Raw genomic sequence first — 57,476 nt, 5'->3', positions numbered from 1 at the left:
TCGTCCGCCCTGCTCGGAGACCCCCGCTTCGTCCAGGTCCTGGACGCCGTCGAGGAGGACGACCTCGTCTACGTCGTCCACGAATGGCTCCCGGACGCCGTCGAGCTCACCGCCCTGCTGGCCGCCGGACCGATGGAGGCCCACGACGCCTACCAGCTCGTCAGCCAGCTCTCCCACGCGATGGCCGCCGCCCACCGCGAAGGTCTGACGCACCTTCGGCTCACCCCCGGCGCCGTCCTGCGCAGCTCCACCGGCCAGTACCGGATCCGCGGCCTCGCGGTGAACGCCGCCCTGCGCGGCATCACCTCCGAGCGCCCCCTGCGCCAGGACACCGAGGCGATCGGCGCACTCCTGTACGCGGCACTGACCAAGCGCTGGCCGTACGAGAGCGACGCGTACGGTCTCTCCGGGCTGCCCAAGGGCATGGGGCTCATCGCTCCGGACCAGGTCCGCGCCGGCGTCCACCGGGGCCTCTCCGAACTCGCCATGCGCGCGCTGGCCAACGACGGGGCCACCGCATCCCGGCAGGAACCGCCCTGCACCACCCCGGACGAGCTGGCCAAGGCCGTCGCGGCGATGCCGCGCGTCCGGCCGCCGGAGCCCACGTTCGCCGCCCAGCCCGTCTACCAGCAGCCCGTCTACCAGACGACCTATCAGCAGGGCACGTACGGACGGCCGTCCAGCCATCCCCCGTCCGTGGCCCAGCCGGTGCTGGCAGCACCCCCGGCGCCGCTCCAGAGCCGTACCGGACGGGTACTCAAGTGGAGCGTCTCGGCACTGCTCATCGCCGCGCTCGGCCTCGGCAGCTGGCAGCTCGCGGAGATCCTGCTCGACCAGCGCAAGGGCTCCGACGACACCGGCGTCACCCAGCCGACCGACGACGAGAAGCCGGCCCCCGCCCCGCCCAAGCCGCTGACCATCGCGGACGCCACCGAGTTCATGCCCGACGGTTCGGGGATCCAGCCGGGCGACGTACCGAACGCCATCGACGACGACTCGTCCACGGCCTGGGTCACCCCTCGCTACCGGGGCTTCGCCAACTTCGGCAACCTGCCCCAGCGCCAGCAGGGCAGCGGGATCATCGTCGACCTCGGGAAGGTCCAGGACGTCCGCTCCATCGAGGTGGACATGTACCGCACCGGCCAGACGACGGCGGTGTTCGGCGCGGGGCCGGACGCCTCGTCACCGTCCTCCTCGGCGGACTTCCCGCAGCGGATCGCCGAGAAGCAGGTCGCGGGCAAGACGCTCAAGGAAGAGCTGGAGAAGCCCGTCCGGACGCGCTACATCCTGATCCACGTCACGGAGCTGCCCGAGGACGGCACCGGCGGCTACCGCGGCGGGGTCGCGGACATCTCCGTCCTCGGCTGACCGGAAGCGGCTGACCGGGAGCGGCTGATCAGGAGCTGGTGTGGAGACTCCGCACCGGCCCTGATCATCCGGCGCGCGGCCCGTTAATGTGGCACACGACATCGGATCCGGTTCGGAGGGGGAGCACGGTGGATTCCGTTCCACCAGAGGCACCGAGCGACTCGGACCTGCTCGCCCTCCATGTGGCGGGCGACCCCGACGCCTTCGGTGAGCTCGTACGCCGCCACCGCGACCGGCTGTGGGCCGTCGCGCTGCGCACGCTCGGGGACAGGGAAGAGGCGGCCGACGCCGTCCAGGACGCCCTCGTCTCCGCCTTCCGGGCCGCCCACACCTTCCGCGGCCAGTCCGCCGTCACGACCTGGCTGCACCGCATCACCGTCAACGCCTGCCTCGACCGGGTCCGCAAGGCCGCTTCCCGCAAGACGTCACCGGTGGACGACGCGGACCGGCTCGACCAGCTGCTGGAACCGCACGAGTCGGCCGAGGCCCCCGCCGAGCGGCAGGATCTGCACCGCCAGCTCTTCGCCGCCCTGGCCACCCTCCCCGCCGAACAGCGCGCGGCCCTCGTCCTGGTCGATATGCAGGGCTACCCGGTGGCCGAGGCCGCCACCGTCCTGGACGTACCGACCGGCACCGTGAAGAGCCGGTGTGCCCGGGGCCGGGCGAGACTGGCCCCTCTGGTCCGGCATCTGCGCGGCGAGACCGAAGCCGAGGACCCCGACGGGGAGACCCGCGTCACCGGAAGGAACCGGACGCCCGGTCCATCCGTCCCACCTGCGTCAGGACCGAAGGACACGGAAGCGAACGACCCGGCCGCTGCGAAGGGAGGAGGTGGACGCCCGTGACATCCACGACCGACACGGCTCAGCACCCGGAGGTCTCCGAGATCTCCGATCTCACCGAGGGGCTGCTCCCGCCTTCCCGCGCGGAGGAGATCCGCGACCACCTCGCGGAGTGCGAGCTGTGCGCCGAGGTACGGGACTCCCTGGAGGAGGTCCGCGGGCTGCTGGGCGCCCTGCCTGAACCCGAGCCGATGCCCGACGACATCGCCGCGCGCATCGACGCGGCGCTCGCCGCCGAGGCCCGTACGGCCGACGCCCCCGCCGGTGAGGCAGCCGATGCCTCCCGAGCCGCCGCTGTTTCACGCGAAGACGATGTTTCACGTGAAACAGAGAGCGCGGAGACCGGTGGACCGTCCCCGCTGACGCCCCGCACCGGTTCCTCCCCGGCCCGACCGGCGGGCCACCCCCAGGGCTCCACGGGGCCCGGGCGCAGCCGTGCCCGACGCCGTCGGCGTGCGGTGTTCCTGGGCACCGCATGCGGTGCCGCGATCATCGGCATGAGCGTCTTCCTCCTCCAGAACCTGTCGTCCTCCTCCGACTCCTCGGGTGCGTCGGCCGACCAGACCGTCAGCGCATCCGAGAGCGGGGCACACGCCTACTCCCAGGACACGCTGGAGACCAAGGTCCAGGACCTCCTGGCCGGCGGAGTGGGGGCGGAGGACTTCACCGGGCAGAAGCGGTCGCCGAGCGCGGACGAGCAGGTGGAGCCGGAAGCGGAGTCGCCCGGCACCAAGGCCTCCAGGAGCCCGCTGCTCGCCCCTGCGGTCGTGGTTCCGCCGTGCGTGCAGCAGGCCACCGGCCGCACCACACCGGCCCTCGCCCTCGACGAAGGCATATATCAGGGGACGGACGCCTTCCTCGTCGTCCTTCCGCACCCAAGCGACCCGGCCCGCGTGCAGGCCTATGTCGTCGCCTCCTCCTGCGTGGACACCGCTCCCGGGTCGACCGGTCGGCTGCTGCTGACGGAGGCGTACGACCGCCCCTGAGGACCGCTACGCCACGTCGGGAATGCATCACCCGTAGGATCCGTTGGGTGGGGTGAGAGTCGTTGAACCGACCCCGTAGGCAGTAGGCAGTCTGCAGAGACGAGGAAGAAACCCGTGAGCGACGTCCGTAATGTGATCATCATCGGCTCCGGACCGGCTGGGTACACCGCCGCGCTCTACACCGCCCGTGCCTCACTGAGCCCGCTGGTCTTCGAGGGCGCGGTCACCGCCGGCGGCGCGCTGATGAACACCACCGACGTGGAGAACTTCCCCGGCTTCCAGGACGGCATCATGGGCCCCGAGCTCATGGACAACATGCGCGCCCAGGCCGAGCGCTTCGGCGCCGAGCTGGTTCCCGACGATGTCGTCGCCGTCGACCTCACCGGTGACATCAAGACGGTCACCGACACGGCGGGCACCGTTCACCGCGCCAAGGCCGTCATCGTCACCACCGGCTCCCAGCACCGCAAGCTCGGCCTGCCCAACGAGGACGCGCTCTCCGGCCGCGGTGTCTCCTGGTGCGCCACCTGCGACGGCTTCTTCTTCAAGGACCACGACATCGCCGTGGTCGGCGGCGGCGACACGGCGATGGAGGAGGCGACCTTCCTCTCCCGCTTCGCCAAGTCCGTCACGATCGTCCACCGCCGCGACACCCTGCGCGCCTCCAAGGCGATGCAGGACCGGGCCTTCGCCGACCCGAAGATCAAGTTCGCCTGGGACAGCGAGGTCGCCGAGGTCAAGGGTGAGCAGAAGCTCTCGGGCCTGACCCTGCGGAACACCAAGACCGGCGAACTCTCCGAGCTCCCCGTGACCGGCCTCTTCATCGCCGTCGGTCACGACCCGCGCACCGAGCTCTTCAAGGGCCAGCTCGAACTCGACGACGAGGGGTACCTGAAGGTCGAGGCGCCCTCCACCCGCACCAACCTCACCGGTGTCTTCGGCGCCGGTGACGTGGTCGACCACACCTACCGGCAGGCCATCACCGCCGCCGGCACCGGCTGCTCCGCGGCGCTGGACGCCGAGCGCTTCCTCGCCGCGCTGGCCGACGCGGAGCCCGCCGAGCCGGAGAAGACCCCGGCCGTCTGAACTTCCCCACCGCACGCCCACCCCGAGAGACCGAGGAGACCGCCGTGGCCGGCGACCTGAAGCACGTTACCGACGACACCTTCGACGATGTCGTCCTGAAGAGCGAGAAGCCCGTCCTGGTGGACTTCTGGGCTGCCTGGTGCGGTCCGTGCCGCCAGATCGCCCCCTCCTTGGAGGCGATCTCGAAGGAGCACGGCGACCAGATCGAGATCGTCAAGCTCAACATCGACGAGAACCCGGCCACCGCCGCCAAGTACGGCGTGATGTCCATCCCGACGCTCAACGTCTACCAGGGCGGCGAGGTCGCCAAGACCATCGTCGGCGCCAAGCCGAAGGCCGCGATCCTCCGCGACCTCGAAGGCTTCATCACCGCCAAGTAGCCGCGCGCGCTTCGGCGCGATGTTTCACGTGAAACGGGCCCACCTCGCATCGGAGGTGGGCCCGTTCGCGTATGCCGCGTCCGATCAGAGCGGTCGCAGTACCGGTTCCTTCTGCACCGCCCCCAGGAGCCGGTCGAGCGCCATCTCGACGTCCTCCTTCCAGGAGAGTGTCGTCCGCAGCTCCAGCCTCAGCCGCGGATACCGGGGATGGGGCCGTACGGTCTTGAAGCCGACCGCCAGCAGGTGATCCGCCGGGAGCACACAGCCGAACTGCTCCGCCCGCGCGTCACCGAACGCCTCGATCGCCTTGAAGCCCCGGCGGAGCACGTCCTTGGCCACCGTCTGCACCATGATGCGGCCGAGCCCCTGGCCCTGATACCCCGGAACGATCAGACCGGTGATGAGCTGAACGGCGTCGGGGGAGACCGGGCTGGTGGGAAAGGCCGTCGAGCGCGGGACATAGGCGGGCGGCGCGTAGAGCACGAACCCCGCCGGGACATCGTCCACATAGACCACCCGGCCGCAGGAGCCCCACTCCAGGAGAACCGCGGAGATCCAGGCCTCCTTCTCCAGCTCCGGCTCGCCCGCCTTTACTGCGGCTTCCCCGCTGACCGGGTCAAGCTCCCAGAAGACGCACGCGCGGCAGCGCTCGGGGAGATCCTGAAGGTTGTCCAAGGTGAGCGGTACAAGCCGACGCCCCATGGCGGCGAATCCTCACTTCTCTCGCCCGCCGCATCACGTGCGGCCGCCAGCGCGTTCCGTTCATGGAACAGGCTGCCGACGAATCCCCCGACGGCTCCCAGGCCCAGCCCGACCGTCACCAGCCGGCTGCGGCTCACTGTTCGCAAGGTCCCCGCCCTCCTCCGAGGTCGATCACCGTGGATGCGCCATCCCAGATCGCATCGTATCCACCCAGAGGTGATGCGGATACCGAGAAAGGGCAAAGGGCGGGCCGTGTTCCGGTGACTGCCGGAACACGGCCCGCCCTTCACGCGGTCCTACGGACGAGCGGACGCCCGACAAGCCCCAGGGCTCAGCTCTCGTCGTCCTCGTCGGCAATACGGCGCTCCAGCACCTTCCCCTCGCCCGGAGCGAGAGAGCCGAGAATCCGGTCCAGATCCTCCATCGAGGCGAACTCGACGGTGATCTTCCCCTTCTTCTGGCCCAGGTCGACCTTCACCCGGGTCTCGAAGCGGTCGGAGAGCCGGGTCGCCAGGTCCGTCAGCGCGGGGGAGAGCCGCGCACCGGCCCGGGGGCCCTTCGGCTTCGGCGAGCTCGTGGGACGCGACCCCATGAGCGTCACGATCTCCTCGACCGCGCGGACCGAGAGCCCCTCCGCCACGATGCGGTGGGCCAGCCGGTCCTGCTCCTCGGAGTCGTCCACCGACAGCAGGGCCCGGGCATGGCCGGCCGAGAGAACGCCCGCGGCCACCCGCCGCTGCACCGGCGGCGAGAGCCGCAGGAGCCGCAGCGTGTTGGACACCTGGGGCCGGGACCGCCCGATCCGGTCGGCCAGCTGGTCATGGGTGCACTTGAAGTCCTTGAGGAGCTGGTCGTACGCGGCAGCCTCCTCCAGCGGGTTCAGCTGGGCCCGGTGAAGGTTCTCCAGCAGCGCGTCCAGGAGCAGCTTCTCGTCGTCCGTGTCCCGGACGATGGTCGGAATCCGCTCCAGACCGGCCTCACGGGAGGCCCGCAGACGGCGCTCGCCCATGATGAGCTCGTAGCGGTCCGTCCCCACCTTGCGTACGACGACCGGCTGGAGAAGACCCACCTCCTTGATGGAGGTGACCAGCTCGGCCAGCGCGTCCTCGTCGAAGACCTCACGGGGCTGGCGGGGGTTCGGCGTGATCGCGCCGATGGGCAGCTCGGCGAAGTACGCTCCGGACGTCGACTCCTGCTCCGGCGCGGACGCCGGCTCCGGCACCACCGGGGACGAGGGCAGCGCGGTCACCTTCGCGGCCGCCACCCCCCGCTCCGCCGTCAGAACCGGTCCCCCACCGGAGCCGGAACCGCTTCCGGGCCCGGGTACCTGCTTCTCCTGGGGAGCGGCGGGGATCAGCGCACCGAGCCCACGTCCCAGCCCTCTACGTCGCTCACTCACTGGATGCCCTCCGAAACGTTCTGCTGGCTGTTCTGAATGCTGGCATGGGTGTGCTGGGCCTCGTAGTGCACCCCGACACCCCGCAGAGCGATTTCCCGGGCGGCTTCGAGATAGGAGAGCGAGCCGCTGGACCCCGGGTCGTAGGTCAGCACGGTCTGCCCGTAACTCGGCGCCTCGGAGATACGTACGGACCGCGGGATGCTCGTCCGCAGCACTTCCTTGCCGAAGTGGGTACGGACCTCCTCGGCGACCTGGGAGGCGAGCCTGGTCCGGCCGTCGTACATGGTCAACAGGATCGTGGACACATGGAGATCGGGGTTCAGGTGGCCCCGCACCAGGTCGACGTTGCGCAGCAACTGGCCCAGCCCTTCCAGCGCGTAGTACTCGCACTGGATCGGGATCAGCACCTCCGCACCGGCCACCATCGCGTTCACCGTGAGCAGGCCGAGGGAGGGAGGGCAGTCGATGAGGATGTAGTCCAGCGGCTGCTCGTACGCCTGGATGGCCCGCTGCAGCCGGCTCTCCCGCGCCACCAGCGACACGAGCTCGATCTCCGCACCGGCGAGATCGATCGTGGCGGGGGCGCAGAAGAGACCCTCGACGTCCGGAACGGGCTGAACCACCTCGGAGAGCGGGCGGCTCTCCACCAGGACGTCATAGATCGAGGGGACATCGGAGTGGTGATCGATCCCCAGCGCCGTGGAGGCATTGCCCTGGGGGTCGAGATCGACCACCAGGACACGCGCACCGTGCAGGGCCAGCGAGGCAGCGAGGTTGACCGTCGTGGTCGTCTTGCCGACCCCGCCCTTCTGGTTGGCCACCACGATGACGCGCGTACGGTCCGGGCGAGGCAGCCCCTCACCGGCGCGGCCGAGGGCCTCGACGGCCAGCTGGGCGGCGCGACCGATGGGTGTGTCGTCCATCGGCGGCGGTGTTTCACGTGAAACATCCTCCCCCGCAGACTCGCTTCGGGGACCGGGGACCGGATCGGTCATCGGTCCCGCGATGTTGGCGTCGGACCGCAACGGTTCACTCTCCTCGACTTCAGGCTCGCAATGAGCAGAGCCTGCCATGCTTTCGGGGTCGTGAACCAGCGAGGCCCGCTGATCTGTGGATGAATCCGGGCGTGTGGACAACTCGGTAACCCGTACGGGCTTCCGGTCGCGCGGTGTGGCAGCCGCACGACCGCGGCCGATGATTCCCTGCAGCAGAGAGCGACGTTTCACGTGAAACACGATGCCCCCGCATCGCAACTACCAGGCCACGACACTCCGCAGGGGGTACGGATGGCCGCTTTCCCGGCATTTCCCTGCTAGCCGACAGAGATCGCCTGCAAGGGGCCATCCCGGACCGCTCCTCGGCTGGCCCGCACGTACGTCGGCGGACAGCCCTCAGCGGCGTCGCCGGGTGCGTCCCACCCGCGCGGCCTTGGCCCTCTTTGCGGCGAACCTCACACCGCCCGGGCTCTCGCCCACCACCACACGCACCACCGTGGACAGCGGATCGACCACGCCTTCACCGACCTGGAGCACCTCGGTCTCCACCACACCGAGCTTGCTCAGAGCCGCCCTGGCACCGTTGATCTCCTCCTCGGCGGTGTCGCCCTTCAATGCGAGCATCTCGCCGTACGGACGCAGCAGGGGCACGCCCCAGCCGGCCAGCCGGTCCAGCGGAGCCACGGCGCGCGCGGTCACCACATGGACGGGCTGGAGCGTCCCGAGGACCTCCTCGGCCCTCCCTCGCACCACCGTCACATGGTCCAGGCCGAGCAGTTCGACGACCTCCTGGAGGAAGTTCGTCCGCCGGAGCAGCGGCTCCAGCAACGTGATCTTGAGGTCGGGGCGGACCAGGGCCAGCGGGATACCGGGCAGGCCGGCGCCCGAGCCCACATCGCAGACCGTGACGCCTTCCGGCACCACCTCGGAGAGCACCGCGCAGTTCAGCAGGTGCCGCTCCCACAGCCGCGGCACCTCGCGCGGTCCGATCAGGCCCCGCTTCACCCCGGCATCGGCGAGGAGCTCCGCGTACCGGACAGCTTCCGGGAAGAGCTCTCCGAATACCGCCTGCGCCTCTTCAGGTGCCTGGGGGAGCTCTGCAGCGTCCGTCACGGGGACCGTCCTTCCGTACCGCACTAGCGCACTGTGGGTGGCTGACTATCAGGCTGACAAAGATCGGCCCCGCCTGCGAACAGACGGGGCCGACAGTACAAGGATCCGGTCAGGCCGGGAGAACGACGACGAAGCGCTGCGGCTCCTCGCCCTCCGACTCGCTCCGGAGACCGGCTGCGGCGATCGCGTCGTGCACGACCTTCCGCTCGAACGGCGTCATCGGGTCCAGCTTGACCGGCTGGCCCGAGGTCTTCACGTCGTTGGCGGCCTTGGCACCCAGCTCGGCGAGAATCTCGCGCTTCTTGGCCCGGAAACCGCCGATGTCCAGCATCAGACGGCTGCGGTCGCCGGTCTCCCGGTGGACTGCCAGCCGGGTCAGCTCCTGGAGCGCCTCCAGCACCTCACCGTCGCGCCCCACGAGCTTCTGGAGCTCACGCGGGGAGTCGCTGATGATCGAAACCGCGGCCCGGTCCGCCTCGACGTCCATGTCGATGTCGCCGTCGAGGTCGGCGATGTCGAGCAGGCCTTCGAGGTAGTCGGCTGCGATCTCCCCCTCCTGCTCCAGGCGGGTCAGAGTGTCGCTCCCCTCGGCGGCGGCCTTGGAGGTGGTGCCTTCCGTCACGGGTGGACTCCTTCTTACTTCTTGGACGGGTGCTTGGGCCGCTGCGGGCCCTTGCGCTGTCCGGACTTGGCTTGGCGTGAGGAGCCGGAGGCGGACTTGCCCGCCGACGTCGGCTTGTCGTCCTGCGGTGCGTCCTGCTTCTGGAGCGAGGTCTTGGAGTCGGCCGCGGCCTCGTCCTTGGCTCCGGCGGCGACATGCGTCTGGCGCTTCGCCTTGGTCTGGCGCTTGGGCTGCTGGCGCTTGGACGCGGCACCCTCCCCCTCGGGAAGGACCTCGCCCTTCTTGACCGTGCCGTCCTCCTGCGCGACGAGGCTCATCTTGCTCAGTCCGGTGATGAACTTGCGCTCGATGTCGTTGCGGTCGGGGCCCTTGGCGACGATCGCCTTGACGGTCCTGCGCTGTGTCCGGCCGCGGACCTGGCCACGAGAGGTCACGGTCTTGAGCACCCGCTGGAGGTAGGCGTCCTGCGCCTTACTGCCCGGCGTCGGGTTCTGGTTGATCACGTACATCTGCTGACCCATGGTCCAGACGTTCGTGGTCAGCCAGTAGACGAGGACACCGACGGGGAAGTTGACGCCCATCACGGCGAAGATGACCGGGAAGATGTACATCAGCATCTTCTGCTGCTGCATGTACGGCGTCTTCACCGTCAGGTCGACGTTCTTCGTCATCAGCTGGCGCTGGGTGAAGAACTGCGAGGCCGACATCAGCACGATCATGACGGCGGTGACGACGCGGACGTCCAGCAGCGTGGCGTCGAGCGACTGGAGCTTCTCGACGCTGTCGGTGAACTTCGCGGCCAGCGGCGCACCGAAGATGTGCGCCTGACGGGCGCTGTCCAGCAGGTCCTGGTTGATCGCGCCGATCTTCTTGCCCGAGGCGATGGACGACAGCACGTGGTACAGGGCGAAGAAGAACGGCGACTGCGCCAGGATCGGCAGGCACGAGGAGAGCGGGTTGGTGCCCGTCTCCTTGTACAGCTTCATCATCTCTTCGGACTGACGCTGCTTGTCGTTCTTGTAGCGCTCCTGGATCGCCTTCATCTTCGGCTGGAGCACCTGCATGTTGCGGGTCGACTTGATCTGCTTCACGAAGAGCGGGATCAGGCAGATCCGGATCAGCACCACCAGGGACACGATGGACAGGCCCCAGGCCCACCCGGAGTCATCACCGAAGAGCGCTCCGTAGACCTTGTGGAACTGGACGATGACCCACGAGACGGGCGTGGTGATAAAGCTGAACAGACTGGCGATCGTGTCCACTAATCAGGCTCCTTGAGCATTGGGCGAGGTCTCTGTGGCCGGGCTCGGAGGTTCGGAGACCGACCCCCCGGACGGCACATCAGCGGCGGGCTCCCCGCCCTTGCCGCGGCGCAGGCCGTTGCGCAGCAGCTCGTGCCACCGCGGACGCTTGCGCTGCGGGACATGGTCCACACCGCCGGGTGACCACGGATTGCATCGCAGGATGCGCCAGGCGGTCAGCGCTGTTCCCTTGATCGCACCGTGCCGGTCGATAGCCGTATATCCATAGTGGGAACACGACGGGTAGTAACGGCAGACAGGCCCGAGGAGTGGGCTGATCGTCCACTGGTACAGCTTGATGAGGGCAAGCAGCGGGTACTTCATCTCGCGCCCCCTCCCAGCAACCGCTGAAGGGCGGCATCCAGGTCTCGGGCCAGCTGTGCATGGTCGGCGTCGCCCGCACCGGGCAGCGCTCGTACGACAACAAGGCTACCGGGGGGCAGCAGTGCCAGCCGGTCGCGGACCAGATGGCGAAGCCTGCGCTTCACCGCGGTGCGGACGACCGCTCCTCCCACCGCTTTGCTGACAACGAAACCCGCACGCGGCGCGGGGAGAGTCTCCCCCGTCACGTGCGGGTCCGTTTCACCGCTGCGTAGATGGACGACGAGCAGTGGACGTCCGGCTCGACGTCCTCGTCGTACCGCGGTCGCGAAGTCCTCGCGCCGCCTCAGCCGATTCTCGGTAGGCAGCACGTCATGGACCTGTGAGCGATCAGGCGGACAGGCTGCTGCGGCCCTTGCCGCGGCGGTTCGCGAGGATCGCACGGCCGGCACGGGTACGCATGCGCAGACGGAAGCCGTGGGTCTTGGCGCGACGGCGGTTGTTCGGCTGGAAGGTGCGCTTGCTCACTCGGGGGCTCCAGAAATGATTCGTGTCTTGGCGGGACATCGCCTGGCTGTCACCGTGCGCCCACGAGGAACTCGCGTAAACGCCTTAGTGCACCGCTTCACAATCACAGATCGTGATCTTTGCCCATCGGAGGCAGGCGGCAGCAGCCATCGACAACTCGACCTGGTCACGGTACGCGCGGCTACGCCATCCGGTCAAACCGGCCCCGCGCGACCCCCCATTGTGCACAGCCTGTGGACAACAACTTGAACCGTGCGGCCCGGCCTGACTACCGTGGCTGAACTCCGGTTCTTTTCCTTCCCGACTGCCGGGCCTCACCCATCCCGACCCACCCCGTCCCGAGAACCACACATTCGTGGGACATGCGAGAGAGCGTGCCTTGTGGCTGACGTACCTGCCGATCTTGCCGCAGTGTGGCCACGAGTGCTGGAACAACTCCTCGGGGAGGGCCAGCAGGGCATCGAGCCGAAGGACAAGCAGTGGATCGAGCGCTGCCAGCCGCTGGCACTCGTCGCCGACACCGCACTCCTGGCCGTCCCCAATGAATGGGGCAAGCGCGTCCTCGAAGGCCGCCTCGCACCGCTCATCAGCGAGACGCTGACCCGCGAGTGCGGCCGTCCGATCCGGATCGCGATCACCGTCGACGACTCCGCGGGCGAACCGCCCTCCCCGCCGGCGCCCCCCATGCACCAGTCCCACCAGAGCCAGCAGGGCCACCGCTACCAGGGCCAGCCCCGCGACGACGGCCGCGACGACGGGTACGACGGCTACGGCCACCGCCCCTCCGACGACGGCATGCCGACGGCCCGCCCGGCCTACCCCGACTACCAGCAGCAGCGCCCCGAGCCGGGCGCCTGGCCGCGTACCCAGGAGGACCTCTCCTGGCAGCAGCCGCGCCACGGCGGCTACCAGGACCGCGAGCAGCCCGCCTCCGACTCCTACCGCGAGACCGAGTCGTACCGCGACCAGCCCTCCGAGCAGTGGCGCGAGCCGTACGGCACCGGCCGGCCCCAGCAGCCGCAGCACGACTACCGCTCGCAGCCGCCCGAGCGCCAGGGGTACGAGCAGCAGCGCGACCGGCACGACCAGCAGCACCGCCCCACCGGCCCCGGGCGCACCGGCGGCTCGGTCCCCGGCCCGATGGGCGCCCAGCCGGCACCCGCGCCGGGACCCGGTGAGCCGCACGCCCGGCTGAACCCGAAGTACCTCTTCGACACCTTCGTCATCGGCGCCTCCAACCGGTTCGCGCACGCCGCCGCCGTGGCCGTGGCCGAGGCACCCGCCAAGGCGTACAACCCCCTCTTCATCTACGGGGAGTCAGGGCTCGGCAAGACCCACCTGCTGCACGCGATCGGCCACTACGCGCGGAGCCTCTACCCAGGCACCCGGGTGCGGTACGTGAGCTCGGAGGAGTTCACCAACGAGTTCATCAACTCGATCCGCGACGGCAAGGGCGACACCTTCCGCAAGCGGTACCGCGATGTCGACATCCTCCTCGTCGACGACATCCAGTTCCTGGCGAGCAAGGAGTCGACGCAGGAGGAGTTCTTCCACACCTTCAATACGCTGCACAACGCGAACAAGCAGATCGTGCTCTCCTCGGACCGGCCGCCCAAGCAGCTGGTGACGCTGGAGGACCGGCTGCGCAACCGCTTCGAGTGGGGTCTGACCACCGACGTCCAGCCGCCCGAGCTGGAGACCCGGATCGCCATCCTCCGTAAGAAGGCGGTGCAGGAGCAGCTGAACGCGCCGCCGGAGGTCCTGGAGTTCATCGCCTCGCGGATCTCGCGCAACATCCGTGAGCTGGAGGGCGCCCTGATCCGGGTGACGGCCTTCGCCTCGCTCAACCGGCAGCCTGTGGACCTCGGGCTGACCGAGATCGTGCTGAAGGACCTGATCCCCGGCGGCGAGGAGTCGGCGCCGGAGATCACCGCGCCGGCCATCATGGCGGCCACCGCGGACTACTTCGGCCTCACCGTGGAGGACCTCTGCGGATCCTCGCGCAGCCGGGTCCTGGTGACGGCGCGCCAGATCGCGATGTACCTGTGCCGGGAGCTCACCGATCTCTCGCTGCCGAAGATCGGCGCGCAGTTCGGCGGCCGCGACCATACGACGGTGATGCACGCGGACCGGAAGATCCGGGCGCTGATGGCGGAGCGCCGCTCCATCTACAACCAGGTCACCGAGCTCACCAACCGCATCAAGAACGGCTGACGAAGGCTCCTCACCGCCTCATAAGGCGCCTCGCGACGACCTCCCACGGTCCGCGCGAGGCGCCTTTCGTCGTTCCTGGGGAGGACCAGGGGTCGCCGCGGCGGCCTCCGCCGCCCCGCCACTGTTCGAATACGGGCTGCTCAGAGGCCCTTCTCCACAGATGTGCGAACTTTCTTCCGTCCACAGCCTGGGGACCGGGAAGTTGTCCATGTTGCGTCCACAGGGACGGCTGCCGATACTCCATCAGGCCAGGTCACATGGCTGGGGATTTGTGGCCAACCGTGATCCACAGCCTGTGGACAGAATCTTCGTCCACAGGGGGCGTTCCAGGTTGTCCACCGTCGGCCCACAGGCTGGACGGTGTTGTCCCCAGCTCGGACCGGCTTCTCCACACCTTCGTCCACTGTTCGGCAACACAACACCCGCTCTCACCGCCCGGAGTGAAAGGCGTCACACCAAGCTGCCTGATTGGGCTGTGGGGAACCGGGGTAAAGCTGGGGACAGGCCTGGGGAGAAGTGACCCCCTCCTGTGCATCGGGTGTGCAGAACTTCCGCCCGTCCACAGAAAGCCCCGGTTGTCCACGGGTTCCGCCCACAGGACCGGTGGACAAAAAACCGATGCTGACCTGCGCAAACGACGTTATCCACGGTTTCCACAGGGCCTACTACTACTACCACTCAGAGTTAGCCAGGAATCCGCTTCGAAGTGGGGCCTGTGTACAACTCGACCGGCGACCGCCTCGCCGCGTTCTGCTCGACTTGACCCCGAGCAGCAACGACTGTCGGTGCCGTGCGTCAGACTGGACCCCGGAGCCACCCCGGCCGTCGGCAGGGAGCTCCGGTCCAGACGACGAAGGCCAGCAGGGCGAGCGAGCAACAGCAGGAGGCGGTTCCGGTGAAGATCCGGGTGGAGCGCGATGTACTCGCGGAGGCGGTGGCCTGGGTGGCCCGCAGCCTCCCGGCCCGTCCGCCGGCGCCCGTTCTCGCGGGCCTTCTGCTGAAGGCCGAGGACGGAGCCCTCTCCTTCTCCAGCTTCGACTACGAGGTCTCGGCCAAGGTCTCCGTGGACGCGGAGGTCGACGAGGACGGCACGGTGCTCGTCTCCGGCCGGTTGCTCGCCGATATCTGCCGCGCCCTCCCCAACCGCCCGGTGGAGATCTCCACAGACGGTGTACGGGCCACGGTGGTCTGCGGCTCCTCGCGCTTCACCCTCCACACACTGCCTGTGGAGGAGTACCCGGCGCTGCCGCAGATGCCGACCGCCACGGGCACCGTCCCCGGTGAGGTCTTCGCCTCGGCCGCCGCCCAGGTCGCCATCGCCGCGGGCCGCGACGACACGCTGCCCGTGCTGACCGGTGTCCGCATCGAGATCGAGGGCGACACCGTCACCCTCGCCTCCACCGACCGCTACCGCTTCGCGGTCCGCGAGTTCCTCTGGAAGCCGGAGGACCCGGAGGCCTCCGCGGTCGCCCTGGTGCCCGCCAAGACGCTCCTGGACACCGCCAAGGCGCTCACCAGCGGTGACACGGTCACCCTGGCGCTCTCCGGCTCCGGCGCCGGTGAGGGGCTGATCGGTTTCGAGGGCGCGGGACGCACGACGACCACCCGGCTGCTCGAAGGCGACCTGCCGAAGTACCGCACGCTCTTCCCCACCGAGTTCAACTCGGTCGCGGTCATCGAGACGGCCCCCTTCGTCGAGGCCGTCAAGCGTGTGGCCCTGGTCGCCGAGCGCAACACCCCGGTCCGGCTCAGCTTCGAGCAGGGCGTGCTGATCCTGGAGGCCGGTTCCAGCGACGACGCACAGGCTGTGGAGCGCGTCGACGCGGTGCTGGAGGGCGACGACATCTCGATCGCCTTCAACCCGACGTTCCTGCTGGACGGCCTGAGCGCGATCGACTCCCCGGTCGCCCAGCTCTCCTTCACCACGTCCACCAAGCCCGCCCTGCTCAGCGGGCGCCCGGCCGTGGACGCCGAGGCGGACGACGCGTACAAGTACCTGATCATGCCGGTGCGTCTCTCCGGCTGATCGAGTTGTCACCGGTGGGCCCGTCCGGCGCGGAGCGGGCCCACCGCGCTGTCCCGGCCGTGCGCCGCCCCGCCGGGCGTAGGCTCGGTCCTGGGCGGCACCCGCCCCGACGCTATCGCCACGACGCTTAAGGAAATCTCTGATGGAGCTCGGTCTCGTCGGCCTCGGCAAGATGGGCGGCAACATGCGCGAGCGCATCCGCCGCGCAGGCCACACCGTCATCGGTTACGACCGCAACCCGGATGTCGCCGATGTCCACAGTCTCGAAGAGCTTGTGGGCAAGCTGAAGGGCCCGCGGGTCGTCTGGGTCATGGTCCCGGCCGGTGCCGCGACCCAGTCCACGATCGACGAGCTCGCCGAGCTGCTCTCGCCCGGCGACGTCGTCGTCGACGGCGGGAACTCGCGCTGGACCGACGACGAGAAGCACGCCGTCGAGCTGGGCCTCAAGGAGATCGGCTTCGTCGACTGCGGCGTCTCCGGCGGCGTCTGGGGCCTGGAGAACGGCTACGCCCTGATGTACGGCGGCACCGAGGAGAACGTGGCGAAGGTCCAGCCGATCTTCGACGCGCTCAAGCCCGAGGGCGACTTCGGCTCCGTCCACGCGGGCAAGGTCGGCGCCGGCCACTTCGCGAAGATGGTCCACAACGGCATCGAGTACGCCATGATGCAGGCCTACGCCGAGGGCTGGGAGCTCCTGGAGAAGGTCGACTCCGTCACCGACGTACGCGAGGTCTTCCGCTCCTGGCAGGAGGGCACGGTCATCCGTTCCTGGCTGCTCGACCTCGCGGTCAACGCCCTGGACGACGACGAGCACCTGGAGAAGCTCCGGGGCTTCGCCGCCGACTCCGGTGAGGGCCGCTGGACGGTGGAGGCCGCGATCGACAACGCGGTGCCGCTGCCCGCGATCACGGCGTCCCTGTTCGCGCGGTTCGCCTCGCGCCAGGACGACTCGCCGCAGATGAAGATGATCGCCGCGCTGCGCAACCAGTTCGGCGGCCACGCGGTCGAGTCCAAGAACGAGAACTGATCGCGCCGCCGGCCACGCGCCGGCGCCGCGACCACCGGGAAGCCCGTCGGGAGAGGTCGGCCACCATGCACGTCACCCATCTCTCGCTGGCCGACTTCCGTTCGTACGCCCGGGTCGAGGTCCCTCTCGACCCGGGCGTCACCGCGTTCGTGGGCCCCAACGGGCAGGGCAAGACCAACCTCGTCGAGGCGATCGGCTATCTCGCCACCCTCGGCAGCCACCGCGTCTCCTCGGACGCGCCGCTGGTGCGGATGGGCGCCGAGCGGGCCGTGGTCCGGGCGGCGGTGACGCAGGGCGAGCGCTCGCAGCTGATCGAGCTGGAGCTGAATCCCGGCCGCGCCAACCGGGCCCGTATCAACCGGTCCTCGCAGGTCAGACCGCGTGATGTGCTCGGGATCGTACGGACGGTGCTGTTCGCGCCGGAGGATCTGGCCCTGGTCAAGGGCGACCCCGGGGAGCGGCGGCGGTTCTTGGACGAGCTGGTCACCGCCCGCTCGCCCCGGATGGCCGGGGTCCGCTCCGACTACGAGCGCGTCCTGAAGCAGCGCAACACCCTGCTGAAGTCCGCCGCCATGGCCCGTCGCCACGGCGGCCGCTCCATGGACCTGTCCACCCTCGACGTCTGGGACCAGCACCTGGGCCGGGTCGGCGCCGAGCTGCTCGCGCAGCGCCTCGACCTGATCGCCACGCTCCAGCCGCTGGCCGACAAGGCGTACGGGGACGTGGCGCCGGGCGGCGGACCGGTGACGCTGGAGTACCGCAGCTCGGTCGGCGAGGACGTGGCGGCGGGCCGGACCCGCGAGGAGCTGTACGAGCAGCTGATCGCGGCGCTCGCCGGGGTCCGCAAGCAGGAGATCGAGCGTGGCGTGACGCTGGTGGGGCCGCACCGGGACGACCTGCTGCTCGGCCTGCGGTCGATGCCCGCGAAGGGGTACGCGAGCCACGGCGAGTCCTGGAGCTACGCGCTGGCGCTGCGGCTGGCCAGTTACGAGCTGCTGCGCGCCGAGGGCAACGAGCCGGTTCTCGTCCTGGACGACGTCTTCGCCGAGCTGGACGCCCGCCGCCGCGAGCGGCTGGCGGAGCTGGTGGCGTCGGGCGAGCAGGTGCTGGTGACGGCCGCGGTGGCGGAGGACGTCCCGGCCGTGCTGGCGGGCGCGCGGTACGCGGTGACGGCGGGCGAGGTGGAGCGGGTATGACCGGCCGCGGCGAGGAGCCCGGGGGCGCTTCCGGTGGTACGGGGGGCGCGGACGGGACTGCGAGCGGTACGGGGCCCGCGGCCCGTGGTGACGGCGGATCCGGTGGTACGCCGGCGGACGCCGGGAGCCCCAAGCCGCCCGAGGTCTCCGGCGTCGACCTCGCCCGGGTCGCACTGCGGGCGGCGAAGGAGCAGGCCAAGGCGCGCGGCGCGGCGGCCCAGCAGAAGAAGCAGGCCAGGCGTGGCGGCGGGCTGCGGTCCGGGGCCCGTTCGGACGGCCGCGATCCGCAGCCGCTGGGCTCGGCCATCAACCGGCTGATCACCGAGCGCGGCTGGGAGACGCCGGCGGCGGTGGGCGGTGTGATGGGGCGGTGGCCGCAGATCGTGGGCGACGATCTGGCCAACCACTGCGTGCCGCTGCGGTACGACGAGGATCCGGCCGCCCGGGTGCTCACTGTGAGCTGCGACTCCACGGCGTGGGCGACCCAGCTGCGGCTGCTGGCCCCGCAGCTGGTGGCCCGGCTCAACGCGGATCTGGGCCAGGGCACCGTACGGATGATCAAGGTGGTCGGTCCCGGTGGCCCGGAGCGCCGGTTCGGGCCGCTGCGGGCGCCCGGCAGCAAGGGGCCCGGCGACACCTACGGGTGAGCGTCCGGCTGTTGATCGTATGGGCTGCTTCCAAGCTCTGAGCTGCACTTTTGGCTGAAACTTGTCGTGTTCCTGATGCCTGCGCGCAGGGCTCGGAGCGGTCCGGCGACGCCGGTTCACCACGGTTCGTACCGGCGGAAACCGAGAGGTGCGGGCGGAGCGTCCCTCACCGTAGCGGGAGGTTGACAGGCCGAAGCGCTCAATGCCCGTCAGGGCCTCTTGGGGCCCCTCCCTGAATATGGGGAGTCGTCAACCGCTGATTCAGGGCGGCACATGCGTACTCAGGTACCGGCAAACCCCCATTCATGTCAGTGCTACCGGTAGACTGGTGAGTAATCCCGCCGCTGAGGCGGGAGTCGTCGATACAAGCCGAACGACGCAGCCGCTCCCGCCTGTCCGGAAGACGGCCTGTGCTGTGCCAGAAAGGGCGCTTCGTGGCCGATTCCGGCAACCCCAACGAGAACATTCCGTCCACAGCCGAGGAGTCGGGCGAGGTCACCGCCGCCGCCTACGACGCCAGCGCGATCACCGTGCTGGAAGGGCTGGACGCGGTCCGCAAGCGGCCTGGCATGTACATCGGCTCGACCGGTGAGCGCGGCCTGCACCACCTCGTGCAGGAGGTCGTCGACAACTCGGTCGACGAGGCCATGGCCGGCCACGCGGACACGATCGACGTCACGATCCTCGCCGACGGCGGCGTGCGCGTGATCGACAACGGCCGGGGCATCCCGGTCGACATCGTGCCGTCCGAAGGCAAGCCGGCCGTCGAGGTCGTCCTCACCGTGCTGCACGCGGGCGGCAAGTTCGGCGGCGGCGGGTACGCCGTCTCCGGCGGTCTGCACGGCGTCGGTGTCTCCGTCGTCAACGCGCTGTCCACGCGCGTCGCGGTGGAGGTCAGGCGCGACGGGTACCGCTGGACCCAGGACTACAAGCTCGGCGTTCCGACGGCCCCGCTGGCCAAGCACGAGGCCACCGACGAGTCCGGCACGACGGTCACCTTCTGGGCCGACGGGGACATCTTCGAGACCACCGAGTACAGCTTCGAGACCCTCTCGCGCCGCTTCCAGGAGATGGCGTTCCTCAACAAGGGCCTCACCCTCAAGCTGACCGACGAGCGTGAGTCGGCGAAGGCCACGGCGGGCGCCGACAGCGCCGAGGCCGTCGAGGTGCCCGAGGAGGAGACGACCCGCACCGTCACGTACCACTACGAGAACGGCATCGTCGACTTCGTCAAGTACCTCAACTCCCGCAAGGGCGACGTCATCCACCAGTCGGTGATCGACATCGAGGCCGAGGACAAGGACCGTCTCCTCTCGGCCGAGATCGCCATGCAGTGGAACACGCAGTACACCGAAGGCGTCTACTCCTTCGCCAACGCGATCCACACGCACGAGGGCGGTACCCACGAGGAGGGTTTCCGCGCCGCGCTGACCTCCCTGGTCAACCGGTACGCGCGCGAGAAGAAGCTGCTGCGCGAGAAGGACGACAACCTCACCGGCGAGGACGTACGCGAGGGTCTCACCGCGATCATCTCGGTGAAGCTGGGCGAGCCGCAGTTCGAGGGCCAGACGAAGACCAAGCTGGGCAACACGGAGGCCAAGACCTTCGTGCAGAAGGTCGTCCACGAGCAGCTGACGGACTGGTTCGACCGCAACCCCAACGAGGCCGCCGACATCATCCGCAAGGGCATCGCCGCCTCGACCGCCCGCGTGGCGGCCCGTAAGGCGCGTGACCTGACGCGGCGCAAGGGGCTCCTGGAGAGCGCCTCGCTGCCCGGCAAGCTCAGCGACTGCCAGTCGAACGACCCCACCAAGTGCGAGATCTTCATCGTCGAGGGTGACTCCGCCGGCGGCTCGGCGAAGTCCGGCCGCAACCCGATGTACCAGGCGATCCTGCCCATCCGCGGCAAGATCCTGAACGTCGAGAAGGCCCGGATCGACAAGATCCTGCAGAACACCGAGGTCCAGGCGCTGATCTCGGCCTTCGGCACCGGGGTCCACGAGGACTTCGACATCGAGAAGCTCCGCTATCACAAGATCATCTTGATGGCGGACGCCGACGTCGACGGCCAGCACATCAACACCCTGCTGCTGACGTTCCTCTTCCGCTTCATGCGGCCGCTGGTCGAGCAGGGCAACGTCTACCTCTCGCGCCCGCCGCTCTACAAGATCAAGTGGGGCCGGGACGACTTCGAGTACGCGTACTCGGACCGGGAGCGCGACGCGCTCGTGGCGCTCGGCAAGCAGAACGGCAAGCGGATCAAGGAAGACTCGATCCAGCGCTTCAAGGGCCTCGGCGAGATGAACGCCGAAGAGCTGCGCGTCACCACCATGGACGTCGACCACCGGGTCCTCGGCCAGGTCACGCTGGACGACGCGGCGCAGGCCGACGACCTGTTCTCGGTGCTCATGGGTGAGGACGTCGAGGCACGGCGCTCGTTCATCCAGCGTAACGCCAAGGACGTCCGCTTCCTCGACATCTGAGTCGGCCGTACCCGCCACGCCGCAGCTCGAAAGGACTTTGACCAGCAATGGCCGACGAGAACACCCCTGTGACACCTGAACCCGCGACGCCCGAGGAAGTCACCGTCCCCGGTGTGGGCATGCGTGTCGAGCCCGTCGGGCTCGAGACGGAGATGCAGCGCTCCTACCTCGACTACGCGATGTCCGTCATCGTCTCGCGTGCGCTGCCCGACGTACGGGACGGCCTCAAGCCCGTCCACCGCCGAGTGCTGTACGCGATGTACGACGGCGGCTACCGCCCCGAGAAGGGGTTCTACAAGTGCGCCCGCGTCGTCGGTGACGTCATGGGTACGTACCACCCGCACGGCGACTCCTCCATCTACGACGCCCTGGTGCGCCTCGCGCAGCCGTGGTCGCTGCGGATGCCGCTGGTGGACTCCAACGGCAACTTCGGTTCCCCGGGCAACGACCCGGCCGCCGCCATGCGGTACACCGAGTGCAAGATGATGCCGCTGTCCATGGAGATGGTCCGGGACATCGACGAGGAGACCGTCGACTTCCAGGACAACTACGACGGCCGCAACCAGGAGCCGACGGTCCTGCCGGCGCGCTTCCCGAACCTGCTGGTCAACGGCTCCGCCGGGATCGCGGTCGGTATGGCGACCAACATCCCGCCGCACAACCTGCGCGAGGTCGCCGCCGGTGCCCAGTGGTATCTGGAGCACCCCGAGGCCTCGCACGAGGAGCTGCTGGACGCGCTGATCGAGCGCATCAAGGGCCCCGACTTCCCGACCGGCGCGCTGGTCGTGGGCCGCAAGGGCATCGAGGAGGCGTACCGCACCGGGCGCGGCTCCATCACGATGCGCGCGGTCGTCGCGGTCGAGGAGATCCAGGGCCGCCAGTGCCTGGTCGTCACCGAGCTGCCGTTCCAGACCAACCCCGACAACCTCGCGCAGAAGATCGCCGACCTGGTCAAGGACGGCAAGGTCGGCGGCATCGCGGACGTCCGCGACGAGACCTCCTCGCGTACGGGACAGCGCCTGGTCGTCGTCCTGAAGCGGGACGCGGTCGCCAAGGTCGTCCTGAACAACCTGTACAAGCACACCGACCTCCAGACGAACTTCGGCGCCAACATGCTGGCGCTCGTCGACGGGGTCCCGCGCACGCTCTCGATCGACGCGTTCATCCGCCACTGGGTGACGCACCAGATCGAGGTCATCGTCCGGCGTACGAAGTTCCGGCTGCGCAAGGCCGAGGAGCGGGCGCACATCCTGCGCGGCCTCCTGAAGGCCCTGAACGCCATCGACGAGGTCATCGCCCTCATCCGGCGCTCCAACACCGTGGAGATCGCGCGTGAGGGCCTGATGGGCCTGCTGGAGATCGACGAGCTCCAGGCGAACGCGATCCTGGAGATGCAGCTGCGCCGACTGGCCGCGCTGGAGCACCAGAAGATCACCGCCGAGCACGACGAGCTCCAGGCGAAGATCAACGAGTACAACGAGATCCTGGCCTCGCCGGCCAAGCAGCGCCAGATCGTCAGCGAGGAACTGGCCGCGATCGTCGAGAAGTTCGGCGACGACCGGCGCTCCAAGCTGGTGCCCTTCGACGGTGACATGTCCATCGAGGACCTGATCGCCGAGGAGGACATCGTCGTCACGATCTCCCGCGGCGGCTACGTGAAGCGCACGAAGACGGACGACTACCGCTCGCAGAAGCGCGGCGGCAAGGGCGTGCGCGGGACGAAGCTCAAGGAAGACGACATCGTCGACCACTTCTTCGTCTCGACGACGCACCACTGGCTGCTGTTCTTCACCAACAAGGGCCGGGTCTACCGGGCCAAGGCGTACGAGCTCCCGGACGCCGGCCGGGACGCGCGCGGCCAGCACGTCGCCAACCTGCTGGCCTTCCAGCCGGACGAGAAGATCGCGCAGATCCTGGCGATCCGCGACTACGAGGCCGTGCCGTACCTGATCCTCGCGACGAAGGGCGGTCTGGTGAAGAAGACCGCGCTCAAGGACTACGACTCACCACGCTCGGGCGGCGTCATCGCGATCAACCTGCGCGAGATGCCGGAGGGCGGCGACGACGAGCTGATCGGCGCCGAGCTGGTGTCGGCGGAGGACGATCTGCTGCTCATCAGCAAGAAGGCGCAGTCGATCAGGTTCACCGCGACGGACGACGCGCTGCGGCCGATGGGCCGTGCCACCTCAGGTGTCAAGGGCATGAGTTTCCGCGAGGGAGACGAACTGCTCTCGATGAATGTCGTCCGGCCCGGTACGTTCGTCTTCACCGCTACCGACGGCGGGTACGCCAAGCGCACCCCCGTCGACGAGTACCGCGTCCAGGGCCGCGGCGGCCTCGGCATCAAGGCTGCCAAGATCGTCGAGGACCGGGGCTCGCTCGTCGGTGCGCTGGTGGTCGAGGAGACGGACGAGATCCTCGCCATCACGCTCGGCGGTGGTGTGATTCGTACGCGAGTCAATGAAGTCAGGGAGACGGGCCGTGACACCATGGGCGTCCAACTGATCAATCTGGGCAAGCGGGATGCCGTCGTCGGCATCGCGCGCAATGCCGAGGCCGGTCGTGAGGCGGAAGAGGTCGATGGGGCCGATGATGCCGAGGGCGAGACGGCCGAGGTCCACGCCGAGAGCGTGGTAGAGGGCACTGTCGAGGGCACGGAGCCTTCGACCGGGGAGCACGAGGAGTAGAGCGTGAGTGGAGCCACGGGCGCCGGTTCGGCCGCTTCCGGAGCAGGAGCGAACGGTGCCCGTGGCCCTGCCACGGACTCCCAAGGGGGCACTGTGACAGACACACGAGGGCCTCAGCCCCAGTACGAGGGTTACGCGACCGGGCCGCTGCCCGGCGAGCGTGAGTCCGCACCGGGGCCGTCGGGGCCGTACCACCCGCCTCAGGCGTACCAGGCGCCCGGCGGTGGCACCCAGGGCGGCCAGCAGCGCCCCGGGCAGGGCGGCGGGGGCACACTGGGCGGCGCGCAGGCGACGCGCAAGCCGCGCACGGGGGCGCGGACCACTCCGCGTACCCGCAAGGCCCGGCTGCGGGTGGCCAAGGCCGACCCGTGGTCGGTGATGAAGGTCAGCTTCCTGCTGTCGATCGCGCTGGGCATCTGCACGGTGGTGGCGGCGGCGATCCTGTGGATGGTGATGGACGCGATGGGCGTCTTCACCACGGTGGGCGGCACGATCAGCGAGGCGACCGGCTCGAACGAGAGCAACGGCTTCGACCTGCAGTCGTTCCTCTCGCTGCCGCGCGTGCTCATCTTCACCTCGGTCATCGCCGTGATCGACGTGGTGCTGGCCACCGCGCTGGCGACGCTGGGCGCCTTCATCTACAACCTGTCGGCGGGCTTCGTGGGCGGCGTCGAGCTCACGCTGGCCGAGGACGAGTAGCGCGCCGGGTATCGATTTTGGGACTGGCCCCGACGTGCGCTAATCTTCAGAAGTCAGCGCGGAGCAGCACAGCGCGGCGGGGCTATAGCTCAGTTGGTTAGAGCGCATCCCTGATAAGGATGAGGCCACAGGTTCAAATCCTGTTAGCCCCACCAGCACGAAGACCCCTCACCGGAGACGGTGGGGGGTCTTTCGCGTGGCGGTGGCCTGGTGGTCGGCTTGCGGGGTCCAGCGGCTCTCCGCACCGGACCTCGTCGACGGTCACCTCGCACTCGTCCGGCCCGGCTGTGTTCGCGTAGTCGATGGTCGGCTTGAACGGCTCCCCCACCCTCAGCCTGCCCAGGATCTCCGCGCCCGGCGGGGCACAGGGCCCTTCCACGGTCGTCCGGCCCGTCGTATGCCGTTCGTCGTGTGCCGCTCGTCGGCGGTTCCGGGCGCACGGAAAGGGCCCCCGGCCGGTGTGAACCGGCCAGGGGCCCCGGAGTGCGGTGGGCCGGCGGGGTCAGGGGGGCGGGGCCGGGGTGTCGCTTTCCGGGGCCGTGTGGTGGGAGGCGGCGGTGGTGCGGGTCGCGGACGCCGGGTCGGCCGCGAGGTGGCGGGTGGCCGGGGAGGAGCCGTGGGCCTCGGCCCGGATGCGCTGCTTCATCGTGGGCGGCAGGGCCCGGTCACGCGGAAGGGTCCATCGCACCGAGGGGGCGAGCGGGGTTGCCGCGGTGGCACCCGTGTGCTCGTGGGTCGTGGCGCTCGGCTGCGCGGCGGCGTTCGTGGCGTTCGCGGCGTTCGCGGTGGCGGTGGCGAGGCCCAGCGACGCCAGCAGGGCGAAGAAGGCGGTGATGAAGGCGGTCCAGATGCTCTTGGGCTGGAAGGTGCTCATGGCCCCTCGCTTTCGGGTGGTCCGGTTGCTGACTTCTCCGATCATGTGGATCCGGGCCGCGTTTTCGGGGAGCGACGCCCGCGCTGCGCCGATCTTCGGATTAACACCACTCGTATGGTGCAACCGGGGCTGACGGACCGTCCGGAACGCGTTACGGGGGTCGTCGCGGGCCCTGCCGAGGCGCCGGGGCCGGGCCGCATTTGGGTTCCAGGCAGGTCACCGATCGGTATCGGCCGGTGTGTATAGTCGGCGACAGAAGGCCCCTATTCCAAGGAAAGACGAGGTCGCGCGGTGAAGAAGCTTCTCCTGGTCGCACTGGCTGCCATCGGCGGGCTCCTCGTGTACCGCCAGATCCAGGCGGATCGCGCCGAGCAGGATCTGTGGACGGAGGCGACCGACTCCGTGCCCGCAGGTTCGGGTGTGTGAGACGGCACAGTCTGTTACGGGCCCCGGTCGCTGAGCGGCCGGGGCTTCGTGCTGTCCGGGGGCGGGTGGGGGCGGCCGTGGGGATGTCCGTGCGCGCGGGGGTGCTGTTGCGGGACCGTGACGGCAGCTGTCTTGAGTTCACCTGAGCAAATCAGTAGCTTGCTGGAGCAAATGCACTGAGCGGCCCCCCGGAGGGTGGCAGTCGCGGCTGATACCTGGATAAGCCCGGCAATCCGGCTCCGGCCGGAGACAGCAGTGGTGCGGCCGGGGCAGGATGGACCGGCATTGCGGCCATGGCGACGACGAGGGGGAGCGCGTGAAGAGGCAGCGCAACAGGGGGCGGGCGATGCTGGCGGCACTCGCCGCGATGTGCGCCGTGGCGGCGCTGCCCGGGCAGGCGTACGCGGACGGCCCACCGGCGTACGCCTTCGATCCCGGCGCGAAGAACGTGCAGGGTGCGGAGCGCAACGCCGAAGCCTCGGTCCTGCAGCCGGGCGCCGTGTACCGCAGCTCCATCTCGCCGGGCGAGCAGCTCTACTACCGGGTGAAGCTCGACAGCCTCACCGACGCCTATGTCTCGGCGGTCGCGGTGCCGAAGAGCGGCGGCTCGGTGGAGTACGGCGACGGGATCACCGTCAGCATCCGGGACCTCAACGACTCGCGGTGCAGCTCCAACCAGACCACCTTCGGCTCGGGCGAGACACCGCGGCCGATCGCCGCGTATGCCCACCGGACCATCGGCAAGGGGTCGAGCACCACCTGCAAGGAGGCCGGGACGTACGACGTCCTCGTCGAGCGCGAGAGCGAGCCCGAATCCAGCCCCGAGGCCTGGAATCTGGAGCTCCGCTTCGTCGAGGAGCCCGCGTTGGGGAGCGGCGGGCCGACGGAGACCACCGCGCCGAAGGACTGGCCCTCCGCCACGCCCGCACCGCTGGACGTGGAGGCGCAGAAGCGTACGGGCGGCAGCAGTTACTACGACGCCACCAGCCTCAAGACCGGTGAGTGGATCGACGAGATCGCGCCCGGCCAGACCCGCTTCTACCGGGTGCCGTTGGACTGGGGGCAGCAGATCTACGCCTCCGCCGTGCTCAGCAACACCACGGTCGACTCCACGGAGTTCATCGGCAACGCGCTCACCCTGTCGTTGGACAACCCGGCCCAGGGGCACATCACCGACACCTCCCTCTCGTACTCCGGCAAGTCCGCGAGCACGGCGCTGAAGCCGCTGCCGCCGGTGGCGTACCGCAACCGGTACGACTACAGCTCGCAGGTCAGCACCCTGCGCTTCGCCGGCTGGTACTACCTGTCGGTGACGCTCAGCCCGAAGGTCGCCGAGAGCTACGGCAAGGACCCGATCGCGCTGACGATGTCGGTCCAGGTGAAGAACCAGGCCGGCCCGTCGCCGTACGACGGTGACCCCGGGATCTTCGCGGTGACCGAGAAGGACAAGGAGCTGGCGCAGAGCGGCGACAGCGCTCCGAAGGCGGCGAAGAGCGCGACGATGCAGGTCGTCGCGGCGGGAGCGCTCGGGACGGGCGCCGTGCTGGTGCTCGGCCTCGGCGCCTGGACCCTGCTGGCCCGCCGCCGCGCGGCCGCCGCCGGCGGTCCCGGTCAGGTCCACCAGCAGCAACCGCCGTTCGGTGGACCGCCGCAGCAGGGCTGGTAGCGGGCCGTCGTTACATCTGGGTCAGCGCCCAGACGCCGACCGCGAAGCAGATCAGCGCCACCACCAGCACCGGGACCGCCACCTTCGGGGGCGGTCCCGGCCGCGTCTGCCGTACGGGAGCGGGTGCGGGAGCAGGGGCGTGCGCCGGAGCGTGGGCGGCGAAGGAGTGTGGTGGCGGCTGGTGTTGCTGCTGGGCGGTGTACGGGCGGGTCGCGGAGGCGTCGTGCGGTACGCCGGAGGTCGGCGCCTGGGAGGGGTCCGGGGCGCCGACGGCGTACGGGGGTGGTGTGACGGGCGCTTGGACGGGCGTGGGCTGGGGGAACTGGGGCTGCGGCTGGGCCTGTTGCCGCTGCGGCGGGGGCGCCAGGTGGAAGCTGCCGGTCTCCGACATGGAGACGGGCGGCGGGGGCGAGGCGGGCGGCTGAGGCGTCTGGGAGGGCTGAGGCTCTTGGGAGGGCTGAGGCTCCTGGGAGAGCTGAGGCTCCTGGGACGCCTGGGGCGACGGCTGGGCGGCCTTTACGGGGCCGTCGGGGCCGAACCCCGCGGGCAGCGGCCCGATCTGGTCGAAGACCTCCACCGGCTCGTCGTCGGGGCCGGGCTCGGGCAGCATCTCGACCGCCGCGGTGAGGGCCTTGCGCGCCCCCGTCGCCGTACGGAACCGGGCCTGCGGGTCCGGCTGCAGCAGCCCGGCCAGCACCTGCCAGAGCGGCTCGGGGATGCCGTCGGGGGCGCCCGGGGTGCCGTGGGCGGCGAAGTGCTCGACCAGCGCCTGGGAGTCGGGCTTCCGGCCCTGGAGGAGGTAGAGGGCGACCAGGCCGACCGCGAAGAGGTCCGCCGGGAAGTCGGGCTCGGCGCCCATCATCTGCTCGGGAGCGAAGTAACCGGGCGTGCCGACCACGTAGTTGGTCTCGGTCAGCCGCGGCTCGCCCTTGCGCATCGAGATGCCGAAGTCGGAGAGGCGCAGATGCGGGCGGCCCGTTCCGGTGGCCTCCATCAGGATGTTGGCCGGCTTGATGTCGCGGTGCACCACCCCTTCGGCGTGCACCGTGGAGAGCCCGGAGAGCAGCTGGTCCAGGAGCAGGCAGACGAAGCGCGGCGGCAACGGACCGTAGTCGCCTATGACATGGGCGAGCGAACCACCGCTCACCAGGTCCATGGTGAACAGGACCTTGTCGTCGTCGGCGGCCCAGCTCGCCGGGGCCAGGACGTGCGGGTGCTCGATGCGCAGCGCCTGCTCGCGGACGAAGCGCAGCAGCGTGTGCGCGTCGCTCTGCTGCAGGACCTTGGCCGCGACGTACCTGCGGCGCCGGTGGTCCCAGGCCCGCCAGACGGCGCCGACCCCACCACGTCCGATCGGATCGATCAGCTCGTACCGACCGGCGAAGACCTCACCCATTGCGCTGTGCCCGCTCCCAGTTCATGTTCATCGCCCGCGATCCTGCGGGGACCAGGGACCCCGGCCGTGCGAGGCCCTGGCTCCGTCGTGCTCCCGAACCGCTAGCTCTGGTGTCCCTCGTAGTGCGCGACCGCGTCCGCGGTGCGGCCGGCTCCGTACACCCGGAGGAACTCTGCCAGTTCGGGGTGGGTCGGGGCGAGGGCGTCGGCGGCATCGATGATGTCGCCGGCCGCCGAGACCGACCTGAGGAGCGACTGGATCTCGCGCACCACACGGCGGACGGTGGGGGCGCCGCCGGTCGAGGTGGTCTGGCCGGTGCCGGTCAGGACGGACCCGCCCTGCGACTTCTTGATCTCCTCCATCCGGTCGGTGGCCTCGCCCGCGCTGACGCTGCCGTCCGCCACCTGGCTCGCCAGCTCCTGAAGTGCCTGGACGCGCTGGACGACCGCCGGGTTCCCGATCTTGGCGCGCTGGCCGCTCATCAGCTGCGAAAGCATCGGGGCGGAGAGCCCGAGAACCGCGGCGAGCCGTGCCTGGTTCAGGCCGAGATCGTCGATCAGCCGACGGAAGAGCGCCCCCAGCGGCTCCCCGTACCAACTGCGCTGAAGCTCCCTGGCTCTTGCCGTCGCCTCTTGCTGCGCTGCGTCCATTGCGTCTCCCCTTCGCTGCGGCTTCGCTGCTGCGAACCTCGTCGAGCATCTTACGGAGCGTGGTCGTCCACCGGGAGTCCTATCCTTTTGCAAGATTGGGCGGAGCACCCGGTACTCTGGTCTGCGACGGTTGCCGTAGCACGGACGTGCTCGGCGATGTCCTTGTTTGCTGTGTTTCGGGGCCTTAGCTCAGTTGGTAGAGCGCTGCCTTTGCAAGGCAGATGTCAGGAGTTCGAATCTCCTAGGCTCCACATCGACGAACACCCTCCGACCTACGCGATGTAGGGCGGAGGGTGTTCTGTGTTTCCGGGTTCCGCATCTCGGGCGCGGGCCCCGGGGTGGCCTGACGCTCGGCGCTGAGCACAAGCAAAGCGGCCCGCCGCGGCGTCATCCGGAGGGTGCCGGAGGCTCCACGTCGTCCAGGCTGATGCACTTCGTGTACGTCTTCACGGGCTTGACCAGCACGGACAGGTCGACCAGGACGTCGTCCACGGCGGCGACGTCATCGGAGACCACGGCCTCCACGGCCGGGTCGCGGCCGTAGGTGACGACCATCTTCCCGTCGTCCTCCGAGCGGTCCTCGCGGAAGACCCAGTCCACGCCGTCGACGGTCGCGCACGGGTCGGGGGTCGGGACGGGCAGCTCGACGCCGCAGCGCAGCACGATCGCGTTCTCGCCCCAGACCGCGACCCCGGGGCGGTCGGTGAAGGTCAGGTCCTGGCCGCCGAGGCGGTCCGGGTAGCGGTCGGCGAGCTGCTCGCAGGCCGCGTCGCCGGCGTGCGGTGCGGCGGTGACGCCTTCGCCCGGGGAGTCCGCGCCGCATGAGACCAGGACTCCGGCGGTCAGGGCACAGGCCGCCGCCGCGACGACGGCCCTGCGCGGCCGGGGGATGCGCACCACAGGAAGGACCTTTCGTGAGGACGGGGGCGGTCCGCGCTCACGCCGACCGCTCGTGGATCAGTGTGTCACCCGGACGGCGGTCGACCGCGGGCGAGGGCGGCAGCCGTAAAAGGGCCGTACGCGCCGAAAGAGCTGCCCTCGTGGAAAGAGCCGCACGCGCGGATAGTGCCGCACGCGCGGAAAGAAGAGAACGCCGGTTCCCCCTGGGCCCGTGAGGGCTTGGGGGAACCGGCGTTCTCTTCTTCTGTGTGCGCTTACGGGACCGACGGCCTCAGGGGCGGTCGTCGAGGCCCGGGGTGTCGCCGTTGGCCTCGGCCTCGGCCTGCTTGGCCTTGACCTCCGGGTCGAGCACGGCCTGGCCGCTGCCGTCCACCGAGCTCAGCGGCGAACCCTCGTCGCCCACCTCGGTGGCGACCGGCGGCTCGACCAGCCAGTCCGGGTTGGCCTGCTTGTCCCACCAGCGCCAGGCGGCGTAGGCGCCACCGGCGAGGACACCCAGTACCAGGAGGCCCCTGGTCGCCCGGCCGGCCCTGGCCCGCCGCTCGTGCTTGCGGGCCAGCTTCTGGATCTCCTTGGCCGTGACGTTGCTCCGCAGCGCGGCCAGCGCGGCGGCGCTCCGGGCGGTCGCCTGCTCGGCGACCGGCACGGCCACCGCCTTGGCGTGCTCGACGCGCGGCGCGGTGTAGTCGGCTGCGGTCCTGGCGGCCTTCCGGGTCGAGTGCGCCGCACGCTGTGCGGCCTCGTCGACCTTCGGCGGCACATGGGCCAAAGCCTGTTCGAGGCGCGGTGCGAGGTGGGACTCGTACTGGACACGGGCCTGCTTGGCGGCCTTCGTCACCTTGGGCGCGAGCTGGACACGGGCCTCGTGCGCGTACAGTGCAGCCTGCTTCTTGGCCGTGTCGGCGTACGGCGCCACCACTTCCGCGGCGTGCTGCGCGCTGTCCCTGGCCGAGTCGGTTGCGGCGCGCACGCTGTCGATGCGGGTCACGGGATCCTCCTCCTTGGTGGCGGGTAGGTACTCCGCCTTTCCGCCCAATTCGAAATCATGCCTGTCGCGGCCATGACCGGCACTCGGGACGGGCATCCGGGTCATGATCGCTTTTTATGTCATAACGGTTCAAGCCAGTAAAAAGGTGCACGTGAAGTCTGCCGACGACAATGCCACGGTTCGGCGGTGAACGCGCCGTTCCACCAGGCATCCGGCCGTACGTTTCCCGGTCCGTGGGAGGATCGGCGGACGTCAGCGAAGGATGAGGGAAGGCAGACCGTGGCCGAGCAGCTTTACGCCACCTTGAAGACCAACCGGGGCGACATCGAGATCCGGCTGCTGCCGAACCACGCCCCCAAGACGGTGAAGAACTTCGTCGAGCTGGCCACCGGGCAGCGCGAGTGGACCAACCCCGCGACCGGCGAGAAGTCCACGAACCCGCTGTACGACGGGACGGTCTTCCACCGGGTCATCAGCGGGTTCATGATCCAGGGCGGCGACCCGCTGGGCAACGGCACCGGTGGCCCGGGCTACAAGTTCCCCGACGAGTTCCACCCGGACCTGGCCTTCACCAAGCCGTATCTGCTGGCCATGGCCAACGCGGGCCCCGGGACCAACGGTTCGCAGTTCTTCCTGACCGTCGCGCCCACCGCCTGGCTGACCAACAAGCACACCATCTTCGGCGAGGTCGCGGACGACGCGAGCCGCAAGGTCGTCGACGCCATCGCGGCCACCGGGACCAACCCGCGTACCGACCGCCCGCTCCAGGACGTCGTGATCGAGTCGGTCGCCGTCGAGACCCGCTGACGTCCCGCTCGCCGGGAACCAACCGCCCCGCCCGTCCGTACTGTTACATAGCGGACCAGCGGGGCGGCCGTGTGTAGCGGCGCCCGGGGTGAGACCGAGAGGCAGGCCAGGACCGATGGACCAGCAGCCGCCGGCGGACCGGGGCGCACCGGAGAACGGCCAGGCCGTGCCGACCTGCTACCGCCACCCCGATCGGGAGACCGGGATCAGCTGCACGCGCTGCGAGCGGCCGATCTGCACCGATTGCATGGTCAGCGCCTCCGTCGGCTTCCAGTGCCCCGACTGCGTACGCCAGGGCTCGGGCACCGGCCACCACCCCGCCGCGAGCAGGCCCCGCACACTGGCCGGCGGCACGATGGCCGCCGATCCGCGGCTGATCACCAAGATCCTGCTCGGGATCAACCTCGCGGTCTTCGTCCTGGTGTGGGCCGCTCCGGAGTCGCTGCTCAACGATCTGGTGCTGCTCGGCCGCGCCTGGGACCCGACGCCGCCGCCGGGCTCGGTCGAAGGCATCGCCGAGGGCCAGTGGTACCGCCTGGTGACCTCGATGTTCCTGCACCAGGAGGTGTGGCACATCGGGTTCAACATGCTGGGTCTGTGGTGGCTCGGCGGACCGCTGGAGGCCGCGCTCGGCCGCGTCCGCTATCTCGCGCTCTATCTGCTCTCCGGGCTGGCCGGCAGTGCCCTGACCTATCTGATCGCCGCGCCGAACCAGCCGTCGCTGGGCGCCTCCGGCGCGATCTTCGGCCTGCTGGGCGCCACCGCGGTGCTGATGCGCCGGATGAACTACGACATGCGGCCGGTGCTGATCCTGCTGGCGCTGAACCTGGTCTTCACCTTCACCATGGGCGGCATCGCGTGGGAGGCCCATGTGGGCGGTCTCGTCGCGGGCGTGCTGATCGCCATAGGGCTGGTGCACGCGCCGCGCGAGCGCCGTACGGCGGTGCAGGCCGGGACCTGTGCGCTGGTGCTGCTGGCGTCGGTGGCGATCATCGTCGCCCGCACGATGTCCCTGAGCTGAGCCGGCTGATGTCCCCGAGCTGAGCGGCTCATGTCCCTGAGCTGAGCCGCTCCGAAGGGGGCTCCGCCCCCAGGACAGACCTTAGTTGTCCACAGTGAGTGCCCGGCCTTGTGCATGGCAAGGGGAACATCTGTGCCCACCATCGCTGAGCTGGGTCTTTCCCGCTGAAATACGAGATGCAGCCCCCCCTCGACGAGGGAGGCTGCAGTCACACCGGCGTCAACTTGAGTGGAGGTTATCCACAGATCGTCTGACCTTTTCCCCCAGCTGTGGATAACTCTGTGGGTAACTCAGGGCAGGGCTTGCGCTCGGGCCATGCTGTGTGTTTTAGGGACGCGCTACTTCCACTGCGTGGAGACGGCGAAGCCACCGGCGATGAAGCCGAAGCCCACGACGATGTTCCAGTTGCCCAGGGCGTCGATCGGCAGATCGCCCTCGGTCACGTAGAACACCACGATCCAGGCCAGTCCGAGGAGGAACAGGGCGAGCATCACCGGAGCGACCCAACTGCGGTTGGTCAGCTTAATGGCCGTTGCCTGCTTCGTCGCGGGCGGCGTGAAGTCGGCCTTCTTGCGGATACGTGACTTCGGCACGAGGGACTCTCCTGTCGATGCGCTGCGTGACCGCGCAGGGATCTGTGGCGGGCGCCGGGGCGGGGATGGCCAGAGGGGGCATGCTGGCTCCCCCGGGCGTCCGTTAGCGTAGTGCTTCCATGGCGCCCGATGAGATAAGGGTACGTTGAGCAATTCTGCCGACTCTCCCGAAGAGCCGGTCCGGCACACCTCCACGTGGGCGGCCCGGGGACTCACCGCTGCCGTCTTCGCCCTGGCCGGGCTGATCTTCGTCACCAGTGCCAACACGGCCAAGGGCACCAATCTGCGCAGCGACTCCTCCTTGCTCAAGCTCTCCGACCTGATCAAGGAACGCAGCGAGCACAACGCCGAGCTGAACGATTCGGTCGCCTCCGCGCGGGCGGACATCGACGCCCTCGCCCAGCGCGACGACGGATCCACCGAGGCCGAGGACGCCAAGCTCAAGGCCCTGGAGAAGGCGGCCGGCACCACGAAGATCACCGGCGACGCCGTCAGCGTCACCCTCAACGACGCCCCGCCGGACGCCACCGCCAACCCCGGCTACCCCGAGCCGCAGCCCAACGACCTGGTCATCCACCAGCAGGACCTCCAGGCCGTGGTGAACGCCCTCTGGCAGGGCGGGGCGCGCGGGATCCAGGTGATGGACCAGCGGCTGATCTCCACCAGCGCGGTCCGCTGCGTCGGCAACACCCTGATCCTGCAGGGCCGCGTCTACTCCCCGCCGTACAAGGTCACCGCCGTGGGCGACCCCGGCAAGCTCAAGCGGGCGCTCGACGACTCCACGGCGATCCAGAACTACCAGCTGTACGTGAAGGCGTACGGGCTGGGCTGGAAAGTCGACGAGGACGACGCGGTGACTCTTCCCGGTTACTCGGGCACAGTGGATCTCCAGCACGCGAAGCCTGTGGAGTGAGCCCGAGCTGATCCCCGGGGAGGCCGTCCGGTGTCGTCACGACCGTCGGTGCGATCGGTACGCCTCGTCGTCCGGACCTTCAGCGAACTGTGCATCACCGTCGGCGCCCTGATCGTCCTGTTCGTCGCCTACGTCCTGCTGTGGACGGGCGTCAAGGCCGCCGACGCGGCCGAGGGCGAGATCGAGACGCTCCGCGGCCGCTGGGCCCAGGAACCCGTGGCCGCTCCATCGGGAACCGCCGCCTCCGCCCCGGCCCCGTACCGCGACGGAAAACCGTTCGCGACGCTGCACATCCCCCGCTTCGGCGCCGACTGGGAGTGGCCCGTCCTGGAGAACACCGAGGCCAGGACCTTGCAGAAGGGCCTCGGCCACTACAGCGGCACCGCCCGGCCCGGAGAGCGCGGGAACTTCGCGGTGGCCGGGCACCGCCGGACGTACGGAGACCCCTTCAAGGACTTCCCCCGGCTGCGCCCCGGGGACGCGGTGATCGTCAACGACGGCACGACCTGGTTCACGTACCGCATCGCCAGGGAGCCCTACCGGACCGTGCCCACCGACACCGCCGTCGTCGACCCCGTCCCCCGCCGCTCCGGCTTCGAGGGCCCCGGCCGCTATCTGACGCTCACCACCTGCGAGCCCGAGTGGGGCAGCAGCCACCGGCTGATCGCCTGGGCGCACCTGGACGCGACCCGGCCGGTGAGCGAGGGACGGCCGCCGGACCTCACCGGCTGAGCCGGGACCGGCCGGGGTTTTCCACAGGCTGACCCACTCTCCGGCCGCGGCACTCTAATCTGGTGCGAGTACCGAACGGAGGGGTCAGCATGTACGGCTGGATCTGGCGGCATCTGCCGGGCAACGCATGGGTGCGGAGCATCATCGCGCTCGTGCTGGTTCTCGCGGTCGTCTACGCGCTGTTCCAGTACGTGTTCCCGTGGGCGGAGCCGCTGCTCCCGTTCGGTGATGTGACCGTCGACGGCGACAGCGCCGGTGGGGCAGGGGCCGGGCAGTGAGCGCACGCATCCTCGTCGTGGACAACTACGACAGCTTCGTCTTCAACCTCGTCCAGTACCTCTACCAGCTCGGTGCCGAGTGCGAGGTGCTGCGCAACGACGAGGTGACCACCGCCCACGCCCAGGACGGCTTCGACGGCGTCCTGCTCTCCCCCGGCCCCGGCACCCCCGAGCAGGCCGGGGTCTGCGTCGAGATGGTGCGCCACTGCGCGGACACCGGCGTTCCGGTCTTCGGTGTCTGCCTGGGGATGCAGTCGATGGCCGTCGCGTACGGCGGGGTCGTCGACCGTGCTCCTGAGCTGCTGCACGGCAAGACCTCGCCGGTGGACCACGAGGGCAAGGGCGTCTTCGCCGGACTGCCGTCCCCCTTCACCGCCACCCGCTACCACTCGCTTGCCGCCGAACCGGCCGCGCTGCCTCCGGAGTTGGAGGTCACCGCGCGTACGGCGGACGGCATCATCATGGGGCTGCGCCACCGGGACCGGGCGGTGGAGGGCGTGCAGTTCCACCCCGAGTCGGTGCTCACCGAGCACGGCCACCTGATGCTCGCCAACTGGCTGGAGCAGTGCGGCGACCAGGGGGCCGTGGCGCGGTCGGCGGGTCTCGCGCCGGTGGTGGGCAAGGCCGCGGCGTGACCGCACCCCGCCCCGAGGACGGCACCGGGCTCCAGGGCCCGTACGCGCGTGGGGCTTACGGGGCCGACGGGGCGTTCGTCGCGGCGGTGGACGGGCTCGCCGACCCGCTCAACGACCCGCTGCCGGACCCGCTCAAGGACCCGCTGCCGGGGCAGCACGCCTCCCCGTGGTTCCGGAGCGAGAGCGCGCAGGGGGAGCCGCAGGCGTACGCGGGGCCTCAGGAGCCTCAGGGGGCCCCGGGCGAGTGGTACGACCCCGAGGGATACCAGCGGGACTGGTACGGCTCCCAGCAGGCCCCTGCGCCCTCTCCCAGCCCTTCTCCCGGCCACTCTCCTGGGCCTGCTCCCGTGGTGCCTCCGGCCGGCGAGACGCTGGGGCTGCGGACCGCGGACACCCGGCGAATAGTCGCGGAGCCGTCCGAAGGGCCCGAGCCGTACGCGTCGTACGAGCCGGCTGAACGCTCCGCTCCGGCCAAACCGGCCGAACCGGTCACCGGAGGGCGGGCCGAGCGGCGGCGGGCGGCCAAGGGCCGTGGCGGCCGCCGTCCCGTCCCGGCGGCCGCGAGTCCCGGCGCGCCCGCCGCACCCATGTCCCGGATGGAGGCGCGGCGGGCGGCAAAGGCGGCCAAGGACAGTCCCGCCGTGGTCGCCAGCCGGGCCGTCGGCGAGATCTTCATCTCGCTGGGCGTCCTGATGCTGCTGTTCGTCACCTACCAGCTCTGGTGGACCAACGTCCGGGCCGAGCAGATCGCCGGCAGGGAGACGGACAAGATCCAGGAGGAGTGGGCCACCGGGGCGGGCAAGCCCGGGGTGTTCGCGCCGGGCCAGGGCTTCGCCATCATGCACATCCCCAAGCTCGACGTGGTCGTCCCGATCGCCGAGGGGATCAACAAGGAGAAGGTCCTCGACCGGGGCATGCTCGGCCACTACGGCGAAGGCAAGCTGAAGACGGCGATGCCCGAGGACGAGCAGGGCAACTTCGCCGTGGCGGGCCACCGCAACACCCACGGTGAACCGTTCCGCTACGTCAACAAGCTCAGCCCCGGCGACCCGATCGTGGTCGAGACGAGGGACGCGTACTACACGTACGAGATGACCAGCATCCTGCCGCAGACCTCGCCGTCGAACATCTCGGTGATCGAACCGATCCCGGTCGGATCCGGGTTCACCGAGCCGGGCCGCTACATCACGCTGACGACCTGTACCCCGGAGTTCACGAGTACCTACCGGCTGATCGTCTGGGGCAAGATGGTCGACGAACGGCCGCGCGGCGAGGGGAAGCCCAAGGCGCTCGTGGGCTGAACATCATCACGACAGGGGCGGTGCGGTGGCAGCGAGGACCGAGCACGACGAGCGGACCGACGTGTCCGCGCCCCCCGCGCCCCGGCCCAGCAGGCACCCCATCGCCACGGCCGTCAGCGTCTTCGGGGAGCTGCTGATCACCGCGGGCCTGGTGCTCGCGCTCTTCGTCGCGTACTCGCTGTGGTGGACCAACGTGCTCGCCGACCTCGAAGCCGGCAAGCAGGGCGACACGGTCCGCAGCAAGTGGGCGGACGGGCCGGGCGCCCTGGACACCAAGGACGGCGTCGGCTTCCTGCACGTACCCGCCATGAAGAACGGCGAGGTGCTGGTCAAGAAGGGCACCGACCCCAAGACCCTGAACAACGGCATCGCGGGCTACTACACCGACCCGGTCCCCTCCGCCCTGCCCTGGGACGACAAGGGCAACTTCACGCTGGCCGCGCACCGGGACGGGCATGGCGCCAAGTTCCACAACATCGACAAGCTGAAGAACGGCGACGCGATCGTCTTCGAGACCAAGGACACCTGGTACGTCTACAAGGTCTACAAGTCGCTCCCCGAGACCTCGAAGTTCAACGTCGAGGTGATCGAGCCGGTCCCGGAGGAGTCGGGCGTCAAGAAGCCCGGCCGATACATCACGCTGACGACGTGCACCCCGGTCTACACGTCGAAGTACCGGTACATCGTCTGGGGCGAGCTGGAGCGTACGGAGAAGGTCGACAAGGACCGTACGAAGCCGGTGGAACTGCTCTAGGAGTCTCCAGGAGTACGGCGAAGGGCCCCGGTCACCATCCACGGTGACCGGGGCCCTTTCCCGTACGTACGGCTACGCGGGCGCTACTCGCCCGACGGGCCTCCGAAGATGCCGCCGCCGCCCTGGTCCCCGCCGCCGCCCGGGGTGGCGAAGATGTTGACCGCCGAGTTCTTGTCCACGGTCTCGCCGACCCCCGGCTGCACGACGGCCACGATGGCGTTGTCCTCCTGCGACCCCTGGATGTTGCCGACCTGGAGGCCCGCCTCCTGGAGCTTCGCCTTGGCCTCGCCGAGCGGCATGCCCTGGATCTGCGGGACCTGGGTCTTCTCCGGCTCCGGCGGCTCCGGCGGGCCCTTGGAGACCTTGAGGACGATCTGCGCGTCCTTGGCGTGCTTGCCGGGCTGCGGGGTCTGCTCGACGACGGTGTCCTTCGGCTCCTCCGAGTCGACGTCGGACCGCGAGATGTTGCTGAAGCCGATGTCCCGCAGCTGCTGTTCGGCGGCCGCGAAGGTGCGGGTGCGCATGTCGGGCAGGTCCAGGGTCTCCTTCTTGGCGACCGTGATGGTCACCTCGGAGCCGTCCTCCGCCTGGGCGCCGCCGTCGGGCTTCTGCTTGATCACCGTGCCCTCGGTCTTGTCGGACTCGACCGCGGTCACGTTGACCGTGAAGCCCTTGTCCTCCAGGGCCTTGCGGGCGCCGTCCTCGGACTTCTCCAGGACGTCGGGGACCTCGATCTTCGGGGCGCCGGAGGAGACCATGACCTCGACGGTCCCGTTCTCGTCCATCTCGCCGTCCTTCGGGGACTGCGAGCAGATGTCGCCCTTGTCCTGCTGTTCGCACGGCTCCTCGCCGGCGACCTTCAGGACGACCCCGGCCCTTTCGGCGAGCTGTTCCGCCTCCTTGACGGTGGAGCCGACCATGTTCGGTACGGGCACCTTGCCGTCGTTGCCGCTGTCGCTGAAGACGGCCCGGCCGATCAGGATGGCGCCGATGAGCACCAGGATGCCGGCGACGACCAGCAGGATCGTCGAGGTGTTGCTCTTCTTCGGCTGCTGGCGCCGGCGGCCCGCGCGGTCGTCGTAGCCGTAGCCGCCGTCGTCCGGGTTGACCGGCGGCAGCATCGACGTCGGGGCGTTGTTCGGGTCGGTCGGGCGCAGGGCGGTGGTGGGCTGGTCGGCGTTGTAGCCGTCGTAGCCTCCGTACCCCACGGCGCCCATCGCCGCCGCGGCCGCGACCGGCCGGCCGTCGAGGCAGGCCTCGATGTCGGCCCGCATCTCGTCGGCGGACTGGTAGCGGTAGTCCGGGTCCTTGGTGAGCGCCTTCAGCACGATCGCGTCCATCTCGGGCGTGATCTCGGGGTCGAAGTTGCTCGGCGGCTGCGGCTCCTCGCGCACGTGCTGGTAGGCCACGGCGACGGGCGAGTCCCCGACGAACGGGGGCCGGACCGCGAGGAGCTCGTAGAGCAGGCAGCCGGTGGAGTACAGGTCGGACCGTGCGTCGACCTGCTCGCCCTTGGCCTGCTCCGGGGAGAGGTACTGGGCGGTGCCGATGACCGCGGCGGTCTGCGTCATGGTCATGCCGGAGTCGCCCATGGCCCGGGCGATGCCGAAGTCCATGACCTTGACCTGGCCGGTGCGCGTCAGCATGACGTTGGCCGGCTTGATGTCGCGGTGGACGATCTGGGCGCGGTGCGAGTACTCCAGGGCCTGGAGGATGCCGACCGTCATCTCCAGCGTGCGCTCGGGCAGCAGCCGGCGGCCGGAGTGCAGGAGCTCCCGCAGGGTCGACCCGTCGACGTACTCCATCACGATGTACGGGATGGAGACCCCGTCGACGTAGTCCTCGCCGGTGTCGTAGACGGCGACGATCGCGGGGTGGTTGAGCGAGGCGGCCGACTGGGCCTCACGGCGGAACCGGGCCTGGAAGGACGGGTCGCGGGCCAGGTCGGCCCGGAGCGTCTTCACAGCTACGGTGCGGCCGAGCCGGGTGTCGTGGGCGAGGTAGACCTCGGCCATGCCACCACGGCCGAGCACCGAGCCCAGCTCGTACCGGCCGCCGAGGCGACGCGGCTCTTCCATAACTGTTCCAGCCCTCTCCGTCAGTCCTGACCGCACCCGTGTGTGTGGTCCGGCGGTGCGCTGTTCGCGCATACGCTACCGGGCACGCGGTACGTGATCAGCCCGCACCCGTCAGCCGATATCCGACCGGTATCCGATGTCCGGTATGGGCGGGCGTCCGCCGTGACGGGCCTCACTGCTTGCTGTCGACGACCGCCTTCATCACGTCGCGCGCGATCGGGGCGGCCAGTCCGCCACCGGAGATGTCGTCCCGGTTGGCGTTGCCGTCCTCGACCACGACGGCGACGGCGACCGGGGAGCCGTTGTCGGTCTTCGCGTACGAGATGAACCAGGCGTACGGCTTCTCGCTGTTGTTCAGACCGTGCTGGGCGGTACCGGTCTTGCCGCCCACTGTGACGCCGGGGACCTGTGCGTTGGTTCCCGTGCCCTTCTCGACGACGGTCTCCATCATCTGCTGGACCTTCTGGGCGTTCTCGCCGGACAGCGCCCGGCTGAGCTCCTCGGGCTCGGCGGTGTAGATGTCGTCCAGGTTGGGCGCCTGGCGCTTGGCGACCATGTACGGCTGCATCAGCTTGCCGTCGTTGGCGATGGCGGAGGCCACCATGGCCATCTGGAGCGGCGTCGTCCGGTTGGACGCCTGGCCGATGCCGGCCATCGCGTTCTGCGGCCGGTTGTCCTCGGGGTAGATGCTCGCGTCGGCGCGGACGGGCGTGAAGACTTCCTTGTTGAAGCCGAACTTGTCCGTCTGCTCGATCATCTTCTTGTTGCCGAGGTCGTCGCTGATCTTCCCGAAGACGGAGTTGCACGAGACCCGCAGGGCTTCGCGCAGCGAGGCGTCCTCGCAGGGGATGTCGCCCTCGTTCTGGAGCGGGATCTGCGTCTGCGGCAGCGTCCAGGGCAGCGGGGACTCCGTTTTGGCGTCGATGTCGTCGTAGAGCCCGTTCTCCAGGGCGGCGGCGGCGGTGACGACCTTGAAGGTGGAACCGGGCGGGTAGGTCTCGCGCAGCGCCCGGTTGAGCATCGGCTTGTCCTCGTCCTTCAGGAGCTGCTGCCGGGCGTCCGAGTCCTTGAGCGAGTTCCCGGCGAAGACCGAGGGGTCGTACGACGGCGTGCTCGCGAGCGCGAGGATGGCACCGGTCTGCGGGTCCAGGGCGACGACGGCGCCCTTCTTCTCGCCGAGCCCCTTGAACGCGGCCTTCTGGGCGGCCCCGTTGAGGGTGGTGACGACGTTGCCGCCCTGCTTCTTCTCGCCGGTGAACATCGACATCGTCCGGTCGAAGAACAGCTGGTCGCTGTTGCCGGTGAGGATGCCGTCCTCCAGGTTCTCCAGTTGCGAGGAGTCGAAAGCCTGCGAGGAGTAGCCGGTCACGGGGGCCCAGAGAGGCCCGTCCTTCCAGACCCGCTTGTACGTGAAGTCGCCGTCCTCGGTCTCGACGGAGCCGGTGATGGCCTTGCCGTCGACGATGATGTCGCCGCGCTCGTGGGCGTAGCGCTCGATCTGGACGCGGCGGTTGTACTTGTGGCTGTTCAGCTCGTCCGCACGGACGTACTGGAGCCAGTTGTCCCGGATCAGGAGGGCCAGCACGAGGATTCCGCAGAAGATCGCGATCCGGCGCAGTGGCTTGTTCACGGTCGTACCACCTGCGTCATCTCTGCGTCGGTCGAAGGTGCCGGTGCCGGGGCGGGGCGGCGTGCGGTGTCGCTGATCCGGATCAGGATGGCGATCAGGGCCCAGTTGGCCAGTACGGAGGAACCGCCCGCCGCCAGGAACGGCATCGTCATACCGGTGAGCGGGATGAGACCCATCACACCGCCGGCGACGACGAACACCTGGATGGCGAACGATCCCGAGAGGCCGATCGCGAGGAGCTTGCCGAACGGGTCGCGGGCCGCCAGCGCGGTGCGCACCCCGCGCTCCACGATCAGGCCGTAGACCAGGAGCACCCCCATCATCCCGGCGAGCCCCAGCTCCTCGCCGACGGTGGCGAGGATGAAGTCGGAGTTGGCGGCGAAGCCGATCAGGTCGGAGTGGCCCTGTCCGAGACCGGTCCCGAGGGTGCCTCCGGAGCCGAAGGCCATCAGGGACTTGGCCATCTGCTCGCTCGCCGGCTCCACACCCCAGCCCGCGAACGGGTCGAGCCACGCGGTGACGCGCTGCTGGACGTGCGGTTCGAACGAGGCGACACCGACAGCGCCGATCGCGGACATCAGCAGACCGAAGACGATCCAGCTGGTGCGCTCGGTGGCGACGTACAGCATCACGACGAACATGCCGAAGAAGAGCAGCGAGGAGCCGAGGTCGGTCTCGAAGACCAGGATCAGGATCGAGAAGGCCCAGACCATCAGGATCGGGCCCAGGTCGCGGCCGCGAGGCAGGTAGAGGCCCATGAACCGGCGGCTGGCCAGCGCCAGTGCGTCCCGCTTGACCATCAGGTAGCCCGCGAAGAACACCGCGATGATGATCTTGGCGAACTCACCGGGCTGGAGCGTACCGACGCCGGGGATCTTGATCCAGATCTTGGCGCCGTTCACCGCCGGGAAGAACATCGGCAGGATCAGCAGGAACAGCGCCACGAGCATGGAGATGTACGTGTAGCGCTGGAGGATGCGGTGGTCCTTCAGGATGGCCAGGACCGCGACGAGCATGCCCACGCCGATCGCGGAGAACAGCAGCTGCTTCGAAGCGGCGGGGGCGAAGGTCTTCAGGGCCTGGAACCGTTCGGACTGGTCCAGGCGCCAGATGATCGCCAGGCCGAGGCCGTTCAGGAGTACGGCGAGGGGCAGCAGCAGCGGATCGGCGTACTTGGCGAACCGGCGCACCGCGAGGTGGGCGACGCCGCCGAGCAGGGCGAGCCCCGCTCCGTAACCGAGCATGCCCGAGGGGAGTTCGCCGTTGAGGGCGAGGCCCACGTTGGCGTAGGCGAACACCGAGATGGCGACGGCGAAGATGACGAGCGCCAGCTCGGTGTTGCGGCGGCTCGGTGCGTCGATCGCGCCGATGGTGGTCGTGTTGGTGACAACGCTCATGGTGCTGAAGGCCCCCTACGGCTTACTGCTTACCGCACTGCGGGACCAGCTTCTTCTCTTCCTCCGAGAGGCTGGGGCCGGGAGTGGGAGTCGCGGTGTTCGGCTTGGTCCCCGTGGTGGGGGGAGTGGCGGAATTCTCGGCCTCGGCCTCGGCGGCGCGGCGCTGCGCGTCCTTCTTGCAGGCGGATGCCTGGGCGGCGAGTTCGTCGACCTTCTTGCGGGCGTCGGTGATGCTGCCCTCGGCGATCGTGGCCTCGACCTGCTTGCGCTGGTACGGCGGCAGGTACTTGAGCTCGATCTCGGGGTGGTTCTTCTCGACCTCGGAGAGCGAGATCCAGGCGAGGTCCTGGCTGATGCCGCGGAACAGCGCCACGTTCTCGTTCTGCGCGCCCACGTAGAACTGGGTCTGCGTCCAGCGGTAGCCGCCGTAGAGGCCGCCGCCGATCACGGCCAGCGCCAGCACGGTGAAGAAGGACCGCTTGAGCCACTTACGGCCGCCGCGCGGCTTGTCGAGGTCGTCGTCGGCGTACGCGTCGTACGAGCCGTCCGGCATCGAGCCGTAGCCGGAGTCGCCGCTGCCGGGCGGGCCGAAGCCGCCCGCAGGGGGCGGGACCTGGCGGCCGAGACCGGCCGCGCGGCCGGCCGGGGTCTGCATGGCCCCGCCGTCGTTCAGCACCGCCTGGTTCTCGGCGACCGCTCCGACGACGACCGGGGTCTCGTTGAGCCGGCCGGCCAGGGTGTCGTTGTTGTCGACGTCCAGGACGTCGGCCACGATGCAGGTGATGTTGTCGGGGCCGCCGCCGCGCAGAGCGAGCTGGATGAGCTCCTGGATGGTCTCCTGCGGGCCCTGGTAGCTGGCCAGGGTCTCTTCCATGGTCTGGTGCGAGACCACGCCGGAGAGGCCGTCGGAGCAGATCAGATAGCGGTCGCCGGCGCGGACCTCGCGGATGGAGAGGTCCGGTTCGACGTGGTCGCCGCTGCCCAGCGCCCGCATCAGCAGCGAGCGCTGCGGGTGGGTGGTGGCCTCTTCCTCGGTGATGCGGCCCTCGTCGACCAGGCGCTGCACCCAGGTGTGGTCCTGGGTGATCTGGGTCAGGACGCCGTCGCGCAGCAGGTACGCGCGGGAGTCGCCGACGTGCACCAGGCCGAGCCGCTGGCCGGTCCAGAGGAGGGCGGTGAGCGTGGTGCCCATGCCCTCCAGCTGCGGGTCCTCCTCGACCATGACGCGCAGCTGGTCGTTGGCCTGCTGCACCGCCGTGGCCAGCGAGGTCAGGATGTCCGAGCCCGGGACGTCGTCGTCGAGCTGGACGAGCGTGGAGATCACCTCGGAGCTGGCGACCTCACCGGCCGCCTGGCCGCCCATGCCGTCGGCGATGGCGAGGAGACGCGGGCCGGCGTAGCCGGAGTCCTCGTTCCCCTCCCGGATCATGCCCTTGTGCGATCCGGCGGCGAAGCGCAGGGACAGACTCATGCGCACCTGCCCGGTCGACGCTCCGTCGGGGTACAGCCTGTCTCGAGCCACACTGCCCACCCTCCGGTCGGGAACCGGGCCGCGTCCGTCGTCCGGGCCGCCGCGGCTCGCTCGCTCCGCTCGCTCATTGTCGTACTACTTCCGCAGCTCGATGACGGTCTTGCCGATACGGATCGGCGCGCCCAGCGGAACGGGCGTCGGGGTGGTGAGCCGGGTCCGTTCCAGATACGTGCCGTTGGTGGACCCGAGATCCTCCACGATCCACTGGCCGTCCCGGTCGGGGTAGATCCTGGCATGCCTGCTGGACGCGTAGTCGTCGTCCAGCACGATCGTCGAATCGTGGGCCCGGCCCAGCGTGATGGTCTGGCCCTGGAGCGCGACCGTGGTGCCCGTGAGGGTGCCTTCGGACACGACCAGCTTGGTGGGTGCCCCGCGGCGCTGGCGCCCGGGCTGCTGGCGCTGCTGGGGCGGCGCCGCTTGTTGTTGTTGGCGGCCCTGCTGCGGGCGCGCGTCGGCGGCAGTGCGGCGTGAGCCGCGCTGCGTGACGCGCGTTCCGAACAGGTCGCTGCGGATGACCTGGACGGCCACGATCACGAACAGCCACAGAACAGCCAGGAAACCTAGCCGCATGACCGTCAGGGTCAGCTCTGACATTGCCCCCGCTTCACCCTTCGGCTTGCCGGTAAACGATGGTGGTGCTGCCCACGACGATCCGCGAGCCGTCGCGGAGCGTAGCGCGGGTGGTGTGCTGCCCGTCCACCACGATGCCGTTGGTGGACCCGAGATCCTGGATCGTCGAGGGCGTTCCGGTCCGGATCTCACAGTGCCGGCGCGATACGCCGGGGTCGTCGATCCGCACGTCGGCGTCGGTGGATCGTCCCATCACCAACGTCGGGCGGGAAATCTGATGGCGTGTGCCGTTGATCTCGATCCAGCGTCGCACCTGGGCGTCCGGCAGCGCGCCGGGCCCGGCCGGCGGGCGCCGGTCGCCCACGGGCGCCGAGGGCCGTCCACCGCCGGGCGGCGGGGCCGCGGGCATCGGCGGAGCGGCGGCCGGCGGGTAGCCGTAGCCACCGGGGGCCTGCGGGGCGGCGGGCCGCCCGGGAGCGGGCCGCTGGGGCTGGTCGGACGGGTCCTGCTGTGACGAACTCGACGCCAGGGTGCGGCTGCGCACCCGGTAGAGACCGGTGTCGAGGTCGTCGGCCTTCTCCAGGTGGACCTTGATCGGCCCCATGAACGTGTAGCGCTGCTGCTTGGCGTAGTCGCGCACCAGGCCCGACAGCTCGTCGCCCAGCTGGCCCGAGTACGGGCTGAGTCGCTCGTAGTCGGGTGTGCTGAGCTCGACGATGAAGTCGTTGGGGACGACGGTCCGCTCGCGGTTCCAGATCGTCGCGTTGTTGTCGCACTCCCGCTGGAGCGCACCGGCGATCTCGACCGGCTGCACCTCGGACTTGAAGACCTTGGCGAAGGTGCCGTTGACCAGCCCTTCGAGGCGCTGCTCGAAACGCTTCATGACCCCCATGGGGCACCTCCTCCGGTGTCATCGTCCCTGTACTGCTTACTGATCGTATCCACGCGTCGGGAAATCGGCTGGTTCCCCTTCTCTGCCCTGTGGATGAGTGTCACCCCTCACACGGATCGTAGAGGTGGCCTCCTCACAGTGTCCCGCACACGCGGTGCTCTCTGAAGGAGTGGGGGCGGCGGCTCCGCGTTCCCGTTTCCCGTCCCGGGGCCGGTGAAACAACGGATGTGAATCCACCCTGTCCACCGTGCTAATCTTCCGGATGTCGCCAGGCGCTCGCACCACACAGGTGAGAGAGAGTCTGGAAACACCACTCTTGCGCGAGTGGCGGAACGGCAGACGCGCTGGCTTCAGGTGCCAGTGTCCTTAGGGACGTGGGGGTTCAAATCCCCCCTCGCGCACAAAGTAGGACACCGAAAAGTGTCCTGCGGGAAACGACGAACGGTCGGCATCGTGATCACGGTGCCGACCGTTCTGTTGTGTCCTCGTGTCTGTTGTGGCCTCGTGGCGGAGTGATCCGTGTTTGTCCTCACGTCTCACGGTGAAGCGCCTCGCGGTGGTGCCGCCCCGACGCCGGAGCGGCACCACCGGTGATCACGCCTTGAGGCGGGCCATCCATGCCTCGATCTCGTCGGCCTCCCGGGGCAGGCCGGCCGAGAGGTTCTCGTTGCCGTCCTCGGTGACGAGGATGTCGTCCTCGATGCGTACGCCGATGCCCCGGTACTCCTCGGGCACCGTCAGGTCGTCCTCCTGGAAGTAGAGGCCCGGCTCCACGGTCAGGCACATGCCCGGCTCCAGCGGGCCCTCGACGTAACTCTCGGTCCGGGCCGCGGCGCAGTCGTGCACGTCCAGGCCGAGCATGTGGCCGGTGCCGTGCATGGTCCAGCGGCGCTGCAGGCCGAGCTCCAGGACCTTCTCCACATCCAGGTCGTCGTCGAACAGGCCCCACTCGACGAGCCTGGTGGCCAGCACGCGCTGTGCGGCCCGGTGGAAGTCGCGGTACGGAGCGCCCGGCTTCACCGCCGCGATGCCGGCCGACTGGGCCTCGTACACCGCGTCGTAGATCTTGCGCTGGAGCGGTGTGAACCGGCCGTTGACCGGCAGAGTGCGGGTCACGTCGGCGGTGTAGAGGTTGCGGGTCTCGACGCCGGCGTCGAGCAGCAGCAGTTCGCCGTCGCGGACCGCGCCGTCGTTGCGGACCCAGTGGATGGTGGTGGCGTGCGGTCCCGCGGCGGCGATCGTGCTGTAGCCGACGTCGTTGCCCTCCACCCGCGCGCGGAGGAAGAACGTGCCTTCGATGTACCGCTCCGACGTCTCCTGCGCCCGGTCGAGCGAGCGGACGACGTCCTCGAAGCCACGGGCGGTGGCCTCGCAGGCGAAGCGGAGGTCGGCGATCTCGAACGCGTCCTTGATCCGGCGCATTTCGGAGAGGAAGACGCGGAACTCCTCGTCCCGCTCCGCGGTGACCTTGTCGGCGAGGGCCTCCTCGATGCCCGCGTCGTAGCCGCGCAGCAGGCGGACCGGTCCGGTGCCCGCCCCGAGCGCTTCGGCGAGCGCCCGGACGTCCTGGCAGGGCAGTCCGAGGAGCCGCTCGTTCTCGGTGAGGCTGTTGCGCCGGCCGTCCCACAGCTCGCCCTGGCCGGAGAGCCAGAACTCGCCGTTCTCCCGGTCGGACCGGGGCAGCAGGTACGCGGTCGCCTCGTGGCCGCCGTCCGCCGCGGGCTCCAGGACCAGTACGGCGTCCTCGGTCTGGTCGCCCGTCAGATACGTGTAGTCGGACGACGGGCGGAACCGGTAGAAGGTGTCGTTGGCGCGGACCTTCAGATTGCCCGCCGGGATCACCAGACGCTCGCCCGGGAAGCGGGCGGAGAGGCCGGCGCGGCGGCGGGCGGTGTGCCCGGCCTGGGGGATCGGCAGCAGGTCATGCCGCTCGGTGTCCGCCCAGCCGCCCTTCATGTTCGCGGCGAGCTCGTCGCTCACGCCCCGGTCCAGGCCGTTCTTCCGCTGCTTCGTGGCTTCGCTCTCCTCGTCCACCGGGGTCTCCGGGGCGAGGGCTTGCCGGCCGATCTCCTGGTCGGTCTCCTGGATCTCGACCTTGACCTCGGTCACGCTGCCTCCTGATTGCCGCTCATGACTGGCTCCGGCACATACGGTCTGCCGCCATCGTATGGGAAAGCACGAATATTACTCCGCCCGGAATATTCGGATCATGCCGAGTGGGCCACTTTGGCCGACGGTGAGTCGGTCGTCGTGCGGCGCGCCGAGTGGATTCCTGTACAGGTCTCCGTACGGTCGACGGCGGCGGTGAACTGCCTGGTCGGTAGCTTTTTCGTCGACATTCGAGCTATTGACACCCCGTGGTGGCCTGCATAGCATGACGATCCGCCACATGGGGAGTGCGGCAAGGCAGTTCGGATCGCCGGCACACACGGCACAAAAGTTTCCGAACGTGCGGTTGGCCGGGTTTTCCCGACCTCGGGACCACGAGACTATTCGATTCATTCGTTTCTGCGCCGACAGGAGAATGGTGTCCGAGAGTGCGCCGTCGTCGAATTCCGGGCTCGGTTCCTATCTGCGATTGCTGAGATCACCCGGCGCGGGCACGCTGGCTTTCTGGGGCATGGTCGGACGCTTTCCGATCGCCATGCGTTCCATCGGCTGTCTGATGCTGATCTCGGCCGTCACCGGATCGCTGGGCGAGGCCGGTGTGGTGGCTGCGGCCATGCTCATCTCCCAGGGTGTGGCGGCGCCGTTCCTCGGACGTCTCGCCGACCGGCACAGCCAGCGCAAGGTCCTGCTGACCACCTGTGCGGGCCATGCCGTCGGGATGGCCCTGCTGTTGACGGCGATCGGCCTGGAGCTCCCGCTCTGGGCGATGCTCGCGGCGGCCCTCGTCACCGGATGCACCTCGGTGTCGTTCACCGGCTTCATGCGGGCGCGCTGGGCGGCGTTCGTCGACCAGGGTTCGCTGCGTACCGCGTACGCCATGGAGTCGATCCTCGACGACACGATCTTCCTCCTGGGGCCGCTGCTGGTCACGGTGTTGAGCCCGGCGGCCTTCCCGGCCGGCGGACTGATCGCCTGCGCGGTCCTGACCGTGACCGGATCGATCGTGGTGGCGCTGCACCGGAGCTCCGAGCCGATGCGCGCCCGCGAGCCGGGCGGCAGCCCGCAGCGGGCGATCGCGGTGCCGGGCGTCTGGGTGCTGATGGCGGCCTACGCGGGCATGGGCTTCCTGTTCGGCGCGGTCGACGTCTCGATGATCGCGTTCGCGCAGGAGCGGTCGGAGCCCGGGCTGGGCGGTGTGCTGCTGGCGCTGATCGCGGTCGGCAGCCTCGTCGCCGGACTGGCGTACGGCGCCGTCGACTGGCGTGTGCCGCAGTCCGCGCTGCTCGTGGTCACCTCCTGTGTGCTGACGCTCAGCGCGATTCCGCTGGCCTTCGCGGACACCTTCCCGGTGATGGCCCTCTGCGCGGTCCTCGCGGGCATCGCGATCTCGCCGGCCCTGATCGCCGGGAGCACCCTCCTCGAATCGGTGGCCCCCAAGGGCTCCCTGTCCGAGGCGTTCTCCTGGCTCAACAGCTGCGGCGCCCTCGGTATCGCGTCGGGCATCGCCGTCGGCGGACACCTGGGCGAGCAGGGCACCTCGGCGCACGCCGCCTGGGCGGGAGCCGTCGGCGGGCTGGTCGCCCTGGTGGTCAGCCTCGTCGGACAGCCGGTGCTGCGGAAGGGGAGGCCGGTCTCGGCGGTGAATCCTGAATTGACAACGGCAGAACAGTGAACAACAGCGAGGGCAGAATGATGAACACATCGCATTCCGTGTCCGGTCGGGACGGCATCGGGGGCCTACCGGTTCCCCGGATATCCTTCGACGAATTCATGGCTTTCGGGCGGGAGGCTCTCATCCGAGCCGATGTGCCCGTGGTCATCACCCTGCCGAAAGGCACCCAGGGGCTGGGCCGCGACGGTGTCGCGGAGCGCCTCGGCGACATGATGGTCACCCTGTTCACCGAGCCGGGCGACAAGCAGAACTCGGAGCGGTGGACCACCAAGGAGATCCGACTCCGCGAGTTCTTCGAGGACGACCGGTACATGGACGATCCCGGTACCTGGAATCGGATCGTCTCGAACTTCCGCAACAGCCCGGCCGACGTCAACGCGATCCTCGGCTTCGACGCCGGGAAGCTCTTCGACTACCGCGGCCCCATGAACGCCGCGAACCTCTGGATCAGCCACCAGGGCGTTTTCACCCAGAGTCACTTCGACGAGCTGGAGAACTTCAACATCTGCCTGGAGGGCCGCAAGCGGTTCGTCCTGGCTCCGCCGGGCTTCTGGGAGTACTACCCGAGGTCCCTGCGGCACGGGTTCGGCGACAAGTCGCAGGTCTTCGACTTCGACGACGTGGACTGGGCGCGCTATCCGAAGCTCGCCGCCAAGCTCGTCCAGCGCCGTGAACTGGTCCTGGAACCGGGCGAGATGCTCTACCTCCCGCTCGGCTGGTGGCACCAGGCCGAGTCGCTGGACGAGATGAACATCAACATGAACTTCTGGCTGCGCGACCCGAAGATCTTCCGCCGCCCCTACGTGCTCGGCGTGGCGATCTACACCGCGGTCTACCGGAAGCTCAAGGGCGTCTACAACTACGAACCGGCGGGTACCACCTCATGACCGAGCGCCAGAGCATCACCCCTGCCCACCGGTACCGGAACAACGACAAGCTGATCGGCATCGGCAACGCGTTCTGGGACCTGTCGGAGCGGCACGGCCTGGCCGGGATCGTGGCCGACTACGACGCCGGGACAGGCCTCCTGCGGGCCACCGAGGGCCACGAGTTCATCCCCGACGGCCATGAGTTCGTCAACTTCAGCTGCTGTTCGTACCTGGATCTCGACTCGCATCCCGACGTGATCGAAGGCGGCATCGCCGCGCTGCGCCGCTACGGCGTGCTCGACCACTGCATCGCCCGCAGCCGGGTCCAGATACCCGCCATGCAGGAGCTGGAGACCTCGCTCGGCGAACTCTTCGAGGGCCAGGTCGTCGCCTCCATCGCCGCCAGCACCGCGACCTTCGGTCTGCTCCCGCTCATCGCCTCCGGCCATCTGGGCAACGGCGTACGGCCGTTGATGATCTTCGACAAGAACGCGCATGTGTCGATGGCCAACGTCAAGCCGGTCTGCGCGGACGAGACCGAGGTCGTCACCTCCCGCCACCACGACCTCGACTTCATCGAGGACATGTGCAAGAAGTACGAGCGGGTCGCCTACGTCTGCGACGGCAGTGACAGCCTCGGCGGCTACGCGCCGGTGAAGGAACTCTCCGCGCTCCAGGACCGGTACGGCATGCTCGTCTACTACGACGACTCGCACTCCCTGTCGGCGTACGGCGAGCGGGGCATCGGCTACGTCCGTACGCACAACCCGATCCGGGACGAGCGCACCATCACGGTGGTCACCCTCAACAAGGCGTTCGGCACCAGCGGGGCGGCGGTCGTCCTCGACGGGCAGTCCAAGGAGACGCTGCGCGTCATCGAGCGGTTCGGCGGCGCCCTGAACTACTCCCAGCTCCTGGACACCGCCTCGGTCGGCGCCGGGCTCGCCTCGGCGGAGATCCACCGGACCGCCGAACTGACCACCCGCCAGAACCAGCTCTACGGAAACATCGCGCTCTTCGACTCGCTGGTCCACACCGACCAGGCCGGCAGCACCTTCCCGATCCGGCTGGTGCCGATGAGCGACGAGACCGTGATCGAGGCGGGCCGCCGCGTCATCGAGGCCGGTTTCTACGTCTCCCCGGTCTTCTTCCCGATCGTCGCGCGCGGTACGGCGGGGCTGCGGGTCATGATGCGCTCGGGCCAGACCGAGCGGCAGATCCGCGACCTGGGCAAGGTCCTGGTCGAGGTGGGCGCGCGGGCCGCCGTACCGGTCACGGACGGGGCGGACCGGTGACGGGCGCCGCCAGAGCCGTTCCGCGCAGCGTCCTGTACACACCGGCGCTCTCGCTCGACCGGGTCGTCAAGGCCTGGACGTACGACGCGGACCTCCACCTCATCGACCTGGAGGACTCGGTTCCGCGACCGGAGAAGGACGCGGCGCGGAAGGTGTGCCGTACGGCGCTGGAGAGGTCCCCGGCGCCGGAGAACATCGCCGTGCGGGTCAACGAACTGGGCACCATCGAGGCCGTGCACGACCTGGTGATGCTCACCGAGTGCGCGGTCGCGCCCGGCTTCGTCCTGATGACCATGGTCGACTCCGCCGTCGAGGTGGCCCTGATGCGGGACACGCTCGCCTCGGCCGGCCTGCGGCCGCAGATCTACGTGACCCTGGAGACGCCGGCCGCCGTCGCCGGTGTCGACGCGATCGCGGAGGCAGCCGACGGGCTGGTCTTCGGCTCGGCGGACCTGGCCGCCACCCTGGGCGTCGAGATCGGCTGGGCCAACATGCTCCCGGCCCGCCAGGCGATGGCCATGGCCTGCGCCCGGCACGGCGCGGCCTGTATCGACACCGCCAACTACCGGCTCGCCGAGCCCGGTGCGCTGGCCGAGGAGATCGCCCGCGTCCAGGAGCTCGGCTTCCACGGCAAGGCGACCGTGCACCCGGCCGAACTGGCCGCGATCAACAGCGCCCTGCGGCCCGACCCGGAGCGGCTGCGCCAGGCCCGCCGGGTCGTCGAGGCCGTACGGGCGGCAGGCGATGGGATCGCGCTGCTGGACGGGAACATGGTCGGCCCGCCGTTCGCCCGCCTGGCCCGGACGACGGTGGCGCTGGGCGAGGCCTGGGAGGAACGTTTCGGCGACCGCGCCCCAGGCGCCCGGCGCGACGGTGAGGAGGCGGCCCATGAGCGTCGTTGACGACCTCACCGGCGTCCCGCCCGGGACCGCGCGCCGTGCGTCCGTCGCCGTGATCGGCACCGGCGCGATCGGCCGCGACCTGGTCGGCAAGGTGCTCCGCTCCGAGCTCCTGGAGTGCGTGCTGGTGGCCGGACGCAACCCCGCCTCCGCCGGGCTCCGGCACGCCGCCGAGCTCGGCTGTCCCACATCGGCGGACGGCATCGACGCGGTCCTCGCCGCCTCGCCGGCGGTCGACATCGTCCTCGACGCCACCAGCGCCATGGCACACGTCGAGCACTGGCGGCTGCTCGAACCGCTGGGCCCGCTGGTGATCGACATGACGCCGAGCAAGGTCGGACAGATGGTGGTCCCCACCGTCACCGGCATGCAGCCGCCGGCGGTGCGCAACGTCAACCTGATCAGCTGCGGCGGGCAGGCGTCGGTCCCGATCGCGCACGCGCTCGCCGGCCGGTTCGCCGTGGAGTACATCGAGGTCGTCTCCACCGTGGCCTCGACCATCGCGGGCCGCGCGACCCGGCTGAACCTGGACGAGTACGTGGCGACGACCGCGCACGCCGTCACCGCCTTCTCCGGCGTACGCGACACCAAGGCGGTCCTCAACATCAGCCCCGCCGTCCCTCCGGCGCCCTTCCGGACGGCCGTGCACGCGATCGCCCCGGGGGCCGGCGCCGAGGCGGTACGGGCCGTGGTCGCCGAGGCGGCCGACCGGGTCCGCGCCGTCCAGCCCGGCTACGAGGTCGTCGCGTGCACGGTGAGCGGCGACCGGATCACCGTCTCCGTGGAGGTGGTGGCGGACAGCGATGTGCTGCCGCCGTACGCCGGGAACCTGGACATCATCGACGCGGCGGCCATCATGGTCGCCGAGCAGCACGCGGCCCGGCTCTTCCCGGCCGCCCGGACGAGGGCGGGCCGATGAACGCCGTGACGATTTACGACCCGACGCTGCGCGACGGCCAGCACGCGGTCCGGCACCAGCTCGGCGCCGCCGCGATCGGCGGTTACGCGCGCGCCGCGAACGCCGCCGGGATCCCCGTGGTGGAGGTGGGCCACGGCAACGGGCTCGGCGCCTCCTCGCTCCAGGTCGGGCGGGCCGCGGTGAGCGACGACGCGATGCTGTCGACCGTACGGGAGGCGCTGACCACCAGCCGGATGGGCGTCTTCATGCTGCCCGGCTGGGGCACCTCCGCCGACCTGCGCAAGGCGGTCGGGCACGGCGCGGACATCCTCCGTATCGGGGTGCACTGCACCGAGACGTCGCTGGCCGAACGCCACCTGGAGTTCCTGCGCGCGGAGGGCGCCGAGGCCCACTGCGTGCTGATGATGAGCCACATGGCCACCCCCGCCGAGCTGGCCGAGCACGCGGCGAACGCGGTGGGGTACGGAGCGCAGGCCGTCGGGATCATGGACTCCGCCGGCCACTTCCTGCCCGAGGACGTCACCGTGCGGATCGGCGCGATCGCCGGAGCCGTCGACGTGCCCGTCATCTTCCACGGGCACAACAACCTCGGCATGGCCGTCGCCAACTCGGTGGCCGCCGCCGGCGCGGGCGCCACCATCATCGACGGCTGCGCACGCGGCTTCGGCGCCGGAGCGGGCAACACCCAGCTGGAGGCCCTCGTACCGGTCCTGGAGCGGACCGGGTTCCGCACCGGGATCGACCTCTACGCGCTGCTCGACGCGGCCGAGTTCGCGGAGCGGGAACTGATGCCGGCACCGCCGGTCATCGGCTCGCTGAGCATCGTCAGCGGTCTGGCCGGGGTCTTCTCCGGGTTCAAGCATCAGGTGCTCGACCACGCGGCCCGGGGCGGGGTCGATCCGCGTGATGTGTTCTTCGAGCTCGGCAGGCGGCAGGCCATCGCCGGGCAGGAGGACCTGATCGTCGACGTCGTCGCCGAGCTGAGCACGCGCGGAAGCGGCGGAAGCGGCAGGAACGGCGGGAACGGCAGGAAGGGTGTGGTCGCATGACGGAGCCACGCATGATCTCCGCCGCGGACATGGCCGGTGAGGAGCGTCTGCTCGCCGTGGTCGAGGCGCTGGCCGAGGCGTTCGCCGACCTCTCGGCGGGCCGGACCTCCTCGCCGTCGCGGACCGTCGTCCAGCACGGCCCGCGGCGGGAGCTGCTGGCGGCGGCGGCGGTCTGGGAGCGGCGCGGGGTGGGCAGCGTCAAGATCACCACGCTCACACCGGACAACCCGGACCGCGGCCTCCCGCTGATCCACGGCACGGTGGTCCTGACGGACCTGGAGACCGGCCGGATCACGGCGCTGCTGGAGGGCGCCGAACTGACCGCCGTACGCACCGGTGCGGTCGCCGCGCTCGCGACCCGGCTGTGCGCGCCCGAGGACGCCGGGGACCTCGCGGTCATCGGCGCCGGGGTGCAGGCGCGGGCCCTGGTGCGGGCGGTGTCGGCGGTGCGGCCGGTCCGCTCGGTGCGGGTGTTCTCCCGCACCCCTGCCCGTACCGAGGAGTTCGCGCGGTGGGTCAGGGAGACCTCGGGCCCGGCGGTGGAGGTCACGGTGTGCGGCACGGCGAAGGACGCCGTGGTGGGCGCCGAGATCGTCTGCACGACCACCTCCACCAGCGACCCGGTGCCACTGGTGGCGGCCGAGTGGGTGGCACCCGGGGCGCACGTCAACGTGATCGGCGGCACCGACGAGCACGCGATCGAGGTCGCGCCGGAGCTGCTCGCGGACGCGCTCGTCGTTGTGGAGGAGCGCGCGGCGGCGGTCGAGGAGGCAGCCGAGGTGCGGGCCGCGCTTGCCGCCGGGCTGATCGGTGAGCATCAGCTGGTCGAACTGGGCGCGCTGGTCGCCGGGCCGGCCGCCGGGGGCCGCGGAGGTGCGGTGGAAGGCCGGGAAGGCGCGGCGGAGGGCCGGGGAGGCGCGGCGGACGGCCGGATCTCGGTGTTCCGCGGCGTCGGCATGGCCATCGAGGACACGGCCGCCGCCGCGGCGCTCTACGGGGCCGTGGGCGGTTGAGGTGCCTCGTCCCGCGTCTCGCGGCAGCGGACCATGAAGGAGCGCTCGAACACGATGACGGGCTCTCCGGTCGACTTCCTGCCCGTCGTCTCCACCGTGACGATGCCCTGCCCGGGGCGGGACCGGGACAGCCGCTTGTGGAGGATCCGGCTCTCGGCGTACAGCGTGTCGCCGACGTACACCGGGTCCTTCAGGCGGACCTTGTCCCAGCCCAGGTTGGCCACCGCCCGCGCGGAGAGGGCCTGCACGGTCATGCCGCCGACCAGGCAGAGGGTGATCCCGCTGTTGACGAGGACCCGCCCGTACTCCGCCCCCTCCCCGTAGGCGCGGTCGAAGTGCAGCGGGTGCTGGTTCATGGTGAGCAGGGTCAGCCAGGTGTTGTCGGTCTCGGTGATGGTCCGGCCCGGCCAGTGCCGGATCAGCATCCCGTCCGTGAAGTCCTCGTAGTCCCCGCCGTGTTCCTCGACGTACTCGTTGTCCCCGACGCGGCGCAGCGTCATGTGCCGTTCCCCCTCCTGCGACAGGCAGTTGCCGTGCGGTGCGACCGTACGCCATCCCTACCGAAAGGCTCACGATGAAGCCGGAGAGTGCGCTCGTGGAGGCCGGTCCACCGGCGGCGTCGGGCCATCCGTGGTTCGGCGACCGGCGCATCGCACCGCCGCCCGTCCCGCCGGCGACGATCCGCCGGATGCTGGACCACGAGATACGGGACACCGGCTGGCCGTACCAGCGGCTGCTGCCCGCCGCACCGATCGCGCTCCCGCGCACGGCGTACGCGGAGCTGTTCCGGGTGACCGCGGCGCTGCTCGACCTGGTGCGGCGTACGGCGCTGGAGACGGCGCCGACGACGGAGGGCCGGCTCGCGGCGTACGGCATGCCGGAGAGCGAGAACCAGCTCTTCGTGGCCGACCAGCTCACCGAGGAGCGGTACGCGGACTGCGTGACGCGGCCCGACATCGTGATCGGCGCGAACGGCCCGCAGTTCCTGGAGTTCAAC

54 protein-coding genes and 3 tRNA genes (2 of these 57 only partly in view) are annotated in these 57,476 nt (G+C 69.8%); 34 read left to right on the top strand and 23 right to left on the bottom strand.

Features of this window, described 5'->3' with window-relative positions:
- The 5 genes from ACQP09_RS17220 to trxA form a co-directional block, all read left to right on the top strand.
- On the top strand, window positions 1-1,368 hold the 3' portion of the coding sequence (locus ACQP09_RS17220; protein WP_433400498.1) for a serine/threonine protein kinase. 363 nt of this gene lie to the left of the window's left edge; only the last 1,368 of its 1,731 coding nucleotides appear in the window; the start codon falls outside the window, past its left edge; its stop codon occupies window positions 1,366-1,368.
- A gap of 128 nt (window positions 1,369-1,496) precedes the next feature.
- Window positions 1,497-2,213 carry an RNA polymerase sigma factor SigM gene (sigM, locus tag ACQP09_RS17215; protein ID WP_433400495.1) on the top strand — a complete coding sequence of 239 codons (717 nt, stop codon included), beginning with the start codon at window positions 1,497-1,499 and terminating at the stop codon, window positions 2,211-2,213.
- Window positions 2,210-3,196 carry an anti-sigma factor family protein gene (locus ACQP09_RS17210; protein WP_433400492.1) on the top strand — a complete coding sequence of 329 codons (987 nt, stop codon included), beginning with the start codon at window positions 2,210-2,212 and terminating at the stop codon, window positions 3,194-3,196. Before sigM ends, ACQP09_RS17210 begins: the two co-directional genes overlap by 4 nt.
- A 114-nt stretch (window positions 3,197-3,310) precedes the next feature.
- Complete coding sequence (gene trxB, locus ACQP09_RS17205; protein WP_432151294.1) at window positions 3,311-4,282, top strand: thioredoxin-disulfide reductase; 972 nt, start codon at window positions 3,311-3,313, stop codon at window positions 4,280-4,282.
- 44 nt (window positions 4,283-4,326) lie between these two features.
- Window positions 4,327-4,662 (top strand): thioredoxin, encoded by a 336-nt coding sequence (gene trxA / locus ACQP09_RS17200; RefSeq protein ID WP_433400488.1) that lies wholly within the window; start codon window positions 4,327-4,329, stop codon window positions 4,660-4,662.
- Window positions 4,663-4,746: 84 nt separating this feature from the next.
- Here the strand turns inward: trxA and ACQP09_RS17195 are convergent, their stop codons facing one another.
- The 9 genes from ACQP09_RS17195 to rpmH form a co-directional block, all read right to left on the bottom strand.
- The gene (locus ACQP09_RS17195) at window positions 4,747-5,364 is read right to left on the bottom strand and encodes a GNAT family N-acetyltransferase (protein WP_433400485.1); all 618 of its coding nucleotides are present in this window, start codon (window positions 5,362-5,364) and stop codon (window positions 4,747-4,749) included.
- 331 nt (window positions 5,365-5,695) lie between these two features.
- Window positions 5,696-6,763 (bottom strand): ParB/RepB/Spo0J family partition protein, encoded by a 1,068-nt coding sequence (locus ACQP09_RS17190; RefSeq protein ID WP_433400482.1) that lies wholly within the window; start codon window positions 6,761-6,763, stop codon window positions 5,696-5,698.
- Window positions 6,760-7,836, bottom strand: a complete 1,077-nt coding sequence (locus ACQP09_RS17185; protein ID WP_432151291.1) for an AAA family ATPase — start codon at window positions 7,834-7,836, stop codon at window positions 6,760-6,762. Before ACQP09_RS17185 ends, ACQP09_RS17190 begins: the two co-directional genes overlap by 4 nt.
- Window positions 7,837-8,154: 318 nt before the next feature.
- Complete coding sequence (gene rsmG / locus ACQP09_RS17180; protein ID WP_404061278.1) at window positions 8,155-8,871, bottom strand: 16S rRNA (guanine(527)-N(7))-methyltransferase RsmG; 717 nt, start codon at window positions 8,869-8,871, stop codon at window positions 8,155-8,157.
- A 109-nt stretch (window positions 8,872-8,980) separates the two neighbouring features.
- Window positions 8,981-9,493 (bottom strand): protein jag, encoded by a 513-nt coding sequence (locus ACQP09_RS17175; RefSeq protein ID WP_109978597.1) that lies wholly within the window; start codon window positions 9,491-9,493, stop codon window positions 8,981-8,983.
- 14 nt (window positions 9,494-9,507) lie between these two features.
- A complete protein-coding gene (gene yidC, locus ACQP09_RS17170) occupies window positions 9,508-10,755 on the bottom strand; it encodes a membrane protein insertase YidC (protein ID WP_433400477.1) in 1,248 nt (415 codons plus the stop codon).
- Window positions 10,756-10,758: 3 nt separating this feature from the next.
- Window positions 10,759-11,118 (bottom strand): membrane protein insertion efficiency factor YidD, encoded by a 360-nt coding sequence (gene yidD / locus ACQP09_RS17165; protein WP_433400474.1) that lies wholly within the window; start codon window positions 11,116-11,118, stop codon window positions 10,759-10,761.
- Entirely contained in the window at window positions 11,115-11,486 is a 372-nt protein-coding gene (gene rnpA / locus ACQP09_RS17160; RefSeq protein ID WP_078949725.1) for a ribonuclease P protein component, read from the bottom strand. Before rnpA ends, yidD begins: the two co-directional genes overlap by 4 nt.
- A gap of 19 nt (window positions 11,487-11,505) precedes the next feature.
- Window positions 11,506-11,643: a 50S ribosomal protein L34 gene (rpmH, locus tag ACQP09_RS17155; protein WP_003967884.1), complete on the bottom strand. Its 138-nt coding sequence runs from the start codon at window positions 11,641-11,643 to the stop codon at window positions 11,506-11,508.
- A gap of 381 nt (window positions 11,644-12,024) precedes the next feature.
- On the opposite strand from rpmH, the gene dnaA reads away from it, so the two are divergent.
- The 9 genes from dnaA (at window position 12,025) to ACQP09_RS17110 (ending at window position 24,777) form a co-directional block, all read left to right on the top strand.
- Complete coding sequence (dnaA, locus tag ACQP09_RS17150; protein ID WP_433400469.1) at window positions 12,025-13,857, top strand: chromosomal replication initiator protein DnaA; 1,833 nt, start codon at window positions 12,025-12,027, stop codon at window positions 13,855-13,857.
- An 895-nt stretch (window positions 13,858-14,752) separates the two neighbouring features.
- A complete protein-coding gene (dnaN, locus tag ACQP09_RS17145) occupies window positions 14,753-15,883 on the top strand; it encodes a DNA polymerase III subunit beta (protein ID WP_015609839.1) in 1,131 nt (376 codons plus the stop codon).
- Between the two features lie 142 nt (window positions 15,884-16,025).
- Window positions 16,026-16,910 carry a phosphogluconate dehydrogenase (NAD(+)-dependent, decarboxylating) gene (gene gnd, locus ACQP09_RS17140; protein WP_433400465.1) on the top strand — a complete coding sequence of 295 codons (885 nt, stop codon included), beginning with the start codon at window positions 16,026-16,028 and terminating at the stop codon, window positions 16,908-16,910.
- 65 nt (window positions 16,911-16,975) lie between these two features.
- On the top strand, window positions 16,976-18,106 hold the full coding sequence (gene recF / locus ACQP09_RS17135; protein WP_433400462.1) for a DNA replication/repair protein RecF: 1,131 nt from the start codon (window positions 16,976-16,978) through the stop codon (window positions 18,104-18,106).
- Window positions 18,103-18,753: a DUF721 domain-containing protein gene (locus ACQP09_RS17130; protein ID WP_433400459.1), complete on the top strand. Its 651-nt coding sequence runs from the start codon at window positions 18,103-18,105 to the stop codon at window positions 18,751-18,753. The genes recF and ACQP09_RS17130 overlap by 4 nt, the downstream gene beginning before the upstream one ends.
- Window positions 18,754-19,163: 410 nt before the next feature.
- The gene (gene gyrB / locus ACQP09_RS17125) at window positions 19,164-21,236 is read left to right on the top strand and encodes a DNA topoisomerase (ATP-hydrolyzing) subunit B (protein ID WP_433400456.1); all 2,073 of its coding nucleotides are present in this window, start codon (window positions 19,164-19,166) and stop codon (window positions 21,234-21,236) included.
- 47 nt (window positions 21,237-21,283) lie between these two features.
- Window positions 21,284-23,923, top strand: coding sequence for a DNA gyrase subunit A (gene gyrA, locus ACQP09_RS17120; RefSeq protein ID WP_433400453.1), 2,640 nt, complete (start codon window positions 21,284-21,286; stop codon window positions 23,921-23,923).
- A 93-nt stretch (window positions 23,924-24,016) separates the two neighbouring features.
- The gene (locus ACQP09_RS17115) at window positions 24,017-24,622 is read left to right on the top strand and encodes a DUF3566 domain-containing protein (RefSeq protein WP_433400450.1); all 606 of its coding nucleotides are present in this window, start codon (window positions 24,017-24,019) and stop codon (window positions 24,620-24,622) included.
- A 78-nt stretch (window positions 24,623-24,700) separates the two neighbouring features.
- A tRNA-Ile gene (locus ACQP09_RS17110) sits at window positions 24,701-24,777 on the top strand.
- A 347-nt stretch (window positions 24,778-25,124) separates the two neighbouring features.
- On the opposite strand, the gene ACQP09_RS17105 is transcribed toward ACQP09_RS17110, so the two are convergent.
- Complete coding sequence (locus ACQP09_RS17105; RefSeq protein WP_433400447.1) at window positions 25,125-25,496, bottom strand: DUF6344 domain-containing protein; 372 nt, start codon at window positions 25,494-25,496, stop codon at window positions 25,125-25,127.
- 291 nt (window positions 25,497-25,787) lie between these two features.
- On the opposite strand from ACQP09_RS17105, the gene ACQP09_RS17100 reads away from it, so the two are divergent.
- A complete protein-coding gene (locus ACQP09_RS17100) occupies window positions 25,788-25,922 on the top strand; it encodes a DLW-39 family protein (RefSeq protein WP_003958712.1) in 135 nt (44 codons plus the stop codon).
- 346 nt (window positions 25,923-26,268) lie between these two features.
- Entirely contained in the window at window positions 26,269-27,588 is a 1,320-nt protein-coding gene (locus ACQP09_RS17095; RefSeq protein ID WP_433406631.1) for a hypothetical protein, read from the top strand.
- Between the two features lie 10 nt (window positions 27,589-27,598).
- Here ACQP09_RS17095 and ACQP09_RS17090 read toward each other — a convergent pair whose 3' ends face one another.
- Together ACQP09_RS17090 and ACQP09_RS17085 are read right to left on the bottom strand one after the other, a co-directional pair.
- The gene (locus ACQP09_RS17090) at window positions 27,599-28,984 is read right to left on the bottom strand and encodes a protein kinase domain-containing protein (RefSeq protein WP_433400442.1); all 1,386 of its coding nucleotides are present in this window, start codon (window positions 28,982-28,984) and stop codon (window positions 27,599-27,601) included.
- A gap of 101 nt (window positions 28,985-29,085) precedes the next feature.
- Window positions 29,086-29,634, bottom strand: coding sequence for a helix-turn-helix domain-containing protein (locus tag ACQP09_RS17085; RefSeq protein WP_356749696.1), 549 nt, complete (start codon window positions 29,632-29,634; stop codon window positions 29,086-29,088).
- A gap of 178 nt (window positions 29,635-29,812) precedes the next feature.
- On the opposite strand from ACQP09_RS17085, the gene ACQP09_RS17080 reads away from it, so the two are divergent.
- Window positions 29,813-29,885, top strand: a tRNA-Ala gene (locus ACQP09_RS17080).
- 136 nt (window positions 29,886-30,021) lie between these two features.
- Here ACQP09_RS17080 and ACQP09_RS17075 read toward each other — a convergent pair.
- Window positions 30,022-30,534: a DUF3515 family protein gene (locus ACQP09_RS17075; protein ID WP_433400439.1), complete on the bottom strand. Its 513-nt coding sequence runs from the start codon at window positions 30,532-30,534 to the stop codon at window positions 30,022-30,024.
- 271 nt (window positions 30,535-30,805) lie between these two features.
- Window positions 30,806-31,522, bottom strand: coding sequence for a DUF5324 family protein (locus ACQP09_RS17070; protein WP_433400436.1), 717 nt, complete (start codon window positions 31,520-31,522; stop codon window positions 30,806-30,808).
- A gap of 279 nt (window positions 31,523-31,801) precedes the next feature.
- Here ACQP09_RS17070 and ACQP09_RS17065 point away from each other — a divergent pair, with 279 nt between their 5' ends.
- Both ACQP09_RS17065 and ACQP09_RS17060 read left to right on the top strand, forming a co-directional pair.
- Window positions 31,802-32,329, top strand: a complete 528-nt coding sequence (locus tag ACQP09_RS17065) for a peptidylprolyl isomerase (RefSeq protein ID WP_404061333.1) — start codon at window positions 31,802-31,804, stop codon at window positions 32,327-32,329.
- Window positions 32,330-32,444: 115 nt separating this feature from the next.
- A complete protein-coding gene (locus tag ACQP09_RS17060) occupies window positions 32,445-33,350 on the top strand; it encodes a rhomboid family intramembrane serine protease (RefSeq protein WP_433400432.1) in 906 nt (301 codons plus the stop codon).
- Window positions 33,351-33,688: 338 nt separating this feature from the next.
- Here the strand turns inward: ACQP09_RS17060 and crgA are convergent, their stop codons facing one another.
- Window positions 33,689-33,943, bottom strand: coding sequence for a cell division protein CrgA (gene crgA / locus ACQP09_RS17055; RefSeq protein WP_404061339.1), 255 nt, complete (start codon window positions 33,941-33,943; stop codon window positions 33,689-33,691).
- Between the two features lie 145 nt (window positions 33,944-34,088).
- Here crgA and ACQP09_RS17050 point away from each other — a divergent pair, with 145 nt between their 5' ends.
- The 6 genes from ACQP09_RS17050 (at window position 34,089) to ACQP09_RS17025 (ending at window position 38,556) form a co-directional block, all read left to right on the top strand.
- Window positions 34,089-34,856 (top strand): DUF881 domain-containing protein, encoded by a 768-nt coding sequence (locus ACQP09_RS17050; protein ID WP_404061342.1) that lies wholly within the window; start codon window positions 34,089-34,091, stop codon window positions 34,854-34,856.
- Between the two features lie 30 nt (window positions 34,857-34,886).
- Window positions 34,887-35,588 carry a class E sortase gene (locus tag ACQP09_RS17045; RefSeq protein WP_433400428.1) on the top strand — a complete coding sequence of 234 codons (702 nt, stop codon included), beginning with the start codon at window positions 34,887-34,889 and terminating at the stop codon, window positions 35,586-35,588.
- 89 nt (window positions 35,589-35,677) lie between these two features.
- On the top strand, window positions 35,678-35,866 hold the full coding sequence (locus ACQP09_RS17040) for a hypothetical protein (RefSeq protein WP_018489811.1): 189 nt from the start codon (window positions 35,678-35,680) through the stop codon (window positions 35,864-35,866).
- Window positions 35,863-36,501, top strand: coding sequence for an aminodeoxychorismate/anthranilate synthase component II (locus ACQP09_RS17035; RefSeq protein WP_366388659.1), 639 nt, complete (start codon window positions 35,863-35,865; stop codon window positions 36,499-36,501). The genes ACQP09_RS17040 and ACQP09_RS17035 overlap by 4 nt, the downstream gene beginning before the upstream one ends.
- Window positions 36,498-37,802 (top strand): class E sortase, encoded by a 1,305-nt coding sequence (locus ACQP09_RS17030; RefSeq protein WP_433400425.1) that lies wholly within the window; start codon window positions 36,498-36,500, stop codon window positions 37,800-37,802. The genes ACQP09_RS17035 and ACQP09_RS17030 overlap by 4 nt, the downstream gene beginning before the upstream one ends.
- 25 nt (window positions 37,803-37,827) lie before the next feature.
- Window positions 37,828-38,556, top strand: a complete 729-nt coding sequence (locus ACQP09_RS17025) for a class E sortase (protein ID WP_433400423.1) — start codon at window positions 37,828-37,830, stop codon at window positions 38,554-38,556.
- Between the two features lie 83 nt (window positions 38,557-38,639).
- Here the strand turns inward: ACQP09_RS17025 and pknB are convergent, their stop codons facing one another.
- The 6 genes from pknB to ACQP09_RS16995 all read right to left on the bottom strand — a co-directional run bounded on the left by pknB (window position 38,640) and on the right by ACQP09_RS16995 (window position 46,654).
- The gene (pknB, locus tag ACQP09_RS17020; protein ID WP_433400421.1) at window positions 38,640-40,634 is read right to left on the bottom strand and encodes a Stk1 family PASTA domain-containing Ser/Thr kinase; all 1,995 of its coding nucleotides are present in this window, start codon (window positions 40,632-40,634) and stop codon (window positions 38,640-38,642) included.
- A gap of 172 nt (window positions 40,635-40,806) precedes the next feature.
- Complete coding sequence (locus ACQP09_RS17015) at window positions 40,807-42,264, bottom strand: peptidoglycan D,D-transpeptidase FtsI family protein (RefSeq protein WP_433400418.1); 1,458 nt, start codon at window positions 42,262-42,264, stop codon at window positions 40,807-40,809.
- Window positions 42,261-43,661 (bottom strand): FtsW/RodA/SpoVE family cell cycle protein, encoded by a 1,401-nt coding sequence (locus tag ACQP09_RS17010; protein ID WP_405508269.1) that lies wholly within the window; start codon window positions 43,659-43,661, stop codon window positions 42,261-42,263. Before ACQP09_RS17010 ends, ACQP09_RS17015 begins: the two co-directional genes overlap by 4 nt.
- Window positions 43,662-43,683: 22 nt before the next feature.
- On the bottom strand, window positions 43,684-45,132 hold the full coding sequence (locus ACQP09_RS17005) for a Stp1/IreP family PP2C-type Ser/Thr phosphatase (protein WP_433400415.1): 1,449 nt from the start codon (window positions 45,130-45,132) through the stop codon (window positions 43,684-43,686).
- A gap of 135 nt (window positions 45,133-45,267) precedes the next feature.
- Window positions 45,268-45,786, bottom strand: a complete 519-nt coding sequence (locus ACQP09_RS17000) for an FHA domain-containing protein FhaB/FipA (protein ID WP_003967913.1) — start codon at window positions 45,784-45,786, stop codon at window positions 45,268-45,270.
- A 10-nt stretch (window positions 45,787-45,796) separates the two neighbouring features.
- Window positions 45,797-46,654 (bottom strand): FhaA domain-containing protein, encoded by an 858-nt coding sequence (locus tag ACQP09_RS16995; protein WP_433400411.1) that lies wholly within the window; start codon window positions 46,652-46,654, stop codon window positions 45,797-45,799.
- A gap of 318 nt (window positions 46,655-46,972) precedes the next feature.
- Here ACQP09_RS16995 and ACQP09_RS16990 point away from each other — a divergent pair.
- Window positions 46,973-47,055 (top strand) — tRNA-Leu (locus ACQP09_RS16990).
- Window positions 47,056-47,248: 193 nt separating this feature from the next.
- Here the strand turns inward: ACQP09_RS16990 and ACQP09_RS16985 are convergent.
- Entirely contained in the window at window positions 47,249-48,721 is a 1,473-nt protein-coding gene (locus ACQP09_RS16985; protein ID WP_433406629.1) for an aminopeptidase P family protein, read from the bottom strand.
- 553 nt (window positions 48,722-49,274) lie between these two features.
- On the opposite strand from ACQP09_RS16985, the gene ACQP09_RS16980 reads away from it, so the two are divergent.
- From ACQP09_RS16980 to ACQP09_RS16950, 7 genes are read left to right on the top strand one after another with little or no spacing between them, the layout of a single operon-like run.
- Window positions 49,275-50,435: an MFS transporter gene (locus tag ACQP09_RS16980; protein ID WP_433400408.1), complete on the top strand. Its 1,161-nt coding sequence runs from the start codon at window positions 49,275-49,277 to the stop codon at window positions 50,433-50,435.
- A 20-nt stretch (window positions 50,436-50,455) separates the two neighbouring features.
- The gene (locus ACQP09_RS16975; RefSeq protein WP_432151267.1) at window positions 50,456-51,322 is read left to right on the top strand and encodes a cupin-like domain-containing protein; all 867 of its coding nucleotides are present in this window, start codon (window positions 50,456-50,458) and stop codon (window positions 51,320-51,322) included.
- Window positions 51,319-52,599 carry an aminotransferase class I/II-fold pyridoxal phosphate-dependent enzyme gene (locus ACQP09_RS16970; RefSeq protein ID WP_433400405.1) on the top strand — a complete coding sequence of 427 codons (1,281 nt, stop codon included), beginning with the start codon at window positions 51,319-51,321 and terminating at the stop codon, window positions 52,597-52,599. Before ACQP09_RS16975 ends, ACQP09_RS16970 begins: the two co-directional genes overlap by 4 nt.
- A complete protein-coding gene (locus tag ACQP09_RS16965; protein ID WP_433400402.1) occupies window positions 52,596-53,501 on the top strand; it encodes an HpcH/HpaI aldolase/citrate lyase family protein in 906 nt (301 codons plus the stop codon). Before ACQP09_RS16970 ends, ACQP09_RS16965 begins: the two co-directional genes overlap by 4 nt.
- Window positions 53,488-54,417, top strand: coding sequence for an acetaldehyde dehydrogenase (acetylating) (locus tag ACQP09_RS16960; protein WP_433400399.1), 930 nt, complete (start codon window positions 53,488-53,490; stop codon window positions 54,415-54,417). Before ACQP09_RS16965 ends, ACQP09_RS16960 begins: the two co-directional genes overlap by 14 nt.
- Entirely contained in the window at window positions 54,414-55,466 is a 1,053-nt protein-coding gene (gene dmpG, locus ACQP09_RS16955; protein ID WP_433400396.1) for a 4-hydroxy-2-oxovalerate aldolase, read from the top strand. Before ACQP09_RS16960 ends, dmpG begins: the two co-directional genes overlap by 4 nt.
- Window positions 55,463-56,479, top strand: a complete 1,017-nt coding sequence (locus ACQP09_RS16950) for an ornithine cyclodeaminase family protein (protein WP_433400394.1) — start codon at window positions 55,463-55,465, stop codon at window positions 56,477-56,479. The genes dmpG and ACQP09_RS16950 overlap by 4 nt, the downstream gene beginning before the upstream one ends.
- Here the strand turns inward: ACQP09_RS16950 and ACQP09_RS16945 are convergent.
- A complete protein-coding gene (locus ACQP09_RS16945; RefSeq protein ID WP_432151261.1) occupies window positions 56,458-56,979 on the bottom strand; it encodes a MaoC family dehydratase in 522 nt (173 codons plus the stop codon). The two genes, ACQP09_RS16950 and ACQP09_RS16945, sit on opposite strands and share 22 nt — an antisense overlap.
- A gap of 74 nt (window positions 56,980-57,053) precedes the next feature.
- Here ACQP09_RS16945 and ACQP09_RS16940 point away from each other — a divergent pair, with 74 nt between their 5' ends.
- Window positions 57,054-57,476, top strand: the 5' portion of a protein-coding gene (locus tag ACQP09_RS16940) for a hypothetical protein (protein ID WP_433400391.1). 951 nt of this gene lie beyond the right edge of the window; 423 of the gene's 1,374 nt are visible here — the first part of the coding sequence; its start codon is at window positions 57,054-57,056; the stop codon falls past the right edge of the window.

Origin of the sequence: Streptomyces sp. CA-146814 (assembly GCF_050942385.1) — a bacterium.
Taxonomy (GTDB): Bacteria; Actinomycetota; Actinomycetes; order Streptomycetales; family Streptomycetaceae; genus Streptomyces.
Note: the sequence above shows the minus strand (reverse complement) of the source record. Positions and strands in the feature narration are given on the sequence as shown.

Coding starts and splice junctions, on each gene's coding strand:
- ACQP09_RS17130 (WP_433400459.1), top strand. CDS start 18,103: ATGACCGGCCGCGGCGAGGAGCCCGGGGGCGCTTCCGGTGGTACGGGG.
- gnd (WP_433400465.1), top strand. CDS start 16,026: ATGGAGCTCGGTCTCGTCGGCCTCGGCAAGATGGGCGGCAACATGCGC.
- ACQP09_RS17095 (WP_433406631.1), top strand. CDS start 26,269: ATGCTGGCGGCACTCGCCGCGATGTGCGCCGTGGCGGCGCTGCCCGGG.
- ACQP09_RS16950 (WP_433400394.1), top strand. CDS start 55,463: ATGACGGAGCCACGCATGATCTCCGCCGCGGACATGGCCGGTGAGGAG.
- ACQP09_RS16960 (WP_433400399.1), top strand. CDS start 53,488: ATGAGCGTCGTTGACGACCTCACCGGCGTCCCGCCCGGGACCGCGCGC.
- ACQP09_RS17185 (WP_432151291.1), bottom strand. CDS start 7,836: ATGGCAGGCTCTGCTCATTGCGAGCCTGAAGTCGAGGAGAGTGAACCG.
- ACQP09_RS17195 (WP_433400485.1), bottom strand. CDS start 5,364: ATGGGGCGTCGGCTTGTACCGCTCACCTTGGACAACCTTCAGGATCTC.
- ACQP09_RS16975 (WP_432151267.1), top strand. CDS start 50,456: ATGAACACATCGCATTCCGTGTCCGGTCGGGACGGCATCGGGGGCCTA.
- ACQP09_RS17000 (WP_003967913.1), bottom strand. CDS start 45,786: ATGTCAGAGCTGACCCTGACGGTCATGCGGCTAGGTTTCCTGGCTGTT.
- pknB (WP_433400421.1), bottom strand. CDS start 40,634: ATGGAAGAGCCGCGTCGCCTCGGCGGCCGGTACGAGCTGGGCTCGGTG.
- ACQP09_RS17090 (WP_433400442.1), bottom strand. CDS start 28,984: ATGGGTGAGGTCTTCGCCGGTCGGTACGAGCTGATCGATCCGATCGGA.
- ACQP09_RS17005 (WP_433400415.1), bottom strand. CDS start 45,132: ATGAGTCTGTCCCTGCGCTTCGCCGCCGGATCGCACAAGGGCATGATC.
- yidD (WP_433400474.1), bottom strand. CDS start 11,118: ATGAAGTACCCGCTGCTTGCCCTCATCAAGCTGTACCAGTGGACGATC.
- gyrA (WP_433400453.1), top strand. CDS start 21,284: ATGGCCGACGAGAACACCCCTGTGACACCTGAACCCGCGACGCCCGAG.
- dmpG (WP_433400396.1), top strand. CDS start 54,414: ATGAACGCCGTGACGATTTACGACCCGACGCTGCGCGACGGCCAGCAC.
- ACQP09_RS17040 (WP_018489811.1), top strand. CDS start 35,678: ATGTACGGCTGGATCTGGCGGCATCTGCCGGGCAACGCATGGGTGCGG.
- ACQP09_RS16995 (WP_433400411.1), bottom strand. CDS start 46,654: ATGGGGGTCATGAAGCGTTTCGAGCAGCGCCTCGAAGGGCTGGTCAAC.
- ACQP09_RS17060 (WP_433400432.1), top strand. CDS start 32,445: ATGGACCAGCAGCCGCCGGCGGACCGGGGCGCACCGGAGAACGGCCAG.
- ACQP09_RS17010 (WP_405508269.1), bottom strand. CDS start 43,661: ATGAGCGTTGTCACCAACACGACCACCATCGGCGCGATCGACGCACCG.
- ACQP09_RS16945 (WP_432151261.1), bottom strand. CDS start 56,979: ATGACGCTGCGCCGCGTCGGGGACAACGAGTACGTCGAGGAACACGGC.
- ACQP09_RS17085 (WP_356749696.1), bottom strand. CDS start 29,634: ATGGACGCAGCGCAGCAAGAGGCGACGGCAAGAGCCAGGGAGCTTCAG.
- recF (WP_433400462.1), top strand. CDS start 16,976: ATGCACGTCACCCATCTCTCGCTGGCCGACTTCCGTTCGTACGCCCGG.
- ACQP09_RS16980 (WP_433400408.1), top strand. CDS start 49,275: ATGGTCGGACGCTTTCCGATCGCCATGCGTTCCATCGGCTGTCTGATG.
- ACQP09_RS17105 (WP_433400447.1), bottom strand. CDS start 25,496: ATGAGCACCTTCCAGCCCAAGAGCATCTGGACCGCCTTCATCACCGCC.
- ACQP09_RS16970 (WP_433400405.1), top strand. CDS start 51,319: ATGACCGAGCGCCAGAGCATCACCCCTGCCCACCGGTACCGGAACAAC.